Source organism: Streptomyces sp. NPDC043867 (assembly GCF_056435845.1).
The window spans coordinates 12,089-69,759 of the sequence record NZ_JBWKDS010000037.1 but is presented as its reverse complement, the minus strand read 5'-3'; the positions used below and the strand labels follow the sequence as shown (position 1 = coordinate 69,759).

Annotated in this window: 43 protein-coding genes and 1 tRNA gene (1 of these 44 cut by a window edge); 6 read left to right on the top strand and 38 right to left on the bottom strand. The window is 71.3% G+C overall.

Features of this window, described 5'->3' with window-relative positions; translation table 11 throughout:
- Positions 1 to 1,406: the 5' portion of an MFS transporter gene (locus AC069T_RS29700; RefSeq protein ID WP_478785679.1), read on the bottom strand. The gene continues 64 nt to the left of window position 1, outside the view; 1,406 of the gene's 1,470 nt are visible here — the first part of the coding sequence; it begins with the start codon at positions 1,404 to 1,406; its stop codon lies off the left edge, out of view.
- Between the two features lie 116 nt (positions 1,407 to 1,522).
- On the opposite strand from AC069T_RS29700, the gene AC069T_RS29695 reads away from it, so the two are divergent.
- Complete coding sequence (locus AC069T_RS29695; RefSeq protein WP_478785678.1) at positions 1,523 to 2,416, top strand: helix-turn-helix transcriptional regulator; 894 nt, start codon at positions 1,523 to 1,525, stop codon at positions 2,414 to 2,416.
- Positions 2,417 to 2,494: 78 nt separating this feature from the next.
- On the opposite strand, the gene AC069T_RS29690 is transcribed toward AC069T_RS29695, so the two are convergent.
- From AC069T_RS29690 to AC069T_RS29660, 7 genes are all read right to left on the bottom strand, one after another.
- A tRNA-Ala gene (locus tag AC069T_RS29690) sits at positions 2,495 to 2,567 on the bottom strand.
- Positions 2,568 to 2,673: 106 nt separating this feature from the next.
- A complete protein-coding gene (locus tag AC069T_RS29685) occupies positions 2,674 to 3,345 on the bottom strand; it encodes a histidine phosphatase family protein (protein WP_478785677.1) in 672 nt (223 codons plus the stop codon).
- Entirely contained in the window at positions 3,342 to 3,785 is a 444-nt protein-coding gene (rsfS, locus tag AC069T_RS29680; protein ID WP_358853726.1) for a ribosome silencing factor, read from the bottom strand. The genes AC069T_RS29685 and rsfS overlap by 4 nt, the downstream gene beginning before the upstream one ends.
- A 175-nt stretch (positions 3,786 to 3,960) precedes the next feature.
- Positions 3,961 to 5,703: an LCP family protein gene (locus AC069T_RS29675; RefSeq protein ID WP_478785676.1), complete on the bottom strand. Its 1,743-nt coding sequence runs from the start codon at positions 5,701 to 5,703 to the stop codon at positions 3,961 to 3,963.
- A 16-nt stretch (positions 5,704 to 5,719) separates the two neighbouring features.
- Positions 5,720 to 6,418: a nicotinate-nucleotide adenylyltransferase gene (gene nadD, locus AC069T_RS29670; protein ID WP_358853724.1), complete on the bottom strand. Its 699-nt coding sequence runs from the start codon at positions 6,416 to 6,418 to the stop codon at positions 5,720 to 5,722.
- A 69-nt stretch (positions 6,419 to 6,487) separates the two neighbouring features.
- Positions 6,488 to 6,652: a hypothetical protein gene (locus AC069T_RS29665; RefSeq protein ID WP_097263999.1), complete on the bottom strand. Its 165-nt coding sequence runs from the start codon at positions 6,650 to 6,652 to the stop codon at positions 6,488 to 6,490.
- 176 nt (positions 6,653 to 6,828) lie between these two features.
- Positions 6,829 to 6,993: a hypothetical protein gene (locus tag AC069T_RS29660; protein WP_478785675.1), complete on the bottom strand. Its 165-nt coding sequence runs from the start codon at positions 6,991 to 6,993 to the stop codon at positions 6,829 to 6,831.
- Between the two features lie 101 nt (positions 6,994 to 7,094).
- Here AC069T_RS29660 and AC069T_RS29655 point away from each other — a divergent pair, with 101 nt between their 5' ends.
- Positions 7,095 to 8,258 (top strand): M48 family metallopeptidase, encoded by a 1,164-nt coding sequence (locus AC069T_RS29655; protein WP_478785674.1) that lies wholly within the window; start codon positions 7,095 to 7,097, stop codon positions 8,256 to 8,258.
- Positions 8,259 to 8,498: 240 nt separating this feature from the next.
- Here AC069T_RS29655 and AC069T_RS29650 read toward each other — a convergent pair whose 3' ends face one another.
- The 5 genes from AC069T_RS29650 to proB form a co-directional block, all read right to left on the bottom strand.
- Positions 8,499 to 9,566: an SCO2583 family membrane protein gene (locus AC069T_RS29650; protein WP_478785673.1), complete on the bottom strand. Its 1,068-nt coding sequence runs from the start codon at positions 9,564 to 9,566 to the stop codon at positions 8,499 to 8,501.
- Positions 9,567 to 9,644: 78 nt separating this feature from the next.
- On the bottom strand, positions 9,645 to 10,229 hold the full coding sequence (locus tag AC069T_RS29645) for an SCO2584 family spore wall biosynthesis protein (protein ID WP_478785672.1): 585 nt from the start codon (positions 10,227 to 10,229) through the stop codon (positions 9,645 to 9,647).
- An 86-nt stretch (positions 10,230 to 10,315) separates the two neighbouring features.
- Positions 10,316 to 11,602 carry a glutamate-5-semialdehyde dehydrogenase gene (locus tag AC069T_RS29640; protein WP_476751557.1) on the bottom strand — a complete coding sequence of 429 codons (1,287 nt, stop codon included), beginning with the start codon at positions 11,600 to 11,602 and terminating at the stop codon, positions 10,316 to 10,318.
- Between the two features lie 73 nt (positions 11,603 to 11,675).
- The gene (locus AC069T_RS29635) at positions 11,676 to 12,134 is read right to left on the bottom strand and encodes a hypothetical protein (protein ID WP_478785691.1); all 459 of its coding nucleotides are present in this window, start codon (positions 12,132 to 12,134) and stop codon (positions 11,676 to 11,678) included.
- Positions 12,135 to 12,310: 176 nt separating this feature from the next.
- Positions 12,311 to 13,438, bottom strand: coding sequence for a glutamate 5-kinase (gene proB, locus AC069T_RS29630; protein ID WP_478785671.1), 1,128 nt, complete (start codon positions 13,436 to 13,438; stop codon positions 12,311 to 12,313).
- 267 nt (positions 13,439 to 13,705) lie between these two features.
- On the opposite strand from proB, the gene AC069T_RS29625 reads away from it, so the two are divergent.
- Positions 13,706 to 15,811, top strand: a complete 2,106-nt coding sequence (locus AC069T_RS29625; protein ID WP_478785670.1) for a hypothetical protein — start codon at positions 13,706 to 13,708, stop codon at positions 15,809 to 15,811.
- A 90-nt stretch (positions 15,812 to 15,901) separates the two neighbouring features.
- Here the strand turns inward: AC069T_RS29625 and AC069T_RS29620 are convergent, their stop codons facing one another.
- From AC069T_RS29620 to AC069T_RS29570, 11 genes are all read right to left on the bottom strand, one after another.
- Complete coding sequence (locus AC069T_RS29620) at positions 15,902 to 20,419, bottom strand: nSTAND1 domain-containing NTPase (protein ID WP_478785669.1); 4,518 nt, start codon at positions 20,417 to 20,419, stop codon at positions 15,902 to 15,904.
- A gap of 14 nt (positions 20,420 to 20,433) precedes the next feature.
- Positions 20,434 to 20,808 carry a CU044_2847 family protein gene (locus AC069T_RS29615; protein ID WP_478785668.1) on the bottom strand — a complete coding sequence of 125 codons (375 nt, stop codon included), beginning with the start codon at positions 20,806 to 20,808 and terminating at the stop codon, positions 20,434 to 20,436.
- 219 nt (positions 20,809 to 21,027) lie between these two features.
- The gene (gene obgE / locus AC069T_RS29610; RefSeq protein WP_478785667.1) at positions 21,028 to 22,464 is read right to left on the bottom strand and encodes a GTPase ObgE; all 1,437 of its coding nucleotides are present in this window, start codon (positions 22,462 to 22,464) and stop codon (positions 21,028 to 21,030) included.
- Positions 22,465 to 22,615: 151 nt separating this feature from the next.
- Positions 22,616 to 22,870, bottom strand: a complete 255-nt coding sequence (gene rpmA, locus AC069T_RS29605; protein WP_354782314.1) for a 50S ribosomal protein L27 — start codon at positions 22,868 to 22,870, stop codon at positions 22,616 to 22,618.
- 14 nt (positions 22,871 to 22,884) lie between these two features.
- Positions 22,885 to 23,205: a 50S ribosomal protein L21 gene (gene rplU, locus AC069T_RS29600; RefSeq protein WP_358853713.1), complete on the bottom strand. Its 321-nt coding sequence runs from the start codon at positions 23,203 to 23,205 to the stop codon at positions 22,885 to 22,887.
- Positions 23,206 to 23,401: 196 nt separating this feature from the next.
- Positions 23,402 to 24,754, bottom strand: a complete 1,353-nt coding sequence (locus AC069T_RS29595) for a phospholipase D-like domain-containing protein (protein ID WP_478785666.1) — start codon at positions 24,752 to 24,754, stop codon at positions 23,402 to 23,404.
- A 266-nt stretch (positions 24,755 to 25,020) separates the two neighbouring features.
- Positions 25,021 to 29,160: an Rne/Rng family ribonuclease gene (locus tag AC069T_RS29590; protein WP_478785665.1), complete on the bottom strand. Its 4,140-nt coding sequence runs from the start codon at positions 29,158 to 29,160 to the stop codon at positions 25,021 to 25,023.
- A 246-nt stretch (positions 29,161 to 29,406) separates the two neighbouring features.
- Complete coding sequence (locus AC069T_RS29585) at positions 29,407 to 30,240, bottom strand: TIGR03936 family radical SAM-associated protein (protein WP_478785664.1); 834 nt, start codon at positions 30,238 to 30,240, stop codon at positions 29,407 to 29,409.
- A gap of 48 nt (positions 30,241 to 30,288) precedes the next feature.
- Positions 30,289 to 31,518 (bottom strand): hypothetical protein, encoded by a 1,230-nt coding sequence (locus AC069T_RS29580; protein WP_478785690.1) that lies wholly within the window; start codon positions 31,516 to 31,518, stop codon positions 30,289 to 30,291.
- 179 nt (positions 31,519 to 31,697) lie between these two features.
- The gene (locus tag AC069T_RS29575; protein ID WP_478785663.1) at positions 31,698 to 32,321 is read right to left on the bottom strand and encodes a lamin tail domain-containing protein; all 624 of its coding nucleotides are present in this window, start codon (positions 32,319 to 32,321) and stop codon (positions 31,698 to 31,700) included.
- 410 nt (positions 32,322 to 32,731) lie between these two features.
- Positions 32,732 to 33,097, bottom strand: a complete 366-nt coding sequence (locus AC069T_RS29570) for an amphi-Trp domain-containing protein (RefSeq protein ID WP_478785662.1) — start codon at positions 33,095 to 33,097, stop codon at positions 32,732 to 32,734.
- A 194-nt stretch (positions 33,098 to 33,291) separates the two neighbouring features.
- Here AC069T_RS29570 and AC069T_RS29565 point away from each other — a divergent pair, with 194 nt between their 5' ends.
- Positions 33,292 to 34,131, top strand: a complete 840-nt coding sequence (locus AC069T_RS29565; RefSeq protein WP_478785661.1) for a class II glutamine amidotransferase — start codon at positions 33,292 to 33,294, stop codon at positions 34,129 to 34,131.
- A 63-nt stretch (positions 34,132 to 34,194) separates the two neighbouring features.
- The gene (locus tag AC069T_RS29560) at positions 34,195 to 35,625 is read left to right on the top strand and encodes a DUF2252 domain-containing protein (protein ID WP_478785660.1); all 1,431 of its coding nucleotides are present in this window, start codon (positions 34,195 to 34,197) and stop codon (positions 35,623 to 35,625) included.
- 65 nt (positions 35,626 to 35,690) lie between these two features.
- Here AC069T_RS29560 and AC069T_RS29555 read toward each other — a convergent pair whose 3' ends face one another.
- The 12 genes from AC069T_RS29555 to AC069T_RS29500 form a co-directional block, all read right to left on the bottom strand.
- The gene (locus AC069T_RS29555) at positions 35,691 to 37,751 is read right to left on the bottom strand and encodes a restriction endonuclease (protein ID WP_478785659.1); all 2,061 of its coding nucleotides are present in this window, start codon (positions 37,749 to 37,751) and stop codon (positions 35,691 to 35,693) included.
- Positions 37,752 to 37,997: 246 nt separating this feature from the next.
- The gene (locus AC069T_RS29550; protein ID WP_478785658.1) at positions 37,998 to 39,959 is read right to left on the bottom strand and encodes a TIGR03960 family B12-binding radical SAM protein; all 1,962 of its coding nucleotides are present in this window, start codon (positions 39,957 to 39,959) and stop codon (positions 37,998 to 38,000) included.
- Between the two features lie 97 nt (positions 39,960 to 40,056).
- Positions 40,057 to 41,574: a CYTH and CHAD domain-containing protein gene (locus tag AC069T_RS29545; protein WP_478785657.1), complete on the bottom strand. Its 1,518-nt coding sequence runs from the start codon at positions 41,572 to 41,574 to the stop codon at positions 40,057 to 40,059.
- A 139-nt stretch (positions 41,575 to 41,713) separates the two neighbouring features.
- A complete protein-coding gene (gene rodA, locus AC069T_RS29540) occupies positions 41,714 to 42,913 on the bottom strand; it encodes a rod shape-determining protein RodA (RefSeq protein WP_358855491.1) in 1,200 nt (399 codons plus the stop codon).
- A gap of 31 nt (positions 42,914 to 42,944) precedes the next feature.
- Complete coding sequence (mrdA, locus tag AC069T_RS29535; RefSeq protein ID WP_478785656.1) at positions 42,945 to 45,197, bottom strand: penicillin-binding protein 2; 2,253 nt, start codon at positions 45,195 to 45,197, stop codon at positions 42,945 to 42,947.
- Between the two features lie 128 nt (positions 45,198 to 45,325).
- A complete protein-coding gene (gene mreD, locus AC069T_RS29530; protein WP_358855493.1) occupies positions 45,326 to 45,994 on the bottom strand; it encodes a rod shape-determining protein MreD in 669 nt (222 codons plus the stop codon).
- A 12-nt stretch (positions 45,995 to 46,006) separates the two neighbouring features.
- Positions 46,007 to 46,948: a rod shape-determining protein MreC gene (mreC, locus tag AC069T_RS29525; RefSeq protein ID WP_478785655.1), complete on the bottom strand. Its 942-nt coding sequence runs from the start codon at positions 46,946 to 46,948 to the stop codon at positions 46,007 to 46,009.
- 157 nt (positions 46,949 to 47,105) lie between these two features.
- Positions 47,106 to 48,125 carry a rod shape-determining protein gene (locus tag AC069T_RS29520; RefSeq protein ID WP_356377630.1) on the bottom strand — a complete coding sequence of 340 codons (1,020 nt, stop codon included), beginning with the start codon at positions 48,123 to 48,125 and terminating at the stop codon, positions 47,106 to 47,108.
- Between the two features lie 363 nt (positions 48,126 to 48,488).
- Positions 48,489 to 48,902 carry a nucleoside-diphosphate kinase gene (gene ndk, locus AC069T_RS29515; protein WP_121403076.1) on the bottom strand — a complete coding sequence of 138 codons (414 nt, stop codon included), beginning with the start codon at positions 48,900 to 48,902 and terminating at the stop codon, positions 48,489 to 48,491.
- 116 nt (positions 48,903 to 49,018) lie between these two features.
- A complete protein-coding gene (locus AC069T_RS29510; RefSeq protein ID WP_478785654.1) occupies positions 49,019 to 49,378 on the bottom strand; it encodes a DUF4233 domain-containing protein in 360 nt (119 codons plus the stop codon).
- Positions 49,379 to 49,380: 2 nt separating this feature from the next.
- Positions 49,381 to 50,901: a bifunctional tetrahydrofolate synthase/dihydrofolate synthase gene (gene folC / locus AC069T_RS29505; protein ID WP_478785653.1), complete on the bottom strand. Its 1,521-nt coding sequence runs from the start codon at positions 50,899 to 50,901 to the stop codon at positions 49,381 to 49,383.
- Positions 50,902 to 51,088: 187 nt separating this feature from the next.
- Positions 51,089 to 53,719, bottom strand: a complete 2,631-nt coding sequence (locus AC069T_RS29500; RefSeq protein WP_478785652.1) for a valine--tRNA ligase — start codon at positions 53,717 to 53,719, stop codon at positions 51,089 to 51,091.
- A gap of 136 nt (positions 53,720 to 53,855) precedes the next feature.
- Between AC069T_RS29500 and AC069T_RS29495 the strand changes: the two genes are divergently transcribed.
- Complete coding sequence (locus tag AC069T_RS29495) at positions 53,856 to 54,791, top strand: hypothetical protein (RefSeq protein ID WP_478785651.1); 936 nt, start codon at positions 53,856 to 53,858, stop codon at positions 54,789 to 54,791.
- Positions 54,792 to 55,378: 587 nt separating this feature from the next.
- Here AC069T_RS29495 and clpX read toward each other — a convergent pair.
- A complete protein-coding gene (gene clpX, locus AC069T_RS29490; protein ID WP_478785650.1) occupies positions 55,379 to 56,668 on the bottom strand; it encodes an ATP-dependent Clp protease ATP-binding subunit ClpX in 1,290 nt (429 codons plus the stop codon).
- Positions 56,669 to 56,828: 160 nt separating this feature from the next.
- Positions 56,829 to 57,509 carry an ATP-dependent Clp protease proteolytic subunit gene (locus AC069T_RS29485; protein WP_358849940.1) on the bottom strand — a complete coding sequence of 227 codons (681 nt, stop codon included), beginning with the start codon at positions 57,507 to 57,509 and terminating at the stop codon, positions 56,829 to 56,831.
- Between the last annotated feature and the right edge of the window lie 162 nt (positions 57,510 to 57,671).

Below are 57,671 nucleotides of genomic sequence, written 5' to 3'. Positions count from 1 at the left end.
ATGCACACCAGGAGCGCGTCCGCAGAGGTATACGCCCCGGAAGCCCCAGATGACTCAAGCCGATTCAGGAAGAGTGCACCGAAGGCCGCCACACCGATCAGCTGACCGAGCTGTGTGACCGTCGCGAGCAGTCCGCTGGCATCCGCCGCGTCCTCGGGCCGCACCGTGGCCAGCGCCCCGGTGAGCGTCGGACTGAAGCTGAGCGCCAGGCCCATGCCCACGCCGGTGAACGCCACGTACAGCCAGAGGCCACCGTCGCCGCCGTCCCGCATCGCCCACCCTACGCCCGTCACGGAGGCCGCCGCGAGCGCGAACCCGGCCGGTACGAGGGCCCGTTGCCACGCTGCGGGCCACGCACGCCAGGTCAGGCCGACCAGGCCGAAGGCCACGGCGGTCGGCGCGAAGGTCAGCCCCGCGCGCAGGGCGCTGTAGCCGAGGCCGCCCTGGACGTGCAGGGTCAGCGCGAACAGGAACCCGCCGTTGACGGCCATCACGGCCATGATCCGGAAGACCGCGAGACCGACGCCGGGATGACGCAGCACCCCGGGTGCGATCAGCGGAGCCCCGCCGCGCCGCGCGAGCCGGGCCTCGTAGCCGCAGAGGAGACCGAAGAAGGCCGCGGCCGCCGCGAGCGACAGCCAGGACCACAGCGGCCAGCCCTCCGCCTGGCCGAGCACGAGAGGCACCGTGAGCAGGGAGACGGCGGCGGCCAGCAGCACGAGCCCCGGCAGGTCGAGACCGCGCGACCGCTCCAGCGCCCGCGGGTCGTCGCGCGGCAGCACCCGCCCGCCGACGGCCAGGAGCACGAGGCCCACGGGCACGTTCACGAGGAACACCGGCCGCCATCCGGTGCCGAAGAGGTCGGCGCTGACGAGGATGCCGCCGAGCACCTGGCCCGCCGCGGCGCCGGTCGCGAGGACCGCGGAGTACGCGCCGAGCGCCCGCGCCCGGCGCTCCCCGGTGAAGTGACGCTGGATCAGGCTGAGGACCTGCGGGATCATCACCGCGGACCCGGCGCCCTGCACCACGCGGTACGTGATCAACTCGCCGGTGTTCCCGGCGAGTCCGCAGGCCAGCGAGGCGGCCGTGAAGAGGGCGAGGCCGGCCAGCCAGACGCGGCGGTGACCGAGCAGGTCGCCGAGGCGGGCGCCCGTGATGAGCAGGACGGCGTACGCGAGGGAGTATCCGGCGACCACCAGCTGCAGGGCGGCGCCGGACGCGTGGAGTTCGGAACCGATCGTGGGTACGGCGACGTTCACGATGAAGACGTCGAGCAGCGCCATGAACTGGGCGGCGAGCACGACGGCGAGCAGCCGTCCGGGGCGATTGTCAGTGCCGGGGCCTTTACTGGTCGCGGGGCCCGGACTCGCTTGCGGTCCGGGGCCCGCGGGGGTTGTCGTCGTCATGCGCCGAGCCTGGCGACGAGCGGATCCGGGTGACGAGAGCCCGCCGGTGCTGGTACTGACAGCACCTGGCAACAAAGCGCTCCGGCCCCGACGATGGGACAGGGGGAGTGAGGACGATGGTCACGACACAGCAGCGCCGCAGGCCGGAGCTGGCGGCCTTCCTGCGTAGCCGGCGGGCACGGGTGACACCGGCCGACGTGGGCATGCCGCCGGGATTCCGGCGCCGTACGCCGGGGCTGCGCCGGGAGGAGGTCGCCCAGCTCTCGGGCGTCGGAGTGACCTGGTACACCTGGCTCGAGCAGGGGCGGCCGATCAACGCGTCGCCGCAGGTCCTGGACGCGGTGGCGCGCACCCTGCGGCTGGACAGGACCGAGCGGGAGCATCTGTACCACTTGGCGGAGGTGCCCTTCGAGTCCGGTCCCGAGCGCCTCGCGCAGGCCGTGGGGCAGGAGGTCCAGGACATCATCGACGCCCTCGACCCGCACCCGGCGGTGGTCTACAACTCGCGGTACGACGTCCTGGCCACCAACCCCGCCTACCGCGACCTGTTCCTGGTGCCGACGACCAGCCAGATCGGCGTCCCCAATGTGCTGTGGACGCTGTTCTCGGTCCCCGACGGGTCCTGTCCCCTGGTGTTCCGGGAGCGGGAGCTGCCGGTGATGGTGGCCACGCTGCGTGCCGCCTACGGACGGCATGTGGGCGAGCCGGCCTGGGAGGACTTCATCGGCCGCCTGTCCGCCCGGAGCCGATACTTCGTCGAGCTGTGGGCGAGCGGCGAGGTCATACCGCCGGGGCCCCGGGTGAAGACGTTCCGGCACCCTGCCGTGGGCGAGCTGCGCATGACCTCGGTGTCACTGTCCGTCGACGGCATGCCCGAGTGCCGGATCGTGGCGTACTCGCCGGTGGACGCGGAGGCGAGGGAGGGGGTGGCGCTGCTGCGGGAGTGGCGGGAGCGGTTGTGGCCGTCGGCCGATGCCAGGGACGCCGAGCCGGTGGGGGCCGACAGCTAGGGCAACGAAAAAGTCCCGCTCCCTGACGGGAACGGGATCTTCATCACCGATCTTTGACAACTCAAGAGTGTCGATCTGTGGAGCTAAGGAGAATTGAACTCCTGACCTCCTGCATGCCATGCAGGCGCTCTACCAACTGAGCTATAGCCCCTTGCGTTCTTCCCGCTCGGCGGGCGAACAAGAAGAACTTTAACCGGTGACCTGCCGGAAAGTGAAATCCGGGTCCCGCCCCCTCGTGAGGGTGCGCGCGGGGGTGCTCAGTCGTCGTCGCCGAGCACGGGCTCGGGCAGCGTGCCCGCGTTGTGTTCGAGCAGCCGCCAGCCGCGCGCGCCCTGCCCGAGGACGGACCAGCAGCAGTTGGAGAGCCCGCCGAGGCTCTCCCAGTGCTGGGATTCGAGGCCGAGGAGACGTCCGATGGTCGTACGGATGGTGCCCCCGTGACTGACCACCACGAGGGTGCCGTCCTCGGGAAGCTTGTCGGCGTGCGCGAGCACCACCGGAGCGGCGCGGTCGGCGACCTCGCTCTCCAGTTCGCCGCCACCGCGGCGGACCGGCTCCCCGCGCTTCCAGGCGGCGTACTCGTCGCCGTGCCGGGCGATGATCTCGGTGTGCGTCAGCCCCTGCCAGACACCGGCGTAGGTCTCACGCAGTCCCTCGTCGTGCACCACCTCGAGGCCGGTGAGCCTGGCCAGCTCGGCGGCCGTGGCGGAGGCGCGCTTCAGGTCCGAGGCGACCACGGCGTCCGGCCGCAGCGAGGCGAGCAGGCGGGCGGCGCGGCGGGCCTGGCCGATGCCCGTCTCGGTGAGTTCCACGTCCGTGCTGCCCTGGAAGCGGCGCTCCACGTTCCAGGAGGTCTGACCGTGCCGCCACAGGATGATGCGGCGGCCCCGGCCCTTCTTCCGCTCGTCCGCTCCGGCGGGGCCGCTCACCGCAGCTCTCCGAAGTCGGCGGAGTCCTCCTCGGCCTGCAGCTGGGCGTGCTCCTCGGCCTTGCCGCGCGTCGCCTTGGCGTCGGCGGGCAGCTCCAGCTCGGGGCAGTCCTTCCACAGGCGCTCCAGCGCGTAGAAGACACGCTCCTCGCTGTGCTGGACGTGCACGACGATGTCGACGTAGTCGAGGAGCACCCAGCGGGCCTCGCGGTCGCCCTCGCGGCGGACCGGCTTGACGCCGAGTTCCTTGTTCAGCCGCTCCTCGATCTCGTCGACGATCGACTTGACCTGGCGGTCGTTGGGAGCGGAGGCCAGCAGGAAGGCGTCCGTGATCGACAGCACGTCGCTGACGTCGTAGGCGATGATGTCGTGCGCGAGCTTGTCGGCGGCCGCCTGGGAGGCGGTGGTGATGAGCTCGATGGAACGGTCAGTGGCGGTCACTACGTAGCTTTCGGTCGGGAACAGGGGTCGGCCGGGGGTGCGGGGTCGCCCCGCGGGTCCCAGCCCGTCGGCGGCGAGGAACGCTCACCGGTCACCTCAAGGGTCTCACGGCCCGCCGACGGCACCCCACGTGATGGTGGGAGCACGCCCCGGGCCTGCCGGGGCGTGCTCCCGGTCACGACGAGGTGAGGTAGCTCCGGCCGAGTACGACGGACACGTCCGCGTTGGACGTGACCTTGCCCTTCTGCACGGAGGCCGTGGGCAGACCGAGGGTCTTGGCGACCTCGACCGCGTCGTCCCTGCTGCCGGCGTCGGCGTAGGTGATCCGGGACACGCTCTCGGAGGCACCGGCGGTGCCGGCGTCGACGAAGGTGTAGCCGCCGTTGATGAGGACCACGCGGGCCTTCTCGGTGCCTTCCCTGGAACCGGTGGCGTTGGTGATGCCGACCCGCACGGCGTCGCCCTGCTGCGGGCTCCTGGCGGTGCCGCCGAGGACGTTCTTGACGACGCTGTCGCTGGTTTTCGCGGTGAGTGTGCCGTCGGACTGCACCGGCAGCAGCGAGGTCCTGAAGTCGCCGCCCTTGGCGTGGTCGGCGAGCTTGGCGAGGAAGGAGCCGAGGTCCTGGTCGTTGAGCGAGGGGTCGAGGATCTGCGCCAGCGTCTGCACGGTGGTCGTCGCGGCCTGCTCGTCGGAGGACAGCTTGCGCAGCACGCCCTGCATCACCTGCCCGAACCGCTCCAGCTGCGCGTTCTGGGCCTCGCCCGGGCCGCGGTAGGTGGCGTAGGCGACGGCCATCCGGCCGCTGAGGGTCTGGTCCTCACCCTTGTGCACGAGGGGGTCGGCGCCCTTCTTCGACGACTTGGCGTCGGGGTCGGGCACGTCGGTGTCGGTGTCGATGCCGATGTTGCCGACGAGTTCGACGAGGTTGTTCAGATAGGGGGTGTCGAGCCGCCAGGTGCCCTCGATGTCGGTGCCGAGGACCGTGTCGATCGCGTCGCGCGTCCCGGACGAGCCGTCGTCGTCGACGGACTTGGCGAGGGTGGTCGTGGTGCCGTCGTCGTCCGTCAGGGCGAGCGAGTTGGGCAGCAGGACGGTCGCGCCCTGCCGGGTGGTGGTGTTGTTGACGAGCAGCGCCGTGGAGGTGCCGCCCTTCTTGGTGTTGTGCAGGTGGACGACGATCACGTCGCGTTTCTGTGCCGCCGCGGACGTGGTCGTGCCGGACTCGGCGTCCGGCGAGGAGCCCGGGAGCTTGCCCGCGTACCAGAGGTAGCCGACGCCGCCGGCGACCACCAGGGCGAGGACCACGGTCAGGGCCACGACCCGGCTGCGGGCGCGGCGCTTGGCCTCCTCGCGCCGCTCGGTGCGGTTCTCGGTGAACTTCAGCCAGTCGATGACGTCCTCGGAGTCGCCGTCCGGGTCCTCGACGAAGGCGAACTGCTCGGTGCGGTAGTCACCTTCGGCCCGCGGTTCAGCATCCTCCGCGGGACCCGACTGCTGCGGGATGTACGCGGTCTGTTCGGCGACCCGCGGCTGCCGGCCGGTCCCCGAGGTCTGCCCGTAGGGGTCGTACGCGGTGCCGGTGGGCGCCTGGCCGTAGGAGGGGTCGTACGGGTCGTACGGCGGAACGGGCTGCTCCGGGCCGGTGTCGTACGACGTGTCCGGCTGTTGCCGGCCTATCTCGTAGGACGGTGCGTAAGGCTCGTGCCCGCCCGTGTCGTACGAGGGCGCCGAAGGCTGTTGGCCGGTCGCGTACGGGTCGTATCCATAAGCCTGTTGCTGCTGCCCGTAGGGGTCGTAGCCCTGCTGCTGCGTGGGCTGCTGCTGCGGGACCTGCCGGTACACAGGCTGCCCGAACTCGTCGTAGCCGACGAGTTCGTACGGGTCGCCGCCCGCGTACCCGTCGTATCGGTCGTTCACCGGTGCCCCTCTCGGCTCACTCGCCGCGGTACAGCTCGCGCTTGTCGATATAGCGCACCACGCCGTCCGGCACCAGGTACCAGACAGGGTCGCCCTTGGAGACCCGGGCACGGCAGTCCGTGGACGAGATGGCGAGCGCGGGGACCTCGACGAGCGAGACACCGCCCTCGGGAAGTCCCGGGTCGGTCAGCGTGTGGCCGGGCCGGGTGACGCCGATGAAGTGCGCGAGGGAGAACAGTTCCTCCGTGTAACGCCAGGTCAGGATCTGGCCGAGCGCGTCCGCGCCGGTGATGAAGAAGAGGTCCGTGTCGGGGTTGAGCGCGCGCAGGTCGCGCAGGGTGTCCGTGGTGTAGGTCGGGCCGCCGCGGTCGATGTCGATGCGGCTCACCGAGAACTGCGGGTTCTCCGCGGTCGCGATGACCGTCATCAGATAGCGGTCCTCGGCGGGAGCGACCTTGCGCGCGGTCTTCTGCCACGGCTGCCCGGTCGGCACGAACACCACCTCGTCGAGGTGGAACTGGGCGGCGACCTCACTGGCCGCCACGAGGTGCCCGTGGTGGATCGGGTCGAACGTTCCGCCCATGACGCCGAGACGGCGCTTGCCCGGACTCGACGGGGCGTTGCCGGTGCCCGGCACCGGGCGGTCCGCCGCGCGGCGTCCGGCGCCGCTCACCGTGTCGCTCGCCGGACCGGTAGGCATGTCCTGCTCTCCCATGCGTGCAGACCCTACCGGCCCGGCCGACGGGCTCCCGCCGACAGGCCCCCTGTCCGGCCCGGACGGGGCTCAGCGGTCCCGGTTGAAGCGCGTGGTGATCCACAGCAGGAGGAGCAGCACGACGAAGGCGCCGCCGCCGGTCAGGTACGGGCTGAGGCTCTCGTGGTTGCCGCCGTGCTCCTCGCCCTCTGCGGCAAGGGTGACCAACTGGGCAGCGGTGCTGTGGAAGCTCATCTTCGGCAGGACCTATCCGGTGTGGGCGGGATAAAGACGTCCGGGCCATCGTATGCGGGGGCCCCGGCCCCCATCACGCCGACTCCGCCGTTGGGGAAGCCGATGGCGGCGGGCGAGGACGGTGGGTGAGGACGGCCCGAGCCGGTCTCTCGCCGGCCGGGCACCGCCCTGGGGTCTCAGTCGTCGTCGTCCCGCTTGTATCCCCGCAGCAGGAACCAGGCGAGCAGGACGATCCCGACGACGCAGACGATCAGCACGACTCGCAGCAGATTGCCGCCTCCTTGCTGGTCCGCCGCGCTCGCGGCCTCGGTCAGCCAGGCGGCTGCGGGGATGTGTTCCATGGGGTCGCTCCTTACGGTGTGCTGCCCTGCCACCGTAACTCCGCCTAGGCTGGGGACCGCTTCGGGGGCGACACAGGGCAATCAGACGCGTGGGGGAACACATGTCCGACGACAGCCATGAGCGGAACGGGCACGAGAGGGTGCCGAGCAGGTCGCGCAGGCGCTTCCCGGGGATCTCCTCCCGGACCTACGAGCACCCGGCCGACCGCTCCGCCCTGGTGGCGCTGCGCAGGCTCACCGGCTTCGACACGGTCTTCAAGGCGCTCAGCTCACTGCTCCCCGAACGCAGCCTGCGGCTGCTGTTCCTGTCCGACTCGGTACGGGTCTCGGACGCGCAGTTCGCACACCTCAACGACATGCTGCGGGACGCCTGTTACATCCTGGACCTGCAGAAGGTCCCGCCGATGTACGTCACCCAGGACCCCCGGCCGAACGCGATGTGCATCGGGCTGGACGAGCCGGTCATCGTGGTCACCACGGGCCTCGTCGAGCTGCTCGACGAGGAGGAGATGCGGGCGGTCGTCGGCCACGAGGTGGGCCACGCCCTGTCCGGCCACTCGGTGTACCGGACGATACTGCTGTTCCTGACCAGCCTGGCCCTGAAGGTGGCCTGGATCCCGCTCGGGAACGTGGCGATCATGGCGATCGTCACCGCCCTGCGCGAGTGGTTCCGCAAGTCGGAGCTGTCCGCCGACCGCGCCGGGCTGCTCGTCGGCCAGGACCTGCGGGCCTCGATGCGCGGCCTGATGAAGATCGCGGGCGGCAACCACCTGCACGAGATGAACGTGGACGCGTTCCTCGCGCAGGCCGAGGAGTACGAGGCCGGGGGCGACCTGCGCGACTCCGTGCTCAAGATCCTCAACGTCCTCCCCCGGTCCCACCCGTTCACGACGGTGCGCGCGGCCGAGCTGAAGAGGTGGGCCGAGTCCCGCGACCACCAGCGGATCATGGACGGCCACTACCCGCGGCGCACCGAGGACAAGGACGCCTCCGTCTCGGACTCCTTCCGGCAGTCGGCCGCGAGCTACGCCAGCGATGTGAAGAGCTCCAAGGACCCGCTGATGAAGCTGGTCAGCGATCTCGCGGGCGGCGCGGGCGATCTCGGCGGACGGGTGCGGCGCGGTTTCGGCGGCTTCGCGTCGGGCGACGCCCCGAAGAACCCGAACCCGCCGCAGACCCCGCCCCAGGACGGACCCACGTCCCAGGGCGGACCTTCGCCGCGGGACGACGGTCCCGACGGCGGCCACCCCAACGGCACCGGCTGAACCGGCCGCCGACGCGGCTCCTGGGCAGCACCGGCCCCGGGCCGAACGCCGGACCGGGGTCGGACGGGCGCCGGACAGGGATCGACCGGACGCCGGACCGGGGTCGGCCGAACGCCGGACAGGGATCGACCGGACGCCGGACAGGGATCGACCGGACGCCGGACCGGGGTCGGACGGGCGCCGGACAGGCGCGCACCGGGCAAGCCGGCCCACGCCGGGCGGACGTGCACGCAGGCAGGTTCAGACCTTCGGCTGCGCGCTCGTGGCCAGCGACCCGCACAGCGCCGTGGCGCCGCCGGTCGCGTACGGGTCGGTGCCGGCCGGCCCGCCCGCCTTCGCCGTCTGGCCGGCGAGCAGCGGGCGCAGATGGTCGGCCGAGTCCTCGGCGCAGGCCAGCGGCCCGGCCTGGACGTAGGAGAGGACCAGTTCCGCCTGGTGCATCCGCAGGTCGTCGCGGTCGAAGCGGAAGTGCAGCTCGCGCCGGACGGTGAACAGCGACACCCGTGCCTCCGCGTCCGAGCCCGTGGGCCGCAGCGCGTAGACGAGGGTGTGGTCGGCGACGACCTCCAGGGTGTTCGCGTCGGACTCGGCGGCCTGGAGGGTGCCCTGCACGCGGATCCGGTGGCCGGCGAGTTCCTCGCGGGCGGGGTCGAAGCGCACCAGCCAGCCGGTGGGCGCGTGCCGCCCGTCCGCCGCCGGGTGGTCGAAGCTCTGGTCGAACTGGTCGAGCTGCTGCGGGTCGAGCAGTATCCGTACCGGACGGGTGACGTCGCCGGTGAGGACCTCCGGGTCCAGCGAGGACCTGACCAGGTAGTCCTTGGCCGTGGTCAGGGCGGTGACGACCTGGCTGTCCGAGAAGTGCGCGGTGCGCCGGGAGACCGGCATGGTGAAACCGTCGGCGCCGATGCGGAACTGGGCGGCCGGGCTGTGCGCGTACAGCTCCTCGGCCTTCGCGGCCCCCGGCACGGCGCTCTGCGGCGCGAGCGGGATCACCGTCATCCGCAGCGGTTCGGGGGGCTGGGCGGCGGGGCTCTGGTAGGGGTGGCGTACGCCCATGTAGATCGCGGTGCCGAAGGCGATCGCGATGAGCAGGACGAGGGCCAGCGCCTGCCGGGACAGTCCGCGGTGCAGGGGCGGGCGACGGCGTACGGCGGGGGCGTGATCGTCCACGCGCTCCCGGGCGGAGAACTCCTGCAGACGGGCAGCGCGGACGAACGACTCGTCGAAGACGACGGATCGGTACTCGTCCTCGCCACCAGCGGGAGCCCCTTCGGGCGCCCCCTCAGGTGGGTCTCCAGGCCCGCCCATACCTTCAGGTTAGGTCTCCTGGGGCTCCGGTAAACGCAACGCTGTGGGACAACTTGCGTCAGGTCCTCACCACGTCTGTCAGGGCGTGCGGGGGACCGCCGGCACGGCCGGCCGGGAGTGGTCCGGGGAGACGGACGGGCTGACCCCCGTGACCTTGTCGCGGCCCTGTTCGAACCCCGTCGGGGCGGGCGGGGGGACCGGGTCCTGGCGGCCGGACGAAGCGCCCCGGTAGACAGCGGTGAAGGCGAGGGCAACCATGCCGACGCCCATCAGGAGGGCCAGCATCCAGGCGACGGGGCGGTGCCAGCGGCCGGGTCCCGCGTACGTCCCGGACGGCCCGTAGGGGCCCTCGAGGAGGTCGACGGCGTCCAGGTCGTCCAGGTCCGGATCATGGCCGGAACCGCCGTTGCCGTCGGGGCCGAAGCCGTCCTCGTCGCCGTGGCCCCTGGCGTGCGCCCTGCGGGCCTCCTCGGAGGCCTCCGCGCGGGCCTGGGCGGCGGCGAGCAGGCGCTCCACGGCGGTCGGCTCGTGGACCACGGCCGCCCGCACGAAGTCCTCGTCGAAGACCACGGAGGCGAACTCTTCGTCCATACCTCCGCGGTCGCGGTCGTCGTCGGGCTCCCAGCCGTCCGGGAACGGCGTGCCCCCCACGTCCTCCGGCACGGATCCAGAGTAGACCTGGGGGGTCATTTTGGGCAGACCGTACGGAAATTCATCCGCCTGGCGAGACGCCCTCCCACGGAGCGGTCTCAGCGCCGGACGTGCCCGTCCCCGGTCACGATGTACTTGGTGCTCGTCAGCTCCGGCAGGCCCATGGGGCCGCGGGCGTGGAGCTTCTGCGTGGAGATCCCGATCTCGGCGCCGAAGCCGAACTGGCCGCCGTCGGTGAAGCGCGTGGAGGCGTTCACGGCGACCGTCGTGGAGTCGACCAGCCGGGTGAACCGGCGGGCGGCCTGCTGCGAGGTGGTGACGATCGCCTCGGTGTGCCCGGAGGTCCACAGCCGGATGTGCTCGACGGCCCGGTCCAGCGAGTCGACGACGGCGGCGGCGATGTCGTAGGAGAGGTACTCGGTCTCCCAGTCCTCCGCCGTGGCCTCCACGACGGTGGCCCGCGAGTCCTTCGCGTACGCGGCGACCCGCTCGTCGGCGTGCACGGTGACCCCGGCGTCGGCGAGGGCGTCCAGGGCGCGCGGCAGGAACTCCGGGGCGATGTCCTGGTGGACCAGGAGGGTCTCGGCGGAGTTGCAGACGCTGGGCCGCTGGGCCTTGGAGTTGATCAGGATGTCGATCGCCGTGTCGAGGTCGGCGTCGGCGTCGACGTAGACGTGGCAGTTGCCGGTGCCGGTCTCGATGACCGGGACGGTGGACTCCTGCACGACGGTGCGGATCAGGGAGGCGCCGCCGCGCGGGATCAGGACGTCGACCAGGCCGCGGGCGCGCATCAGCTCACGGACGGACTCACGGCTCTCGCCCGGCACGAGCTGGACGGCGTCGGCGGGCAGCCCGGCGCCGCCGACGGCGTCGCGCAGCACGCGCACGAGGGCGCTGTTCGACTCGTACGCCGACGAGGAACCGCGCAGCAGTACCGCGTTGCCGGACTTCAGGCAGAGGGCGGCCGCGTCGACCGTGACGTTCGGACGGGCCTCGTAGATGATCCCGACGACGCCGAGGGGGACGCGGACCTGGCGCAGGTCGATGCCGTTCGGCAGGGTGGAGCCGCGGACGACCTCGCCGACCGGGTCGGGCAGGGCCACCACGTCGCGGACGTCCGAGGCGATCGCGCGCACCCGCTCGGGCGTGAGCGTGAGCCGGTCGATGACCGTCTCGCCGGTACCGGCCTCGCGGGCCCGGGCGACGTCCTTGGCGTTGGCGGCGACGATCTCGCTCGTACGGACCTCCAGCGCGTCCGCGATCGCGAGCAGCGCGTCGTCCTTCTCGGCCCGCGGCAGGGGCGCGAGGTCTGCGGCGGCGGCCTTCGCGCGGTAGGCGGCCTGAGTGACCGGGGACATCGAGTCGTACGGCGAGAGCGTGGTCATGACGGCAGCCTAATGCTCCGGATGGGGCCGTTCGGCTGTTGTCCCAAACCCCGAGACACCCGGCGAAGGCGGCTCAAAAGGGGTGGACGCCCACCGGGGTGGCGGGCAGCGGACCGTAACCCTCGGCGATGCGGTGGTGGTACGTCTCCCGGTCGATGACCTCGAGGCCGACGATCTCCCAGGGCGGGAGGTTGGCGGTCTGCCGGTGCTCGCCCCACAGGCGCAGCGCGACCGCAGCCGCGTCGTGCAGGTCGCGGGCCTCTTCCCAGTACCGGATCTCCGCGTGGTCGTTGGCGTACCGGCTGGTCAGCAGGAAGGGGTGGTCGTGGGCGAGCTGTTCGAGGGCCCGCCTGACCTCCTTCAGGGGTGCCTCGCCGCCCGAGACGCTCAGCGTGACGTGCCAGAGGCGGGGGGCGTCCTTCGGTTCCTCGACCTCGTACATGTCACCGGCGGCGACGCTCGTGAGGGCCCGCTCCTCGCCGATCGCACGGGAGGTGCCACCACCGCGGGACGCCGCCGCCCCGGGGCGCACTCGTCTCACGACGGCCTCCTTCACGCGATGGTCGTGCCGAATCTCCCTGCCTCAAAGTTGAACAGCTACGGCGCCGCCGCGTGGCGGTTTTACGGAACGTCCCTCGCCGGAGGGCGGGAGAATCGGCCGTTCAGGGCCACCGTGGCCGGTTGTCCACGGAGTGTCCGGGACGCGGTCTACGGGTGCAGGAGCACCAGGTCGTCCCGGTGTACGACCTCCCGCTCGTAGGCGGGTCCCAGCTCGCGCGCCAGTTCCCTGGTCGAGCGCCCGATCAGCTGGGGGATCTCCTTGGCGTCGAAGTTCACGAGGCCGCGGGCGACGGCCCGCCCCGCGGTGTCGCGCAGCTCGACCGGGTCGCCGGCGGTGAAGTCGCCCTCGACCGCCGCGATGCCCGCGGGCAGCAGCGACGTGCGCCGCTCGACGACCGCGCGGACCGCGCCGTCGTCCAGGGTGAGCGCGCCCTGCGGGGTCGACGCGTGCTGGAGCCACAGCAGCCGGTCGGCGGAGCGGCGCCCGGTGGGGTGGAAGTACGTGCCGGTGTCCCGGCCGGCGAGGGCGTCCGCGGCGTGCACGGCGGACGTCAGGACCACCGGGATGCCCGCGGCCGCCGCGATGCGCGCCGCCTCGACCTTGGTGACCATGCCGCCGGTGCCGACGCCCGCCTTGCCCGCGCTGCCGATCTCCACGTGCGCCAGGTCCTGCGGGCCGTGAACCTCCGCTATCCGCGACGTGCCGGGCCTGCCGGGGTCGCCGTCGTACACGCCGTCGACGTCCGAGAGCAGGACCAGCAGGTCGGCCCGTACGAGATGGGCGACGAGCGCGGCGAGCCGGTCGTTGTCGCCGAAGCGGATCTCGTCCGTGGCGACCGTGTCGTTCTCGTTGACGACCGGCAGGGCGCCCATCGCGAGGAGTTTGTCGAGGGTGCGGGAGGCGTTGCGGTGGTGGGCCCGGCGGCTGGTGTCGTCGGAGGTGAGCAGCACCTGCCCGACGCGGATGCCGTGCCGGGCGCAGGAGGCGGTGTAGCGGGCCACCAGGAGGCCCTGGCCGACGCTGGCGGCGGCCTGCTGCCGGGCGAGGTCCTTGGGGCGCCGGCGCAGCCCCAGCGGGGCGAGCCCGGCGGCGATGGCCCCGGAGGAGACGAGGACGATCTCGCGCTCACCGCCGCTGCGGCCCTTGGCGAGGGCGTCGACGAGGGCGTCGACCCGGTCCGCGTCGAGGCCGCCGGCAGCGGTGGTGAGGGACGAGGAGCCCACCTTGACGACGATCCTGTGGGCGTCCGCCACACCCTGCCTTGCCGCTGACACGTATTTCCCCAATGTCTCCGAGGTCCGACCAGCCCGGTAGGTGCAATCTACGTGAGCGCGGGCGGCCGGCGCCGCCGCGTTTCGAGGGGCGGACGACCCCCGTGTTCACAGGGTTCCCGGCAGGATGCCCGTTTTCCGGTGATAGTTCTCACCGCAGATTGCTAGCCGGGCGCCAGAGGTCATACGGTCAGTGGTCGGCCAGGTCATGCCTGCCGGCGTCACCCCCGCTTCTCCCATCCGCCGCATCCCTTCGCAGGAGCCCCGCCCGTGCCTTCCGCACGCCTCGCCCCCCGCCGCATCGTGCAGCTCTCCGCGCTGTTCGCGATGTTCGCGCTCTTCACGGCGCAGATCGTCTCCGCTCTGCTGCCGTACGTCCCGGTGTTCGTCGCCGCGAGTGCGGCGGGTCTCGCCCTGGACGTCTATCTGCAGTACCGCGACCCCGGTCTGCTCGCGCTGCTCGGCAAGGTCCGCTTCGACGTCACGGTGCGCCAGCTGCTGCGCGACATGCTCGTCCTCGTGGGGCTGCTGCGGATCGACGGCATCGACCCGGAGCGCGAGCAGGCGCCGCTGCTCGTCGCGCTGTGCCTGTTCTACGCGCTGCACTTCGTGTGCCAGGCCGTCGCGGTGCTGGTGCGCCGCACCCGTACGCTGCCGATCGTCACGCGGAACATCGACGCGTCCGCGCTGCGCCTGAGCACCGCGCCGCCGCGCATCCTGGCCCGCCGGCAGGGCCACCGGCTGCTGACCTTCTCCGTGCCGACGACGGCCGGCCTGGTCCTCACCGCCGCCACCCAGGACGCCCTGTGGGGCCGCATCGGTGTCGGGGCCGCCCTGGTGCTGATCATCGGCGGCATCGTCCACCTGGGCACCTGGCTGCTGCCGAAGAAGCGCGCAAAGAGCGAGCAGCAGGTCATGGAGTGGCTGGACCAGTGGCTGGCGGAGTACCGGCCGACGGTCGCCATGTACTTCTCCGGCGGTACGACGTCGGCGTACCAGGCGAACATGTGGCTCTCGACGCTCTCCCAGATCGACGCCAAGCCGCTGATCGTGCTGCGTGAGCGCTTCATGGTGCAGAAGATCGACGCGACGGACGTCCCGATCATCTGCTTCCCGAAGGTCTCGACGATGTTCTCGCTGGAGAACTCGACGCTGAAGATGATGCTGCACCCGGCCAACGCCGCGAAGACCTCGCAGGTGCTGCGCATCCCCACGATCAAGCACGCGTTCACCAACCACGGCGAGAGCGACAAGCTGTCCTCCTGCAACCCGTACGCGAAGGCGTACGACGAGGTGTGGGTGGCAGGACCCGCGGCCCGCGAGCGCTACCTGCTGGCCGAGGTCGGCGTCGAGAACAAGGACATCGTCGAGGTGGGCCGCCCGCAGCTGGCGCCGATCCGCCCCTACTCGGGCGCGCCGACGGGCACGTACACGACCGTCCTGTACGCCCCCACCTGGGAGGGCTGGGACGGCAACCCGGGCAACACCTCGGTGGTCCTGGCCGGTGAGAACATCGTCCGGCGGCTGCTGGCCGACGACGGTGTGCGCCTCCTCTACAAGCCGCACCCGATGACCGGCTCCGTCGACCCGCGCGCTGGGGCCGCCAACGAGCGCATCAAGGCGATGATCCGCGAGGCCAACACCAAGCGGTCGGGCGCCCGCCCCGGCCCCGAGGCGGCGGCCGAGCTGGCCCGCCGCACCGCGGAACTGGACAAGCTGACCTCCACCGCGTTCCGGGCCAGCGCGGACGAGATGGAGCGGATGCTGCTCCAGGGCGCCCCGCACGGTGACCGCGAGGCGGAGATCGCCCGGGCGACCACGGCGTGGGAGTCCGCGTACTGGGCGTCCTTCCCGGAGTGGGAGCACCAGATCATCACGGACGCGCGGCCGGCGATCTTCGCCTGCTTCAACCAGGCCGACCTGCTGATCAGCGATGTCTCGTCGGTCGTCTCCGACTGGCTGTCCAGCGAGAAGCCGTACGCCGTCGCCAACACCTCGGGCATGTCCGAGGCGGCCTTCCGCGCGGGCTTCCCGACGGTCTCCGCGGGCGTCGTCCTGACCCCGGCGGCGGACGGCGTCCCCGCCCTGCTGGAGTCGGTGCGCTCCCCCGAGAAGGACCTGTTCACCGCGGCCCGCGCCGAGCTCAAGGAACACCTGCTGGGCCCCTCGGACCCGCCGTCCCTGTCCCGCTTCGACTCGGCGATCGCGGCCCTGTGCACCAAGGCCGACGAGCGCCGGGTGCGCATGGAGTCGCGTCTGGCCGCGGAGATCCCCTCCCAGCGCAGCGCCGCCCAGGAGACGGCCCAGGAGTCCGACCAGGGCCTGGAGGCCGTCGAGACCGAGGACAACGGCGCGGAGGACTCGGTCACCGCGTAGGTCCTGACGCAGTACGCCGACGGCCCCCGGGAGCAGCGCTCCCGGGGGCCCTTCGCGTGGCACGGCGGCCGAACTCGTCTGCCGGCGCCGTCAGTCGGGGCAGACCGTCGCCGGCAGCGAGGGCAGCCCGCGCCGCTCGTCGTCCGTGAGATCGCGGCCGAGGATCTCGCACAGATGGCGTTTCCACCGGCCGGGGTCGAGCGACAGCAGGCTCACCACGCCTTTCTGGACCCGGAGCAGCGTCCGGCCGTCCCGGGTGGCGGCGAGGAAGTACTGGTCCTCGGTGAAGTCGTACGTCTCGAAACGGCTGGGGTCGCCCGCCTGCTGGAACCGCACCGAGCTCCCGGTCGCCATGTAGAACTCCGTGCCGTGTCCGGTGAAGCCGAGGGTGAATCCGTCGCCCCAGGACGCGTCGTTCACCCCGATCGGCCCGAGGGGACCGAGCACCCGTGCGGGACGATGTCCGGCGCCGACCGACCACACCTCGACCATGCTGCCCTTGGTCTTCGCGGCCGCGTACCGGCCACTCGGGTCGAGGAAGGCGCGGTCGACGTCCTTGCCGAGAGTGACCTTCAGCGCCTTGTCCTCCTTGCCGGTCCGCAGGTCCACGACGTGCAGGTCCTGCCGGTTGCGCACCACGACCTGCACGTGTCCCGGCTCGGGGCGGCTGTCCAGCGCGAACCCGGAGTCGGGGGGAAGCGCCTCGGACGTGATCAGCGCGGGAGCCTTCTCGGTGAGCTTCAGATCGAGCACGTCGATGCTCTTGGACAGGCGCCGGCCGTTCCGGGCGTTCCAGTGCTCGATCCGCGTGCCCGAGAGGGTCACCAGCTCGTCGCCGCCGCGCAGGAAGCGGAACGAGAGGCCGGCCCGCCCGTTCTTGTCGACGGGAGGCGTGCGGGTGGTGATCTCGGCGACCTTGCGCAGCGAGGGGATCCGCCGGATCTGGATCCTGTTGGGGCCCACCATGTCGGCCACCAGGGTCTGGGGTTCGTTGACAGCCAGGGTCTGCGGCGGGCCCGAGTCCCCCGGGAAGTCCGTCGGTTCTCTCTTCACCTGGGAGATCACGCGGTCGGTCGTCGCGTCGACGAGCGCCAGGCGGTTGCCGACCCGACCGGGCGGGTCGGCGCGCGTCTCCAGGTGGGCCACCAGGGTCTTGGCGTCGTCGAGGAGCAGCGGATGGACGGCCATGAGGTGCAGTGGATCGTCGGACGTCTCGAGCGACGATCCCGCCACCGTGGTCTCGTCCCACATGGCAACGACGGGGTGCTCCGCGTCTCCCAGCAGCCGGCCGGTGGGGTCGGCCTCCTCGGGGCCCTGCGCGCTTCGGATCCGGTCGCCCCCGCGGGCGTCGCCGAGGGCCCAGTCTTCCCCGTTCTCCTGCATGGCGAGGCGGGTGCCCGTACGGTCCACGGCCGCGCCACGGCAGCGGTAGCTTTGGGTCACGTAGCGGTGGTGCACCCGCCCGTCCGCCACCCCGACGGTCCGGTAGACGGAGCGGTTCGTGCCGTCGTGCTTCTCGGTCCGGCAGACGCTCAGTACCCGGCCGTCACCGGACAGGGCCATGGCCGGGAGCGTACGGATCATGCTCTCCATCGAGAACGTCTCGACGTTCCGGGCGAGTTCGCGGGTTTCCCCGGTGCGGGTGTCGACCGCCACGAACGTGTGCTTCGTGTCGTAGCCATCGCTGGTGTACCGCTGGGCCACCACCGTCCTGGCGTCCGGGCCGAACCAGGCCGCCGCGGCCGCGGGCGGCCTGCCGGGCACCCACCGGTGGGTCTTCGTCCGCAGATCCCACAGTCCCAGCCGCCGGTCCGCCACCGTCACCACCTCGTCGGCGTCGGGGGAGAAGTCCATGAAGTGGATCTGGTCGCTTTGGCGCCCCTTCGTTTCGGCCTTCGAGGCGAACTCGGCGGCCGGCAGCACGTGCCCGCCCTTCAGCACGTCCTCCGCCCGGTCCGCCCCAGGATCCACGTCGTGCCATACGAGCGCGCCCTCGGTGGAGACATAGGCGATGCGCCGTCCGTCCCGGCTGACCAGCGGACAGAAGACCAGGCCCTGCCGCTGCAACTGCAGGCGCCGCACGCGTCCCCCGGGTGAGCGGAGGAACAGCGACCCCCGCCCCAGCTCGGTGGTCGCCAGCGTGACACGACCGTCCACGCTGGTGGCCAGGGCGTCGATCTTCCCCTCGGCGCCGCTCATCGCCCACGCGGTGCGCCTGAACCGGTCGTACCCGCGCAGCATCGCGGTACGGGCCTCCTGCGTCGGCGCGAGGTCGTACGCCCCCATCGCCACCAGGGCGGCCTGCGTGGGATCGCGCTTGTCCAGTTCCCCGGCGAGGCTCGCCAGCGCGCGCGAGCGGGCCTCCGCGTCCCGGCGCTCGCTGACCCGTGACTGCTGGACGAGGAAGGTGCCGAGCCCGGCGATCAGCGCGAGCACCAGTGCCCCGGCGATCCACGCGGCACGGGTCCTCCTGCCACGGGCCCGCCGCCGCTGCCGGGCCCGGGCCAGGAAGTCCCGGTCCGCCTCCGCCAGTTCCGGCTCGCGGTCCCGCAGCCGCTGTTCCAGAAGGCCCAGTTGCGACGACCCGGGCAACAGGCCGGCGGTCCGGCCGCCCCGTTCCCAGCGTTCCCGGTCGTGGGCGAGCTCCGCCCGGGCCGCCAGGAACTCGCCGTCGGCCCTCACCTGCCGGGCGAGCGCGGGCCAGGCCGTGATCAGTGCCTCGTGGGCCAGCTCGACGGTCTCCGGCTCCTGGCTGCCGCCGTGCAGAACCAGCAGCCGTCTCTCGGCGAAGGACCGCGCGAGCCGCCAGCGTGCCTCGCCCGCCTCCTCGCGGGTGAGCCTGCGGCGCAGTGGTGTCACGCCGCCCGGCAGCACCCGCACCAGCCCGGTGAGCAGCCGCAGCGCGTCGGCCTCCGATCCCTCCGTCACGCACTCCCGCCAGGCGTTCTCGGCGTGGAGTCCGAGCGCGCCGGACACGCCTTTCAGCTCGTCGTACGCCGCCGCGCGGAGCCGTCCGACACCGCGCGCGTGCCACAACTGCTCCAGGACGAAGCCGAGGAGCGGCAGGATGCCCGGCTCGCCGCCCGCGTCGTTCAGGATGCGCTGGTCGAGGCCGGGGTCGTACGTCACACCCGGAACCTGCTGCACGGGACGGGTGATCACCTCGCGGAGCTGTTCGCGGGTCATCGGGGTCAGCGTCAGCATGCGCCCCGCCCCCAGCGCGGGACCCAGACGCGGGTGCTGGAGCATCGCGTCCATGAGGTCGGCCCGCAGGGTGAGCAGGACCCGCGGTCCGCCGTCCGCCCGGCGCTCGGGGAAGAGCAGCCGGACGGCCTCCTCGACCTCCGCCTCCGTACGGTCCAGGAGCGCCTCGGCCTGGTCCAGGACGACGAGCAGCCTGCCGCCCGCACCGCCGCGCACCCGGTGCAGGGCGTCCGCGAGGCCCTTGCCCGCGATCCAGGACTCGACCTGGTCGGCGCTCGCCGCCCGGGCCGGCCCGTACCGGCCGGAGCGGATGTCCTCGTACAGCGCGGTGGCGAGCGCGAACAGCGGGGACGAGACCTGCCCAGCGTTCACCACGAGCACGTCCCAGCCCGCCCGCCGCATCCGCGGGACCACACCGGCCAGCGCCAGGGACGACTTCCCGGAGCCCGACGGCCCGCACAGGATGACCGTCGGCCGATCACCGCCCAGGGCGTGGACCACGTCCTTGATGTCGTCGTCCCGCCCGAAGAAGACGTCCGCGTCGGATTCCCGGAAGGTGGCGAGGCCCCGGAACGGCACGTCGGGCAGCACGAGCGAGGCGAGTCCTGGCAGCTCCGCCAGCAGGGTCCGGGTCCGCAGGACGAACGCCTGCTGGGCCTCCTGCTCGGGCTGGGCCGCCACCATCAGGCCGATGGCCGCGCCGAGTTCGTTGTCCCAGACCGGCGTCCCGCTGAAGCCCTGCCTGACGTGTGCGGTCTGACCGTCGGCCCGGGAGAGCTGGATCCAGCCCTCGCCGGTGGCGCCTCCGAGCTTCCCGCGGAACCAGCTCTCGCCCGGCTCGCCGTCCGTGAACCCCACCGCGCGCGCCCCGTGCTCCCAGACGCTCCCGGGGTCGGCCATGGGCAGCGGGCGGGCTCCGGGGAGCGGCTCGGGCAGCCGCAGCAGGGCCAGGTCGCCCGTCCGGTCGGCCCGGATGGGGATCCAGGCCTCGACGACGGCCCTGCGCTCCGGTCGCGGGCGGCCGGGAGCCGTGCCCGGCGCGCCCTCGGTGCCCCGCGTGCGTCCGGACGCGCCTGTGCCCTGGTCGCCGCTTCCGAACCCGCCTGTGCCCTCGTCGCCGCTCCCGAACCCGCCTGTGCCCTCGTCGCCGCTCCCGGCCGCTCCGGAGCCCTCGTCGTCGGTCCCGGCCGCCAGCGGAAGGTCCACGGTGACGGCGGTCCCCACGGCCACCGGATCCTCCCGCCGCGTGCCCAGTACGTCCGACACCACATGGGCGCAGGTCAGCACCAGGTCCGGGGCGACGTGGAAGCCCGCGCCGCCGACCTCGCCGTCCTGCCCCTTGATCCGGACGACCGCGGCGGCGAGCGCCTCGTCCGGACTCCGCGACTCCTCCCCCGTCACCACGCCGCCCGCCCCGTTCAGCTCGCCCGGGGACTGTCCGGGGCCGCGCTCAGGGCCTCACCTCGGTGCCACGTCAGCGTCACCGAGAAATTGGCCTGCGTGGCGGTGCTGGCGATGACGACGTCCGCCTCGGCCGACAGCGACACCCCGAACTCCAGCGTCATCTCGTCGGGCGGGTTCGCGAGCCCCCTGAACCGTCCGACGAAGCTGTCGGCGACCGGGCGTACGGTGTCGAGCATCTCGCCGAGCGACCGCTCGGCGCGGGCCACGGCCCGTCCCCCGCGCCCGACCCGGACCAGGGACTCGTCCACCTCCCGGATCTGGACGCGCACGACGTCGTCGCCGCCGTCACCCACGGGCACCTCGACGGTCCGCACGGTCCGGTCGCTCATGACGCTCCTTCGGCACTCGGCTGACGAGTCCGCGCCCACCGCCCGGACGGGCGCGCGGCTCGCCCCGCATCGTAGATCGTCACGCGGCGAACGCGCCCTGTAATCAGCCGACTTGGCCCGGGCCGGGACGCGCGCCGGGAGCGGCCTCACATGCGGGAACGCCCCGATCCATGCGGATCGGGGCGTTCCATGACCATCGGGCGCGGGTGCCGGGAGCGGCTAGAACGGCTCGAAGTCGTCGTACTCCTTCTCCGACTCGTCCCGCTCCGCCTGCTTGTCGCGGCGGCGCTGGGCGGCGGGACGGGGAGCGTCGAAGCGGTGGTCCTCGCCTCGCCGGCCGAGCATCTCGGCGCCGGCCATGACCGTGGGCTCCCAGTCGAAGACGACCGCGTTCTCCTCGGGGCCGATGGCGACACCGTCGCCCGTGCGGGCGCCGGCCTTCATCAGCTGGTCCTCGACACCGAGCCGGCTCAGCCGGTCGGCGAGGTAGCCGACGGCCTCGTCGTTGCTGAAGTCGGTCTGCCGGACCCAGCGCTCGGGCTTCTCGCCGCGGACGCGGAACAGGCCGTCCTCCTCCCGCGCCACCGTGAAGCCGGCGTCGTCGACCGCCTTCGGGCGGATGACGATGCGCGTGGCCTCCTCCTGCGGCTTGGCCGCGCGGGCCTTCGCGATCACGTCGGCGAGGGCGAAGGACAGCTCCTTGAGGCCGGTGTGGGCGACGGCCGACACCTGGAAGACACGGTAGCCGCGGCCCTCGAGCTCGGGCCGGACCATCTCGGCCAGGTCCTTGCCGTCCGGTACGTCGATCTTGTTCAGGACGACCATGCGCGGGCGCCGGTCGAGACCGCCGTACTGCTTCAGCTCCTCCTCGATGATGTCGAGGTCGGAGACCGGGTCGCGGTCCGATTCGAGGGTCGCCGTGTCCAGGACGTGGACGAGGACGGAGCAGCGCTCCACGTGGCGGAGGAACTCGAGGCCGAGACCCTTGCCCTGGCTGGCGCCGGGGATGAGGCCCGGCACGTCGGCGATCGTGTAGACGGTCTCGCCGGCCGTGACCACGCCGAGGTTCGGGACGAGCGTCGTGAACGGGTAGTCCGCGATCTTCGGCTTGGCGGCGGACAGCACGGAGATCAGCGAGGACTTGCCCGCGCTCGGGTAGCCGACCAGCGCCACGTCCGCGACCGTCTTCAGCTCCAGGACGATGTCCTGGAAGTCGCCGGGCACGCCGAGGAGCGCGAAACCGGGGGCCTTGCGGCGGGCCGAGGCCAGCGCCGCGTTGCCGAGGCCGCCGCGGCCGCCCTGGGCGGCGACGTAGGAGGTGCCGTTGCCGACCAGGTCGGCGAGGACGTTGCCCGCCTTGTCGAGGACGACCGTGCCGTCCGGGACGGGCAGGATCAGGTCCTGGCCGTCCTTGCCGGAGCGGTTGCCGCCCTCGCCGGGCTTGCCGTTGGTCGCGCTGCGGTGCGGTTTGTGGTGGTAGTCGAGCAGCGTGGTGACGGACTGGTCGACGACCAGGATCACGTCACCGCCACGGCCTCCGTTGCCGCCGTCGGGGCCGCCGAGCGGCTTGAACTTCTCCCGGTGTACGGAGGCACAGCCGTGGCCTCCGCTACCCGCGGCGACATGCAGCTCGACGCGGTCCACGAAGGTGGTCATGGTGGGGTGCCTCCAGCACTTCGGTTACTTCTGTACGTACGGAATGTCTCTTGGGTAACACGCGAAAGGCGGACCCGCCTTCCCGACCGGGAAGTGAGGTCCGCCTCGCGAAAAACCTGTTCCGCGGAGCCTGGGCCCTAGAGGGACTGGGTCAGGCGACCGGAACGATGTTCACGACCTTGCGGCCGCGGTGGGTGCCGAACTCCACCGCACCGGCGGTCAGCGCGAACAGCGTGTCGTCCTTGCCACGGCCGACGCTGGCGCCGGGGTGGAAGTGGGTGCCACGCTGGCGGACCAGGATCTCACCGGCGTTGACGACCTGACCGCCGAAGCGCTTCACGCCGAGCCGCTGAGCATTGGAGTCGCGACCGTTCCGGGTGGACGATGCGCCCTTCTTGTGTGCCATCTCTCCTCAGTCCCTTACTTCGCAGCCGCGGGGATCTCAGTGACCTTGATCGCCGTGTACTGCTGGCGGTGGCCCTGACGACGGCGGTAGCCGGTCTTGTTCTTGTAGCGAAGGATGTCGATCTTCGCGCCCTTGTGGTGGTCCACGATCTCGGCCTGGACCTTGATGCCGTCGAGGACCCAGGGGTCACTCGTCACGGCGTCGCCGTCGACAACGAGCAGGGTCGAGAGCTCGACCGTGTCGCCAACCTTGGCGGTGGAAATCTTGTCAACCTCAACGATGTCGCCGACAGCAACCTTGTGCTGGCGACCACCGCTGCGCACGATGGCGTACACGCGGATCTCTCTCTCACTCGGATCGGGACCCCGCAGTCCAGCCACAGGCTTGCGCGAGCGGCCTCTCCCGAAGCGCGGACGCCGGGAGGAAGAGGTTTACGGGGATGCGGCGCGCCAGGGGACACGCCGACGGTCAAGGTTACGGGGCCGCAGCCGAAAGGGTCAAACCAGGCCGGGCCCGCGACCGTGCCGCACGTCACGTCGTCGGCTTCTCGCCGTCGTCCGGGAGCGGCTTCACGCCCCTGCACAGGTCCGTGGTGTCCGCGGCACCCGGGTACGCGACCGGCCGTACGCGGTCGAAGTGCGCCCGGTACATGTCGTGCACGGCGTCGTCGTCGACCTTCACGATCGACTCGTCGTTCTCGCGGAGCGCGGGCCCGGTGTAGTTCCCGGAGCCGGTGAAGCTGACCTTGTTCTGCACGCCGTCGTACATGCCGTCGATGAGGATGTACTTGGAGTGGATGATGAACGGCGTGGTCAGCTTCTGGCCGGGGTTCAGCGGGTCCCGGTCGTCGTTGTAGCAGCGCACCGAGGGGCCGCCGGTGGTGTGCAGCTTCTCCCAGGTGCCCTTGGTGCCGCCGGAGCTCTTGGCGCTGTCCGTCTCGGCGTACACGACGCTCACCGAGCAGCCCGCCTTCTGCAGCGAGACCAGCTTCTCGGCGATCGCCATCCTGGTCAGCTTGAAGATCGCGACCCGGACCCTGGTCTTCTGCGTGACCCCGGCGGCGTCCTTGTACGAGCACTGCACGTTGTTCAGCACCGAGTAGACGGTGTCGGTGTCCCGCGTGTTGCCCTCGCGCGGGAAGAAGTACGCCTTGTACAGACCGTTGCTGACGGTGCGGTAGTTCCAGGACGCCCAGTCACGGGCGACCATCGTGTCGAAGTAGTCCGAGTACGCGTCGTACATCGTCGGGTTGTTCGGCAGCAGCAGCGCGTCGTTGAAGAAACGGGTGTGCGCGGACGGCGTCGAGTTCGACGTCGTCTCGACGACCACGTTCGTGGCGCCCTGGACCGCGGAGAACAGCCAGAACTTGTTGTGCATGATCGACTGCCCGAACTTCGGGTCGCCGAGGCAGGACTTCTTCGCCGGGCACGTGCTGACGTACGAGCCCTTGGCGCGGTCGGTGCCGAGACCCGCGGCCAGCGTGCTGTACGACGTGTTGGCCGGACGGTCGCTGACGCTGGACTCGTCGAGCAGGACCTGGACGTTGACCCCGCGGTCCTTCGCGGCCACCAGGGCGTTGACGACCGACGCCTCCCACACGTGGTACACCGCAACCTTGATGACCGAGCCGGGCAGTGCCGCGTTGGTCAGCTCGATCAGCCGGGTACGGATCGCGTACTGCTGATCCGTGGTCCCCAGCGGGTCGTTGAAGATCGGCCCCTCGGTCCACGTCGGACCGCCCACCGCCTCCGCGGTGCCCGCCGACGTCGCCGCCTGGACCCCCGCGGCCGACAGCACCGTGGCCAGCGCGACGGCCTGGCGTCCTCCCTTGACCGGCTTCACAGCGCGGTGCCGCCCCGTGCCCGTCAGGCGCACGCGCGCCATGAAATCCCCTCCCCTGACACGAGCAAGCCGTCTCCCCAACGCCGCCCGTGAGTTCATCCGTGTGACTGCTTGAGTTTTACATGTAGCTGTTCGTGTTCCAAGCGGCGGGGGGTGGCCGCGGGAGCGGAGAAGCCCTGAAAACCCGTCAGGGCGGACAGAAATCCCCGCTCAGGCGCCCGCGCCCCGATCCGTTCCCGCTCTGTCCGCACATACGTACGCCCCCTGCCCGGCGGTGGTCACCGCCGGGCAGGGGGCGTGCGGTCTGCTCAGTCCTCGTCGGTGGAGGCCGTGACGGTGGACACCGTCCGCTCCGCCGCCGCGGTCTTCTTCGACGTCGACTTGGCGGCCGTCTTGGTGGTCTTGGCCGCCGCCTTCTTCGCCGTCGTCTTCTTGGCGGCCGTCTTCTTGGCCGCGGTCTTCTTCGTGGCGGCCTTCTTCGCGGTCGCCTTCTTGGCCGTCTTGCGGGCCGTCTTCTTCGCCGGTGCCGACTCGGCCGGCTCCTCGGCCGGCGTCTCGGCACCGGCCGCCTCGGGCGCGGAGTCCTGTACGGCGGGGGTCTCCGCCGCGGCCGACGGGACGACCACGACGGCCGCCTCCTCGGACGCGGTGGGCGCGGTCGCCTTGCGGACGGCACGGCGGCGCGGACGGGCCGGGGCGGCGCTCTCGGCGGGCGCCTCGGCCTGCCCGGCGGCCGGCGACCCGGCCACCGGCTCCGACACGGGCTCCGGCTCCGACACGGGCTCCGGCTTCGGCTCGGCGACGGGCTGCGGGGAGACCGCGACCGTCACCGCCGCGGCCTCGTCGGACGCCTTGGGCGAACCGGCGGGGGCCGACACCTTGCGGGTGGCCCGACGGCGCGTACGGCCCTGCGGAGCGGACACCTCGGGCGCCGGGGCCTCCTGGGCGGGCGCGAGCTCCGCGGGAGTCTCGGCGGCCACAGGTGCCTCCACGGGGGCCGCGGGCGCCTCGACGACCGGGTCCTCGACGGCCACCGGCTCCGCCTCGGCGGCGTCCCGGGACCTGGCAGCACGCTCCTCGCCCCGCGGCGCACCCGCCGGAGCGGACGCACGCCGGCCGGTCCTGCGCCGCGAACGGCCCCTGGACGCGGCGGCCTCGGCCTCGGCGGCGCTGCTGTACAGCTCCTCGTCCGGCTGGAACTCGGGGGCCGGCAGCGCGGCCGGCACGGCGGCCTCCGCGGCCACCTCGGCCTCGGTCTCGGCCTCCGGCTCGGCCTCGAACGTCTCCGCGGCCTCGTGCTCGTACTCGTGCGTGTGCTCGCCGCCACGGCCGCGCTTCTTGCGCTTGCCGCCGCCACCGACCGAGGTCGGCTGCTCCATGTGCACGATGACGCCGCGGCCGTTGCAGTGGACGCAGGTCTCCGAGAAGGACTCCAGGAGGCCCTGGCCGACCCGCTTGCGGGTCATCTGCACGAGGCCCAGCGAGGTGACCTCGGCCACCTGGTGCTTCGTACGGTCCCGGCCCAGGCACTCCAGCAGCCGCCGCAGCACGAGGTCCCGGTTGGACTCCAGGACCATGTCGATGAAGTCGATGACGACGATGCCGCCGAGGTCGCGCAGCCGCAGCTGACGCACGATCTCCTCGGCCGCCTCCAGGTTGTTCCTGGTGACGGTCTCCTCGAGGTTGCCGCCCTGCCCGGTGAACTTTCCGGTGTTGACGTCGACCACGATCATGGCCTCGGTCTTGTCGATCACCAGCGAACCGCCGCTCGGCAGCCAGACCTTGCGGTCCAGCGCCTTCATCAGCTGCTCGTCGATGCGGTGCGTCGCGAAGACGTCGACCTCGGAGGTCCACTTCGACAGGCGGCCGGTCAGATCGGGCGCCACATGGGACACGTATCCGTGGATCGTCTCCCACGCCTCGTCGCCGCTGACGATGACCTTGGTGAAGTCCTCGTTGAAGATGTCGCGCACGACGCGGACGGTCATGTCCGGCTCGCCGTACAGCAGGGTCGGAGCGTTTCCGCTCTTCGCCTTCTTCTGGATGTCCTCCCACTGCCCCTGAAGCCGCTCGACGTCACGGCGCAGCTCGTCCTCGCTCGCACCCTCGGCGGCGGTGCGCACGATGACGCCCGCGTCCTCGGGGACGATCTTCTTGAGGATGGTCTTCAGCCGTGCGCGCTCGGTGTCGGGCAGCTTGCGGCTGATGCCGGTCATCGAGCCCTCGGGCACGTAGACCAGGTAGCGGCCCGGCAGGGACACCTGGCTGGTCAGCCGGGCGCCCTTGTGACCGATCGGGTCCTTCGTCACCTGGACGAGGACCGACTGGCCGGACTTCAGCGCGGACTCGATGCGACGCGGGCCGTTGGCCATGCCCAGCGCCTCGAAGTTGACCTCACCGGCGTACAGGACGGCGTTGCGGCCCTTGCCGATGTCGATGAAGGCGGCCTCCATCGACGGCAGCACGTTCTGGACCTTGCCCAGGTAGACGTTGCCGACGTACGAGGTCGACTGCTCCTTGTTGACGTAGTGCTCGACGAGCACGTTGTCCTCGAGGACGCCGATCTGGGTGCGGTCGCCGTTCTGGCGCACGACCATCACGCGCTCGACGGCCTCGCGGCGGGCCAGGAACTCGGCCTCGGTGATGATCGGGACGCGCCGGCGGCCCTGCTCGCGGCCCTCGCGGCGGCGCTGCTTCTTGGCCTCGAGACGGGTCGAGCCCTTGATGGACTGCACCTCGTCCGACGGGTGCTCGTCCTTCTTGCCGCGCGGTTCGCGGACCTTCGCGACCGTCCGCTCGGGGTCGCTGTCCGCGGTCTCGACCTCGGCGCCCGAGTCACCGGCGCGACGGCGGCGACGGCGGCGGCGACGGCTGCTGCTGGAGCCCGAACCGCCCGCCTCCTCGCGCTCGTCGGCGTCCTCGGCGTCGTCCTCGGTCTGCTCGGCGGTGTCCTCGGCGTCCTGCGCGGCCTGCTCGTCGGCGTACTCGTCGTCACCGGAGTCGGTTTCGGAGTCCCCGGCCTCACCGCGGCGACGGCGGCGGCCACCGCGGCGGCGACGGCGGCGGGAGCCGGTGTCCTCGGTGTCGTCACCCTCGACGGCGTCCTCGGCGGACTCCTCCTCGTCGACGGTCTCCTCGGGCTCGGGCTCGGGCTTCGGCGCGGCCTGCGTGCTCGCGGCGGGCTCCTGGTCACCGCCGCGGCGGCGCCGGCGGCGGCGCGGGCCGGCCTGCTCCTCGACGGCCTCCACCGTCTCCGTGGGCTCCTCCGCGGCCTCCTGGACCGGCTCCTCGACCTCCTCGGCGGCGGCAGCGGCGGCCCGCTCCGGGGTCTGGAACATCGGCTCGGCGAAGACCGGCGCCTGGAAGACGGCCACGGCGGGGCGCGCGGGACGTCGCGTGGAGTCGCCCTCGTCGGTCTCCGGCGCTGGCGCGGAGAAACCGGCGGCGGCCTGGCGGGTGGCGCGGCGACGGCCACCACGGCGCGGCGCGGCCACCTCCTCGGACTGCGTGAACTGCGCGGTCCCGGCGGCGGGCTCCGCCACGGCGGCAGGCTCCTCGGGCCGGCTCTCGCCGGCCACGGGGGCCTCCACCGGCTCGTCGGCGGTGGCGCCCTCGGGCGCACCGGCGGGCGTGGTGACGCGTCGGGTGGCGCGGCGGCGGGAGCGACGGGGGGCGGCGTCCTCGGCCGCCTCGGCGGGTTCCGGGGACTCCACCGGCTCAGCGGCGGGAGCGGATTCCTCCGCCGGGGTGAGGGGGGCCTGGTCCGCGGCCTCAACCGTCTCGACCGTACGGGCGGGCGCCGAGGCACGGCGCCGGGTACGGCGGGCGGGGGCCGCCTCCTCGACGGGAGCGGCTTCGACGGGGGCGGCCTCGGCGGCCGAGTCGGCCGGTACGTCCGCGGGGGCCGCGGACTCGGCCGGGGCCGGTGCGCCGGCAGGCGCGGAGGCGCGACGGGTGGCCCGCCTGCGGGAACGGCGCGGCGCGGCGTCGTCGTCGGCCTGCTCGGTCACGGACCCGGCGGGGGCGGCGGACTCGGCCGCGGGCTCGGGGGTCTCGGACACGGCGACGGCGGGCACCACGGTCTCCGACTCGACGTCGGCCGTCGGTGCGGCGACGGGCGCGGTCGCACGCCGGGTGGCACGGCGCCGGGCGCGGCGCGGGGCGCCGTCCTCGGCGGCGGCGGGGGCCTCGGCCGCCGTCTCTGCGCTCTCTTGCACCTCGGGCGTGTCCGTGGCATCGGTCGCGGTCTCGTCCGTGACGAGCTCGGCGGACGACGCGGCCGGTACGGCAGGCGCGGTGGTCTCGGCCGCCGCTTCGGAGGCGGCGGACGGCGGCCCCGCGGGACGCGAGGCGGCGCGGCGACGGCGTCGCGGCGGCAGCGTGTCGCTGGGGCTGGTGTTGTCGGCGGAGCCCGTGGAGGGCTCGGCGGGTTCGGTCGGCTCGAGCATGCGGGTGGATCTCCCGTCAGGCTCCCGGGCGCCGCGCCTGGCCCGGATGAATCCGGTGACGTCCGCGGCTCGCGCGATGCGCGGTGCCGCCGTCCGGGGCGCGGGCGCCGCACGGGAGCTCTCTGTGTCCTGTCTCGCCGGTTCCGTACGCCATGTGTGCGCACGGCCTGGCGAAAGTCTTGTGGTCGGTGCGCTGCCCGACCCAGGTGGCTCCCGAGTGCCAGGGCGGCGCTACGACATCCGTCCTTACGCGGAACCTTCCGGCACCGGCGCCTTCGCGGCGGCAGTGCCGGCGACCCCTGGGCGATCGGCCGGGGCGGCCATGGCTGCCTCGCGGTCGGGCGCGAGCGGGTCGGTCACCGTGCCGGTCTCTTCATCGAACAGCCCCTGCGCCAGCCTGGTCACCGCTGCGGCGACCGGCGGCGCCAGGTCGGCCACGGCGCGGAGACCGGACAGGACGTCGTCGGGTCGAACGGCAGGCGTCACGTGCCGAACAACCAGCCGCAGTATCGCACAGGGCTGGTCCGTCGGCCTATCGGCCTGTGGATCGGGTGCCCCGTCCGGCGAGGTCGACGCCTCGGATTGGGGGCCGTCGGCCTCCAGCCCGGCGACGGCGGCGCGGGCGTCGAAGGTGCGCATCCCGTTCTTGGTCCTGCGCTGCACCTCGACGGTCTCCGCCGCGTTGAAGGCGTCGACCGCGCGCCGGGCGTCCTCGGGCGTCACGCCGTCCAGGCGCAGCTCCCACACGGACGCGGTGAGCCGGTCGGCGAGACCCGAGGTGCGGGCCTCGACGGCCTCGGTGATGTCGAGCCCGGTGGGCAGCGACTCGTCGAGGAGCTCGCGCAGCTTGTCGGGGTCACGCGCCTCGGTGAGCGCGATCTCCAGGTACTCCGCCTCACTGCCCGTGCCGGTGGGTGCGGCATTGGCGTACGACACCTTCGGGTGTGGCGTGAACCCCGCCGAGTACGCCATCGGCACCTCGGCACGGCGCAACGCACGCTCGAAGGCGCGCTGGAAGTCACGGTGGCTGGTGAACCGGAGGCGGCCGCGCTTGGTGTAGCGCAGTCGGATGCGCTGCACCGCGGGTGCGGGCGGCGGGCCTTCGGGCTGTCGCTTGCCCAGTGTCGTTCAGTCCTTCGTGAGAGCGGTCGTTCTGCTGCCTAGAGTACGTGTGCCATCGGCTTCAGGTTCCCGCCGGGCCACCGTCCGCCGCTCCGGGAGCGCGCCGAAGAGCGCCCTGCGGACGTCGGCGCGGGCCTGCCGGACGGACTCCCGGGCCGCGGTGACGGCCTGCCGTGCCGTGCGGCCCGCACTTCGGGCGGCGTCGGCCGCGGGGCGCAGCACCGCGTCGCGGATGACGTGCCCGGCGGGGGTGAGCACGGTGCGGTACACCCACCTGACCGGCTCCACGAAGAGCAGCCGCAGGAGCCGGGCGAGGACGCGCCCGACGGCGAGCGAAACGTGTCCGGCGACCCGCCAGGCGTGCCCGAGGGCCTCGCCTATCTCCCGTCCGACGACCACGAGCGCGCGGCCGGCCGGCGCGAGGACCCACCGCCACAGGGCGAGCGCGGGGAGCACGAAGAGGATCCTCAGCGTCCAGTGGAGGACGGCACCGATCCCGGTGAAGATCAGCCGTACGAGCCGTACGAGCCCCCGTGCGGACCAGGCGATCCCCCGCCCGACGGGGGCGAGGATCCACTCGTACAGCCACAGTGCCGGTACGACGATCAGATATCGCGCCAGCCAGGCGAGGGCGGTGTACACGCCGAGACCGACGGCCCCGAGGACGCGCCCGAGCGCCCTGACCAGCCAGGCGAGCCCGTGCCCGACAGGCGTCAGGACGTGTGCGTACAGCCGGGTGAGCCCGGCCCGCCCAGCCCGGAAGAACCAGGTGAGCCCGGCCCACACACCGCCGCAGAACCAGGCGAGCCCCGCCCATACACCGCGGAAGATCCAGGCGAGTCCGGCGCCGGCACCGCGCGCGGCCCAGGCGACCGCATGGCCGACCGGCGTCAGCACGGTCCGGTAGAGCCACACCACGGGCACGACCAGCAGGCGGTACGCGAGCCACCCGAGTCCTTTGCCCGCCGGCGCCACGAGGTACCGCCACAGCAACACCCAGGGCTGGACGAACACCGCCCACGCCAGCCACGCCAGCGCGCGTCCGGCCGGCCGCAGCACGGTGTCCCGCAGGAACCGGCCGCCGACGACCAGCGCGTCCCACCCGAGCCGCACCGGCACGACCAGCACGAGCACCACGATCCGCACCGGTATGCGGATCGCGACGGCCAGGCACCCCTCGCCCTGCGGCGCTTCGCGCCCGGCGGGCCGCCCGGCGGCCGTCTTCTCCAGTTCCATACCGGAGTAGACGCCCCGAGAGGCCGGATGGATGCGGAACACCCGGGGCATTTCGCCTCGCCGTCTCCGCGGGGCCCCGGCACGCCGAAGCGGTGTCCCGGGTGGCCGTGGAAGCCGCCCGGGACACCGCTGCCGGTCAGACGTCCTGCGGGGCCTCGAGCGGGCCGCGCCGGCCGGGGTCAGTGACGGTCGTGGCCGCCACCGTCGCGGCCACCGCCGTCGCGGCCGTGGTGCCAGCCGCCCTCGCGGCCACCGCCGTCCCGGCCGTCACCGTCGCGGCCGTGGTGCCAGCCGCCGTCGCGGCCTCCGCCGTCGTGGCCGTGGTGCCAGCCGCCCTCGTGGTGGCCGCCGCCGCCGTGACGGCCCCAGGACTCGTCGTCGACGCGGCGACCGCGGTCGTCGCGCAGGGTGGCGGTGTCGGAGTAGTTGTCCCACACGTAGGTGCGGCGGTCCTGGAAGACGTCGTGGCGGTTGTCGTGGCCGGATCCGGTGTGGACGCGGACGGTGGCGCGTCCTTCGAGCCGGAAGTGGCGGAAGGTGTAGGTGTCGCCGTCCCGGGACCGCAGGGTCCAGCCGTCGAGGTTGACGTCGCGCCGGCCGGTGTTGGTGAGGTCGATCCACTCCCTGTTCAGGGAGCGGTTGGAGTTGTTGTCATGGCCGGGCGAGTCGTACTGGACGTCACTGATGACCACGCGGTCACGCTGATGGCCGCCGTCCGCGGAGGCGGGGAGGGCCGTCGCGCCGAGTGCGGCGCCGGCTGCGAGGACCGCGGCGGCGATACGGCGGCTGGAGCGAGAAGACATGAACGTCCCCCAACTGTGCGAGCCCCGCCGGCCGGGCCTGACCGGCCGGCGAGGACGATGTGCGTTCCCGGCGAGTGCCGAGGACCCACAGCTTGGTCATGCGCCGTGACGTCAGGCAGGTGTCCCGGTTGGTGTTGCCGTATGCGGACATTTCCGTGACCGTCAGATGCAACATTCAACAGATCCGGCCGGGCGCGGGCATCGGATCGTTGCGACCTGCACCCACCGCCGCAGGTCACCGTGGAAGCGATTTCCAGCTCCGCACGCGCCCCCGCCGCACCCCCTGCGCGCTCCGGAGCGATGGCGCGAATTACACGTAACACGATGAAGCATCACATTCTCGATGCCGTGTTCCACAAGGTAGGAAAAGGTTCGATTCGGCACGCCAATGGCTCGGTCCTGTGGCGCGGTCAGGGTGTCCGCGCGGCGGACCGCTTCGCGCTCTTCCTGCCGGCGCCCGTGCCGCTCCGGTCGGCCCTGGCGGGTGCGCTCTTGCGCTTCGCGGGCTCCTCCGGAGCCGAGTCCGCCCGTGACGCGGCTCTCCTGGCCGACGCGGTCGGCCACCTGAGCTCGATCTCCAGCTCGATCTCACCGCCGCCGATCTCCACCTCGATCTCGCTGTGCAGGTCGTCGGGGATCCGCAGGCTCAGAGTGCTCGGGCCGAGTTCCATCTCGGCGTCGCCGCCCTCCCTCAGCGCGGCGGCGAGTGCCGTGAGCTGGTCGGCCGCCTCGATACGCGACAGGGAACGCTTCTGCTCGAATTTGAGGTCTTTCACGGCGATCTCCGATCCGGCGGAACTGGCGGACGCCTACCAATCTCGCCGCACCGGGAGCGCCGCGCACCTCGAGGCGTTCCTGCCTCCGAGTGCACCGGGCGCGGTCGCGGCGCACGCTGGGAACATCGCACCGCGACCGCAACCGGGGCCCGCAGGCACCCGGGCTCTCGCAGACCAAGCACAGGTGACCGCTCATGTGCCGTTGGCTCGCTTACTCGGGAACACCCCTGCTTCTCGACACCATCCTCTACAAGCCGGCTCACTCGCTGATCGACCAGAGCCTCCACTCCCGGCTGGGTGTGGAGACGACGAACGGCGACGGCTTCGGCGTCGGCTGGTACCCGGAGGAGGACGGCGCCGGCACTCCCGCCCTGCTCCGGGAGATCGGCCCCGCCTGGAACAACCGCAACCTGAGGGAGATCGCGGATCACGTCCGCTCACCGTTGTTCTTCGCCCACATACGGGCGTCCACCGGCACGGCGGTGCAGCAGACGAACTGCCACCCCTTCCGGCACGGCCGCTGGATGTGGATGCACAACGGCGCCATCTCGGGTTTCCACCTCATGCGCCGCGACCTGTCACTGCTCGTCGACCCCGGGCTGTACTCCGACATCGAAGGGACGACCGACTCGGAGGTCATGTTCTACCTGGCGCTCACGTTCGGTCTGGACCGGGATCCGCCGGGTGCCGTGGCGCGGATGGCGGGAGTGGTGGAGCGCAGCGGCCGCGAGCACGGTGTGGAGTTCCCGCTCCAGATGACGGTCGCGGTGACCGACGGCGAACGCGTGTGGGCGTTCCGCTACTCGAGCCAGGGCTCTTCCCGGTCGCTGTTCCACAGCACCCGCGTGGACGCCCTGCGCCGGCTGCATCCCGACGTGGCGTTCCTGCGGGAGGTGTCGGACGAGACCCGCCTCATCGTGTCCGAACCCCTCGGTGATCTGCCCGGCGCCTGGAACGAGGTCCCCGAGAGCAGTTACGGCGTAGTGCAGGCCGGCGCCGACGAGTTCCATCCCTTCGTCCCGGCACCGGCGTAACGCCACCGCGCCGCCGCATGGGCGGGACCCGGGGGGCCGACGGTCGAACCAGGAGGATTTTTCATGCCCCAGAACGCGACCACGGCGATGCGGGCCGCGCCGCACGCGACACACGAGGAACGGGCGGCCTTCGGCAAGGAGGCACGGCGCCGTTCGCCGCGATCGGATCACGGCGTGTACAGGCCCGCTCCCGACCGGCCGGACCCGCTGGCGATCCTGGAGGCGCAGTCCGCGGCACGGGTCCCCGAACTCGTCCCGATCCGCTACGCCCGGATGATGGAGTCTCCGTTCCGTTTCTACCGGGGCGCCGCCGCGATCATGGCCTCGGACCTGGCCGGCAGCCCGGTGTCGGGGCTCACGGCCCAGCTGTGCGGGGACGCGCACATGCTGAACTTCCGCCTCCTCGCCTCACCGGAGCGGCAGTTGATGTTCGACATCAACGACTTCGACGAGACGCTGCCGGGCCCCTGGGAATGGGACGTCAAACGGCTGTCCGCGAGCTTCGTCATCGCGGGCCGGGCGAACGGCTTCGACGACGCGGAACGCGCACGCATCGTGAGCGCCACCGTCCGCTCGTACCGTGAGTCGATGATCCGCTTCGCGGGCATGGGCAACCTCGCCGTCTGGTACACGAAGGTCGACGCGGACATCCTCGCGGCCATGGCCGAGGGCAAGCTCCGCAAGCGCGGGCAGAAGCGACTGGCCCGCGCCATGGCCAAGGCCCGTACCCGCGACAGTCTGCAGGCCTTCGACAAGCTCACCGAGACGGTCCGCGGCCGGCCACGGATCGCGGCGGACCCTCCGCTGCTCGTCCCGGCCGGCGACCTGCTGCCCGACGTCGAACGCGACGCGCTCGTACGCCGGTTCCGGGCGCTGACCGAGCGGTACGGCCGCACTCTCTCCGCGGACCGGCGCACGCTCCTCGCGGACTACCGGCTCGCCGACGTCGCCCGCAAAGTGGTCGGCGTCGGCAGTGTCGGCACCCGGTGCTGGATCTTCCTCCTGCTCGGCCGGGACGACCAGGACCCCCTCTTCCTCCAGGCCAAGGAGGCCGACACCTCCGTGCTCGCCGCACACGTCGGCGCGAGCCGTTACGGCAACCAGGGCGAGCGGGTCGTCTCGGGCCAGCGGCTGATGCAGGCCACCAGCGACATCTTCCTCGGCTGGGAGCGCGTGGACGGGATCGACGGCAGGCAGCGCGACTTCTACGTCCGCCAGCTGCACGACTGGAAGGGCATCGCCGTGCCCGAGCAGATGCGGCCGAGGGGCATGCAGGCGTTCGGTGAACTGTGCGGGGTGACGCTGGCGCGGGCGCACGCGCGCTCCGGCGACCGCATCGCGATCGCCGCGTACCTGGGCGGCGGCACCTCCTTCGACCGAGCCCTCGTCACGTTCGCGGAGACGTACGCCGACCAGAACGAGCGCGACCACCAGGCCCTGATCGACGCCGTACGCGCGGGCCGCCTCCCCGCGGAGGAAATGCCGCAGGCCTGAATCCCGGCGCGGGCGCGCGGGCGAGCAGAGCCGTAGCCCTCACCGCGGACGGGTGCGCACGGGCGTCACTCCACTTGGATGCCGTAATCCTGGACGAGCTGCTCCAGGCCTCCCGGATAGCCCTTTCCGCCCAGCACGAAGTCCCAGTCGCCACTGGATCTACGGCGGAAGGAACCGAGCACCAACGCCGTCTCACCGGACCGGCCGTCCGAGACCTCGAGTCGGCCGAGTTCGGTCAGCCGGGGGTCCAGCAACCGGATGCAGGCTTCGGTGAACCCTGACAGATCGGCATCCGGGTTGACCTCCGGATCCACTGCCGCCACCAGCACGAATCGATCAGCCCCCGTCGGCAGCGCGTCGAAGCTGACACGTATGGCCGCCTTGTCCGGTGCCGAAGCCGGTAGTGCCCGTACCGAACCGTCGGGGGTCCGCGGGTTGTTGAAGAAGACGAAATGGTCTTCGCTGAGGACCCGGTTGCCGCTGCAGACCAGGGCGCAGACGTCCAGCTCGACCCTGCCGGACCACGTCATGCCCAGCACGTTGTAGTCATCCTCGCGAACGGCGGGCCCGGACGGCGCCGGCTGCGCGGGGGCCTGCCGCCCGCCCTCCCCCAGGCGTCCGCGGAGCCCGTGCCGGTGCAGTAGGTCCACGAGTTCGCGGCCCGAGATCAGCTCCAGCGGCTTACCCCGGGCAAAGGTGTGCGAGCCGGGGCCGAAGCCCGACGTCGTCACCAGAACGCCCTTGTTGGCGCCGGCGTCCTGGACCGTGCCGTACAGGTCACGCACCGCGGTGGGCGGCACCGTGTTGCGGTACCGCTTCACCTGGACCACGATCTTGCCGCCTCGGATGGGAGTCGGGTCCAGCGCGTCGACATCCACACCGCCGTCGTTCGAGCGCTGAGTCGTCACCGCCTGCATCCCCATCGCGCGGAACAGGTCAGCGACGAGGGACTCGAAGGCGATCGGGTCCATGTCGTACAGGTCCGGCTCCTCCTGACCGCCTGCACGGGTGCCCACCTGGGCTCCGACGTCCCCGAGGTGCCGGCACGGCCGTACGGAGGTGAGCTGGTCGGGCCGGGTCGTGAGCTGTCCCCGCAGCGCGTCCGTCAGGCAACTGGCCGCGTCCACCTGTGCCAGGTGCAGACCGGCGAAGGCTGCACGCCCGGCCATGACCGTGGCCAGGAAAATCCGGGCTTGCCTGCCCGTCGAGGGATCGGGCGCGTCCACGAAGCCGTTCAGCGCCACCGAGTCGAGAATGCCGTACTCGTCCGCCGCGAAGAGCTGGTGCAGGGCCAGGAGCACGCTCTGTGCCAGCACCTCCCGGTACAGGGCACGGCGCTGCGTCACGGGGCGCGCCGTCTCCTTGTCCTGGTCCTGGGCCGGCACGTATCTCACCGACTTCGCCTCCGGGACGACGTCATAGCCGGGCAGCTCCCAGTCCAGTACCAACTGCCGCGCTGCCGGATCGAAAGCCGCCGCCGCCTGCCGCGGGAACCCTTCGGGCCAGGCAGTCGAGGAGTAGAGGGCGGCGGAGAAGAACTCGACCACCGATTCGGGGTCGCCCCGCCCGACACCCGCGGTCACCTCGGCGATGCCGGCGTTGTGCCGTCGCACCTCGGCCCGCTGCGCCTCGGCCCTTTGGTCGTGGTCCCGCTGGGCGGCGGCCAGTTGCCGCAGTCGCTGTGCCTCCACAGCCTGTGCCGCGTGCCAGTCGTGCTCGAAGCGTGACCGCGCCTCGGCTTCCGCCTGCGCCCGCCGGGTGGCGGTCCAGCCGCCCTGTGCCCGGTACTGGTTCGGATCCGGCATGCGTGCGGGCCATGCGAGCTGTCCGGGGTCGAACGGCGGAATCTCCTCCACACGTGTCAGCGACGACGCCCTGAAAGCCGGCGCCCGGCAACCATCCGCCAGGAGTCCTCGCAGCGTCGCGACCTGTGCGTCCAGCTCGGCCGTCCGCTGCCTGGCCTCCGCCTGCCGGTACTCCCGGTGCTCCTGCGCGGCCCGTCGCTGGTGGTCCCGTGCCTGTCGCGCTTCCTCCCGACGTCGCCTCTGCTCGGCCTCGGCCTGCCGTTGGTACTGGCGCTGCGCTTCAGCCCAGGTGTTGACAACGCCGGCAGAGCGACGACTCATGCGCTCGGATCCTCCCCAGGACGTCGGCACCGCCGACCGAACTCTGGTTGACCCCACAACCAGTTGTGACAATCCGACTTTATCCAGTAATCGCTGTCCTGGATATCAACTTGCCGAGGGGAACTGGGATCGGCGGTCCGTGCCGGTCACCGGCGTGCTCCCGGGAAGGCGGGGATGCCTTGGAGCCCCCTCCGGACCGGAGGGGGCTCCAAGGATGGCGTCGGCCGGCGGGAGCGGCCGTCGGCCTCAGTGTGTGTGGCCGCTCGCCGCGGGCGTCGGTGTCGCGTTCTTGACCGTGAGCGGCAGGAGCTTCTTGCCGGTGGGGCCGATCTGGATCTGGGTGTCCAGCTGCGGGCACACCCCGCAGTCGAAGCACGGGGTCCAGCGGCAGTCCTCGACCTCCGTCTCGTCGAGGGCGTCCTGCCAGTCCTCCCAGAGCCAGTCCTTGTCGAGGCCCGAGTCCAGGTGGTCCCAGGGCAGGACCTCCTCGTAGGTCTTCTCGCGCGTGGTGTACCAGTCGACGTCGACGCCGAAGGCGGGCAGCGTCTTCTCCGCGCACGCCATCCAGCGGTCGTAGGAGAAGTGCTCGCGCCAGCCGTCGAAGCGGCCGCCGTCCTCGTAGACGGCGCGGATGACGGCGCCGATGCGGCGGTCACCGCGGGAGAGCAGTCCCTCGACGATGCCGGGCTTGCCGTCGTGGTAGCGGAAGCCGATCGAGCGGCCGTACTTCTTGTCGCCGCGGATCCTGTCGCGGAGCTTGGTGAGACGGGCGTCCGTCTCCTCGGCGCTGAGCTGCGGCGCCCACTGGAAGGGGGTGTGCGGCTTGGGGACGAAGCCGCCGATCGAGACCGTGCAGCGGATGTCGTTCTGGCCGGAGACCTTGCGGCCCTCGGCGATGACGTTCATCGCCATGTCGGCGATCTGGAGGACGTCCTCGTCGGTCTCGGTGGGCAGACCGCACATGAAGTACAGCTTCACCTGGCGCCAGCCGTTGCCGTACGCCGTGGAGACCGTACGGATCAGGTCCTCCTCCGAGACCATCTTGTTGATGACCTTGCGCATGCGCTCGGAGCCGCCCTCGGGGGCGAAGGTGAGGCCCGAGCGGCGGCCGTTGCGGGTCAGCTCGTTGGCGAGGTCGACGTTGAAGGCGTCGACGCGGGTGGAGGGCAACGAGAGACCGATCTTGTCCTCCTCGTAGCGGTCCGCCAGGCCCTTGGCGATGTCGCCGATCTCCGTGTGGTCCGCGGAGGACAGGGAGAGGAGGCCGACCTCCTCGAAGCCGGTGGCCTTCAGGCCCTTCTCGACCATGTCGCCGATGCCCGTGATCGAGCGCTCGCGCACCGGACGGGTGATCATGCCGGCCTGGCAGAAGCGGCAGCCCCGGGTGCAGCCGCGGAAGATCTCCACCGACATGCGCTCGTGGACGGTCTCCGCGAGAGGGACGAGGGGCTGCTTGGGGTAGGGCCACTCGTCGAGGTCCATGACCGTGTGCTTGGAGACGCGCCACGGGACACCGGACCTGTTCGGCACGACGCGGGCGATCCGGCCGTCGGCGAGGTACTCGACGTCGTAGAAGGCGGGGATGTACACGTTGCCGGTCTTCGCGAGGCGCAGGAGGACCTCCTCGCGCCCGCCGGGACGGCCCTCCGCCTTCCAGGCGCGGATGATGTCCGTCATGTCGAGCACGGCCTGCTCGCCGTCGCCGATGATCGCCGCGTCGATGAAGTCCGCGATCGGCTCGGGGTTGAAGGCGGCGTGGCCGCCGGCCAGGACGATCGGATCGTCGAGCGTACGGTCCCGGGACTCGAGGGGGATGCCCGCGAGGTCCAGGGCCGTCAGCATGTTCGTGTACCCGAGCTCGGTGGAGAAGCTGAGCCCGAACACGTCGAAGGCCTTCACCGGGCGGTGGCTGTCCACGGTGAACTGCGGGACCCGGTGCTCGCGCATCAGTGCCTCGAGGTCCGGCCACACGCTGTACGTGCGCTCGGCGAGGACGCCCTCGCGCTCGTTCAGCACCTCGTAGAGGATCATGACGCCCTGGTTGGGGAGTCCGACCTCGTACGCGTCGGGGTACATGAGGGCCCAGCGGACGTCACAGGCGTCCCAGGGCTTGACCGTGGAGTTCAGCTCTCCACCGACGTACTGGATCGGCTTCTGCACATGCGGGAGCAGAGCTTCGAGCTGCGGGAAGACCGATTCGGCAGGCATCGCGAACCTTCGTGAGCTGGCGGGGGCACCCCCCGGCCGGAGGCTGGGGGGAGGGTGACCATCTAGCGTAACGCGGCCGGACGGTCCCCCCGCACGCTCAGGACGCGGCCCTGCGCACGGCCTTGCGCCACGCCCGCGGCAGCGCGTCCTCGTCGGCCGCCGCCCGCCGCTCCTCCCGGCCGTACAGCACGCCGTAGGTGAACGAGCTCTCGCCGGCGGCCTGTGCCTGTTCCGCGAGATCGCGCAGGGCGTCGCGGGACATCACGCTGTCCTGGTGGTCGCCGAGCAGCTTGGTCAGGGACTTCATCGCCCTGGTGGTGGCCTCGGCGCGCTTGCCGAGGGCGGGAGCGGCGGCTTCGGCGGCGTACCGCGTCCGCTTGGCCTTCTTGCGGGCCTCGTGCAGCGCGAGGTCGCGGTCCCGGCCCGGCGGCAGGCCGGTGGCCCGGGCGACCAGGCGCGACAGCCGGTCGAGGTCCTTGCGGACCGCGGCGTCGAGGACCTTCCCCGGCTTGCCGCCGGCCGCCTTGCGCAGCGGCGGGTCGGAGACCAGCGCGTCGAGGGCGGCCAGCAGGTACAGGTGGCGCCGGCTGTCGAGGGCCTCGGTGAGCCGTTGCCGGGAGCCGGAGTGGCGCTCCCGGGACCAGGTGCGCAGGCGTTTGCGCACCGGGCCGGAACGCAGCGTCCCCGGGAGGTCGTCCAGGGCCGCCGCCAGGCGTTTGGTGATCACTTCCTGGTCGCGGTCGCCGGCCAGCTCCCCCGCCAGCCACTTCAGCTCCGTGCGGATCGGGTCGGTGACGGTGCGGTCGAGGACGTTGTCGAAGGAGCGCAGGGTGTTGCGCAGGCGGCGGGTGGCGATCCGCATCCCGTGCACGGCGTCGGGCTGGTCGCGCCGGACGGCCGGGTCCAGCTCGACGAGGGCGTCGCGCTGCTCGCGTACGTAGGCGAGGACGTGGTCGCCCGCGGTGACCGGCTTTGCGGCGGGCGGCTCCCCGGCGGGCCGCCCGGCCGCCGCCCCGGTCTCCGTCAGCGCCCGGGCCAGCTTGGACGGGGCGGCGGAGCGGTGCAGCCCGGCCTTGCGGAGCTTCTTCTCGACCTTGTCCAGGAAGGCGGGGTCGCCGCCGTCGGCGAGCTCCACCTCGATCTCGGTCCACTGCGCGGTGCCCTTGCCGCCGAGCCGCTCGGCGCGCACCCGGTCGACGCTGACCTCGGCGAGCAGGCCGCCGGAGTCGTCCACCAGGTGGCGGACGTCGCGGGAGGACCGCAGGCGTACCAGGGGGACGAGTGCGGCGTCCCGGACGCGGGAGCGCACGAGGGAGGTGAGCGTGGCCGGCACGGTGTCGGAGAGGGGCGCGTGGATCTCGTCGCGTACGCCGTCCGCCACGGGGAGTTTCAGGTGCCAGCCCTCGTCGTGGCCGCCGGTGCGGTGGCGCAGGGTGATGGCCGCGGCTGCCAGGAGCTGGTCGGCGGTGTCGTAGTAGGTGGCGTCGAGTTCGTCGACGCCCTTGCCGATGACGCTCCCGACTCCGGGGACGTCCGTCAGGTCGGGCAGGCCCGCGCCGCCTCCGGCCGCCGGGCCCTCGTACTTCCGCTCGATCTCTCGTTTCGTGTCCGCCATGTAACGAATCTAGACGCGATTCGGGGCCGGGGGCAGTGCGCCCCCGGCCCCGGACCGGCCCCTGGTGCCCTCCGGCGGGCCACGCCGGAGGGTCCCCGGGCCCTGTCCGGCCGGTCCTCGCGGACCGGCCGGACGGGATCTAGGCGGACATCGGCCGCTGCACCCTGATGGACTGGAGCAGTCCTACGGCCACCCAGACCGCGAACATCGAGGATCCGCCGTACGAGACGAACGGCAGGGGAAGGCCGGCGACCGGCATGATGCCGAGGGTCATGCCGACGTTCTCGAAGGCCTGGAAGGCGAACCAGGCGATGATGCCGGCGGCGACGATGGTGCCGTAGAGCTCGGTCGTCTCGCGGGCGATGCGGCAGGCGCGCCACAGGATGACGCCGAGGAGCAGCAGTATCAGTCCGGCGCCGACGAAGCCCAGTTCCTCGCCCGCCACCGTGAAGACGAAGTCGGTCTGCTGCTCGGGGACGAACTGGCCGGTGGTCTGCGAGCCCTTGCCGAGGCCGGTGCCGAAGAGGCCGCCGGAGCCGATGGCGATGCGCGCCTGGTTGGTGTTGTAGCCGACGCCGGCCGGGTCGAGCTCGGGGTTGGCGAAGGCCGCGAACCGGTTGATCTGGTACTCGTCGAGGATGTGCAGCTGCCAGACGGCGAGCGCGCCGAGGGCGCCCGCGCCGATGATGCCGAAGACCCAGCGGTTGGAGGCGCCGGAGGCGAGCAGTACGCCGAGCACGATGATGACCATGACCATGACCGAGCCGAGGTCGGGCATGAGGAGCACGATCAGTATCGGTACGGCGGCCAGGCCCAGGGACTGCAGGACGGTGCGGTGGTCCGGGTAGGGCTTGTCGCCCGCGTCGACGCGGGCCGCGAGCAGCATCGCCATGCCGAGGATGATCGTGATCTTCACGAACTCGGAGGGCTGGAGCGAGAAGCCGCCGCCGAGGACGATCCACGCGTGGGCGCCGTTGACCGTCGCGCCGAGCGGGGTCAGCACGAGCAGGATCAGGGAGACCGAGAGGCCGTAGAGGACCGGCACGGCGGTGCGCAGGGTGCGGTGGCCGAGCCAGATCGTGCCGATCATCAGCGCGAAGCCGATGCCGGTGTTCATCAGGTGGCGGATCAGGAAGTAGTACGGGTCGCCCTGGTTGATGTCGGTGCGGTTGCGGGTCGCCGAGTGGACGAGGGCCGTGCCGATGAGCGAGAGCGCGATGGCGGAGAGCAGTATCGGCCAGTCGAGCCGGCGGGTGAGGGAGTCGCGGGCGAAGACGCGGGTCCAGCCGGCGCGCTCGGGCCCGTAGCCGGACACGGAGAAGCCGTTCGTGCCGGTCATGTGAGCCCTTCCTGGTTCGTGCGCGCGCCGGTCATGCGAGGGGCCTTTGCCGCTTCCCGGGGCGGGCGGAGCGCCTGCGGGTGTCGCGGTTGGTCGGGTCGGGCGGGGCGGTGGTGCCCGCGGGCTGGTCCGGGTCCGTGCCGGCTGGCTGGTCCTTCTCGCTCGCCTGCTGGTCCTTGACGGGGTCCTCGGAGACCTTCGGGGCGTCGATCGAGCCGTCCGGCTGGATCTTCGGCAGGCTCTTCTCCGGGGTGGGAAGCAGCGCCCTCTTCTTGTCGATCGCGCCGTCCTCGGAGACGCCGTACAGCGCGTTGTAGATCTTGCGCACGGCGGGGCCGGAGGCGCCGGAGCCCGTACCGCCCTGGGAGATGGTCATCACGACCGTGTAGTCCTTGGTGTACGTGGCGAACCAGGAGGTCGTCTGCTTGCCGTAGACCTCGGCGGTACCCGTCTTGGCGTGCATCGGGATCTCGTCCTGCGGCCAGCCGCCGAACCGCCAGGCGGCCGTACCGCGGGTCGCGACTCCCGCGAGGGCACCGTCTATCTCGTCGCGCGTCTTCCGCGTCATGGGCAGCCTGCCGTGCGAGGTGGGCTTGATCTCCTGCACGGTCCTGCCGTCGGCGCTGATGACGGCCTTGCCGACCCGCGGGTCGTAGAGGGTGCCGCCGTTGGCGATGGCTCCGTAGATCGTGGCCATCTGGATCGGGGTGACGAGGGTGTCGCCCTGGCCGATGGAGTAGTTGACCGCGTCACCGGCGCGCATCTTGTTGCCTTCTAGGCAGTTCTCGTACGCGATCTTCTGGACGTAGTCGCCGTCCTTCTTGCCGGTCTTGCACCAGGCGTCCTTGTTGGACTTCCAGTAGCTCTGCTTCCACTGGCGGTCCGGGACACGGCCGGAGACCTCGTTGGGGAGGTCGATGCCGGTCTCCTTGCCGAGGCCGAACTGGTGGGCGGTCTTGTAGAACCAGTCGGCGGGGTGCTTCTTCGGCTTGTTGCCGCCGTCCTTCTGCCACTCCTGGTGCGAGAGGCGGTAGAAGACGGTGTCGCAGGAGACCTCGAGGGCGCGGCCGAGGCTGATCGAGCCGTATCCCTTGGACTCGAAGTTCTTGAAGACCTGGCCGCCGAGGTTGTACGAGCTGGAGCACTCGTAGTTGCCGTCGAAGGGGTAGCCGGCGTTCACGGCCGCGGTGGTCGGGATCACCTTGAAGATGGAGCCGGGCGCGGCCTGGCCCTGGATGGCGCGGTTGAGCAGCGGGTAGTTGGACTTCTTGCCGGTGAGCTGCGCGTAGTCCTTGCCGGAGATGCCGCCGACCCAGGCGTTCGGGTCGTAGGCCGGGTTGGACGCCATGGCGACGACCCGGCCGGTCTTCGCCTCCATGACCACGAGCGCGCCGGCGTCGGCCTTGTAGTTCTCGCCGGTGTTCTTGTCGAACTCGGTGCGGGCGGTCTTCATGGCCTCGTTGAGCTCGTACTCGGCGATGCGCTGCACGCGGGAGTCGATGCTGGTGACGATGTTCGAGCCGGGCTCGGCCGCGTCGCTCTCGGCCTTGCCGATGACCCGGCCGAGGTTGTCGACCTCGTAGCGGGTGACGCCCGCCTTGCCGCGCAGCTGCTTGTCGTACTGGCGTTCCAGGCCGGAGCGGCCGACCTGGTCGCTGCGCAGGTACGGCGAGTCGGTGTCCTTGGCCTTCGTGATCTCCGCGTCGGTGACCGGGGAGAGGTAGCCGAGCACCTGGGCGGTGTTGGCCTTGCCGGGGGCGGCGTAGCGGCGGACGGCCTCCGGTTCGGCGGTGATGCCGGGGAAGTCCTCGGAGCGCTCCCGGATCTGCAGGGCCTGCTTGGGCGTGGCCTCGTCGGTGATGGGGATCGGCTGGTACGGCGAGCCGTTCCAGCACGGCTGGGGCGTCTTGGCGTCGCACAGCCGGACCTTCTCGACGACGTCCCTGGGCTTCATGTCCAGCACGTCGGCGAGCTTGGTGAGGACGCCCTTGCCGTCGTCCTTCATCTTCATCAGGTCGGTGCGCGAGGCGGAGACGACCAGCCGGGTCTCGTTGTCGGCGATGGGCACTCCGCGCGCGTCCAGGATCGAGCCGCGCACGGCGGGCTGCACGACCTGCTGGACGTGGTTGCCCGAGGCCTCCTTGGCGTACTCGTCGCCGTTGCGGATCTGGAGGTACCAGAGCCGTGCGCCGAGGGTCCCGAGGAGGGAGAGCACGAGGATCTGGATGACGACGAGCCGGATCTGGACCCGTGGGGTCCGGCCGGTCTCGGGGATGTTGGTCACTGCGGCTGCCTCCCCCTCTCAGTGTGTGTACGAGTAGTGCGCGTGCGCGGCCCGCCGGTGCGCGCGGCCGGCGCGGCCTGCCGGTCGCTGTGCCCGCGCGGTCGTCCGTCGCTCTCGCTGCCCGGTGATCACAGGCGCTTGACCCCCTTGATGCGTCCGGCGCGGGCGACGCGCGCCCTGGCCGCCTTGACCCGCAGGCCGCTGCGCTGGCTGCCGATGCGCAGGCCCGTGCCGGAGGACAGCCAGCCGGAGGAGACGTCGGCCGCCTTGGCGGCGTTGCTGTCGGCGAGCGGGTCGTTCTCGGCGCGCCGGGCCAGGGCCATCAGGCCGGGCACCACGAACGGGGCGAGCAGCAGGTCGTACAGGGCGGCGGTGAACAGCAGGCTGCCGAGGCCCACATGGCGGGCGGCCGTGTCGCCGACGAGGGCGCCGACTCCCGCGTACAGCAGGGTGGAGCCGATCGCGGCGGCGACGACGACGGCCATCGGGCCGGTCGCCGACTTGAGCCGGCCGTTCTCCGGTTTCGCGAGTCCGGCGAGGTAGCCGATGACGCACAGCACGAGGGCGTAGCGCCCGGCCGCGTGGTCGGCGGGCGGGGCCAGGTCGGCGAGCAGGCCCGCGCCGAAGCCGACGAGGGCGCCGCCGACGTGGCCGTAGACCATGGCGAGGGCGAGCACGGTGAGGAGTGCCAGGTCGGGGACGGCGCCCGGGAGGTGCAGCCGGGCGAGGACGCTCACCTGGATGACCAGGGCGACGACCACCAGGGTGGTGGAGAGCAGCATCCGGTTGAAACGCATGGGATTCGGCTCCTACTGCTGCTGTTGGCCGTCGACGGGCGCGTTCGCCGAGGGGGTGACCGTCACGGTCACCGTCGGCGTGGGGGTGGGTTTGGGCTTCGGCGGCAGCACCTCGTCGCGCGGGTCCTTGCGCGGGGCCTCCACGACGACGCCGACGATGTCGAGCTTGGTGAACGAGACGAACGGCCGCACGTAGACCGTGCGCGTCAGGTCGCCGCCGGAGGGGTCGACGCGGGAGATCACGCCGACCGGGACGCCGGGCACGAACGGCTTGTCGCGCTGCGAGCCGAAGGTCACCAGCCGGTCGCCCTTGGCCACCTTGGCCTTGCCGTTGAGGAGTTGGACGCGCAGCGGGCGGTCGCCCTGCCCGTCGGCGAAGCCGAGTTCGTCGCTGGACTCCATGCGGGTGCCGACGGTGAAGTCGGGGTCGTTGGCGAGGAGCACGGTGGCGGTGCTCGGGCCGACGGTGGTGACGCGTCCGACGAGGCCGTCGCCGTTGAGGACGGTCATGTCGCGCCTGATGCCGTCGTTCGCGCCGACGTCGATGGTGACGGTCCAGGAGAAGCCCTGGGCCGCTCCTATGGCGATGACCTGGGCGCCCTTGATGCCGTACTGGCCGGCGCCCGCCGTCTTGAGCATCTTGTCGAGCTGCCTGACCCGGCTGCGGTTGCGGTCGTCGCTGCCGAGCTTCGCCTTCAGCGCCGCGTTGTCGTGCTCCAGCTGGGCGATGCGGTCGTGCCGGTCACCCGAGTCGCGGACCGCGGCGACCGCGTTGCCGACGGGGTCGACCGCGGACGACACCCCGTTCTCGATCGGGCCGAAGACGGTGGCCGCGGCATGCCGGGCACCGTCGACCGGTGAGTCCTCCCCACCGCGGATGTCCACCGTGATCAACGCGAACGCGATGGCGATCAGCAGCACCAGGAGCAGCCGGCTCTCTTTCGTGTCCCTCACGTGCGGCGGCCGTGCCTTCCTCGTCGGAATTGTTCGGGAATTCGTGGCTGACGCCCCGGCGAGCGACGCGGGGCGGCATGGGGGAGCTTATGCCTCTATATCAACGATCCGCCGTACGAGAGGAGATCATCTCGTACGGCGGAATCGCAGTGTCGTGTCATCGGCGCGGCTGGGCGTCCAGGACCTGCTGCAGCGCCTCGAACTCCTCGACGCATTTGCCGGATCCGAGCGCCACGCTGTCCAGCGGGTCCTCGGCGATGTGGATCGGCATGCCGGTCTCCCGGCGCAGCCGCTCGTCGAGACCGCGCAGCAGGGCTCCGCCGCCGGTCAGAACGATTCCGCGGTCCATGACGTCGCCGGACAGCTCCGGCGGGCACTTGTCGAGGGTCGTCTTCACGGCGTCGACGATCGCGTTGACCGGCTCCTCGATGGCCTTGCGGACCTCGGCCGCGGAGATGACGACGGTCTTCGGCAGTCCGGAGACCAGGTCCCGGCCGCGGATCTCGGTGTGTTCGTCATTGTCGAGGTCGTACGCGGAACCGATCGTGATCTTGATCTGCTCGGCCGTCCGCTCACCGAGGAGGAGGCTGTACTCCTTCTTGATGTGCTGGATGATCGCGTTGTCCAGCTCGTCGCCCGCGACGCGGATGGACTGGGCGGTGACGATGCCGCCGAGCGAGATGACCGCGACCTCCGTGGTGCCGCCGCCGATGTCCACCACCATGTTGCCCGTGGCCTCGTGGACCGGCAGGCCGGCGCCGATGGCCGCGGCCATGGGCTCCTCGATGATGTGCACCTGGCGGGCACCCGCCTGGGACGAGGCCTCGATGACGGCGCGGCGCTCGACGCCCGTGATGCCCGAGGGCACACACACGACGACGCGAGGACGAGCGAGGTAGCGCCGCTTGTGGATCTTCAGGATGAAGTAGCGGAGCATGCGCTCGGTGATCTCGAAGTCGGCGATGACGCCGTCCTTCAGCGGACGCACGGCGACGATGTTGCCCGGGGTCCGTCCGATCATCTTCTTCGCTTCCGCGCCGACCGCGAGGATGCCACCGGTGTTGGTGTTGATCGCGACGACGGACGGTTCGTTGAGTACGATCCCGCGACCCCTGACGTACACCAGCGTGTTGGCGGTCCCGAGGTCGACAGCCATGTCACGGCCGATGAACGACATTGAGTTCCCCATCAGGATTCGTCTGGCCTTCCCAAGTGGAGCTTTTGATGGCTTTTTAGGTCGGCGAGGTGGGTGCTGTGACGTGAAGGCTTCCATCGTAGACGCGCCTGCACGAACACTGCGCGAGGGTCTTCGCCAATTGTCAGCAGATGATGCGGCGCCCCGCTTGTGGAGACGGGCCATCGGGGGCATGCGTTCCCCCGATCGGCACGGCATATGCCGGAGGACGGCCGAAATACTCCGGCCGTCCCTGGTCGAACGGGCCCCACTGCTGACATGACGTCAGAAAAACTGTTGCACACGGGTGCCGGGCGGGTCCGCCGGCCACCGCACCGGAAGCAGGCTCCCCAGGGGGAACGAACGTCAGACCCGGCCGGGGAAGAAGATCTTCAGCTCACGCTCGGCGGACTCCTCGGAGTCGGAGGCGTGGATCAGGTTCTCCCGGACGATCACTCCGAAGTCGCCGCGGATGGACCCGGGCGCGGCGGCGATCGGGTCGGTCGGACCAGCCAGCGCCCGCACACCCTCGATGACGCGCTCACCCTCGACGACGAGCGCCACGACGGGACCGGACGCCATGAAGGCCACCAGCGGCTCGTAGAAGGGCTTGCCCTTGTGCTCGCCGTAGTGCTGCTCCAGCGTGTCCTGGTCCAGGGTCCGCAGTTCCAGCGCGGTGATCTGCCAGCCGGCCTTGCGCTCGATACGGCTGATGATCTCGCCGGTCAGGCCGCGACGGACGGCGTCCGGCTTGAGCAGGACGAGGGTGCGCTGGCTCACGGTGGTGGCTCCTTCGATCACATGGTGTGCGGGCTCAGAGGCTACAGGGCCGCGCCGAGCCGTCGTTACTCAGTGTCAGGCGGTCCCCTGCCCGGACCGCGCACGGTTCCGCCCGCTCAGGCGCCGGACGCAGTGCCCGTACCGCTCTGCGCCGCGAAGCGGGCCGCCTTCGCCTCGTCGATCCTGCGCCCGTAGTGGACCGAGGCCCACCACAGGGCCGCGAAGACCGCGCCCATGAAGAACATGGCGGGGACGGCGAAGCCGGAGGCGATCAGGGCGATCTGCAGCGCCCAGCCGAGCTGGACGCCACCGGGCCGGGTGATCACACCGCAGAACAGCACGCACAGCGCCATGGCGATGCCGCTCACCGTCCAGACCGTGGCGACGTCCAGGGCCGGATCCTTCATGGCCACCAGGCCGGCGAAGCCGATCACGAAGAACTCGCCGATCAGAGTCGACGCACAGAGCGTACGCACGGTCAGCCCCTCCCCAGGAGCAGTCGGGCCTCGCCGACGGTGATGACGGAACCGGTGACGAGGACGCCGCCGCCGGCGAACTCGCCCTCCTCCTCCGCGAGGGTGATCGCCGCCTCCAGCGCGTCGTCCAGACGGGGCTCCACCTGGACGCGGTCCTCGCCGAAGACCTCGACGGCGATGCCGGCCAGCTCGTCCGCGTCCATCGCGCGATGGCTGGAGTTCTGGGTGACCACGACCTCGGCGAAGATCGGCTCGAAGGCCTCCAGCAGCCCTCGTACGTTCTTGTCGCCGCTGGCGCCCACCACACCGATCAGCCGGCTGAAGTCGAAGACCTCGCTGACGGCCCCGGCGGTGGCGCGGGCGCCCGCGGGGTTGTGCGCGGCGTCCAGGACGACGGTCGGCGAGCGGCGGACGATCTCCAGGCGGCCCGGCGCGGTGACCGAGGCGAAGGCCTTGCGGACGGTGTCGATGTCCAGGCCCTGGGAGTGGGCGGCGCCGACTCCGAAGAACGCCTCGACCGCGGCGAGCGCCACCGCGGCGTTGTGCGCCTGGTACGCGCCGTGCAGCGGGAGGAAGACCTCCTCGTACTCCCCGCCGAGTCCGCGCAGGGTCAGCAGCTGGCCGCCGACTGCGACATGGCGCGCGACGACGCCGAACTCCAGGCCCTCCCTGGCCACCGTCGCGTTCACCTCGACGGCCTTCTTCAGCAGGACCTGGGCCGCGTCCACGGGCTGCTGGGCCAGGATGACGGTCGCGTCCTGCTTGACGATGCCGCCCTTCTCCTGGGCGATCTCGCCGGGCGTGGAGCCGAGCCGGTCGGTGTGGTCGAGGTCGATGGGCGTGATCACGGCGACATCACCGTCGATGACGTTGGTGGCGTCCCAGCTGCCGCCCATCCCCACCTCCACCACGGCCACGTCGACGGGCGCGTCCGCGAAGGCCGCGTACGCCATGCCGGTCAGCACCTCGAAGAAGGACAGGCGGTACTCCTGCTGGGCGTCGACCATCTCGACGTACGGCTTGATGTCGCCGTACGTCTCGATGAACCGCTCCGCGGAGACCGGCGCGCCGTCCAGGCTGATGCGCTCGGTGACCGACTGCACGTGCGGGCTCGTGTACCTGCCGGTGCGCAGCTCGAAGGCGCCGAGCAGGGCCTCGATCATGCGGGCGGTGGACGTCTTGCCGTTCGTCCCCGTGATGTGGATGGAGGGGTACGCGCGCTGCGGCTCACCGAGGACGTCCATCAGCGCGGCGATGCGGTCGACCGAGGGCTCCAGCTTGGTCTCGCCCCAGCGCGTGGCGAGGTCGGCCTCGACCGCGCGCAGCGCCCTGTCGGTCTCCGGGTCGGCGGGGCGCGCGGGGACGTCCGACTGCGGCAGGCCGCCCTGGGTGCGCAGGGTGCGGCTGCCGGCCTCGATCACCGCGAGGTCCGGGTCGCGCTCGGTCTCGTGCGCGACGATCTCGTCGAAGGGATCGAGCGGGTCGGACTCGCTGCTGTCGTCGTGCGGGGGGAGCTCACTCACGGGCCCAGTCTACGGAGCCCGGCCGACACCCGGCGCGGGGGCGCACGCCTCGACGCCGGACGCGGGAATCCAGCCGCTCCGGCGTCCAGGAGCGAGGTCCGGGGCCGAGCACCGTGGCGAAGGCGAGGCGGGCGGGAACAGCGAGGCCCCCGGTGCCACCTCGGCACCGGGGGCCCGCACGTACCGGTTAGGCCTGCGGGAGCCGGTCCAGCTGGGCCTGGATACGGGCGATGTCCTCGTCGGCCTTGGCGAGCCGCGTACGGATCTTCTCCACGACCTGGTCCGGGGCCTTCGCGAGGAACGCCTCGTTGCCCAGCTTGGCGTTCGCCTGGGCCTTCTCCTTCTCGGCGGCGGCGAGGTCCTTGGCCAGCCGCTTGCGCTCCGCGGCGACGTCGATCGTGCCGGAGAGGTCGAGCGCGACCTGCGCCCCCGCGACCGGCAGGGTGGCCGTGGCGGTGAACGCGTCGCCCTCCGGCTGGAGGCGCAGCAGCTGCCGGATGGCCGCCTCGTGCGGGGCCAGGGCGGTCCCGTCGAGCGTCAGCCGGGCCGGGACGCGCTGCCCGGGCTGGAGCCCCTGGTCGGCACGGAAGCGGCGGACCTCGGTGATGACCCGCTGGAGCGTCTCGATCTCCCGCTCGGCGGCGTCGTCACGGAAGCCGCTGTCCTTCGGCCAGGCCGCGACGACGACCGACTCGCCACCGGTGAGGGTGGTCCAGAGGGTCTCCGTGACGAACGGGACGACCGGGTGGAGCAGGCGCAGGGTGACGTCCAGGACCTCGCCGAGGACCCGTCCGGAGACCTTCGCGGCCTCGCCGCCGGCCATGAACGTCGTCTTGGACAGCTCGACGTACCAGTCGAACACCTCGTCCCACGCGTAGTGGTAGAGGGCGTCGGAGAGCTTCGCGAACTGGAAGTCCTCGTAGAACGCGTCGACTTCGGCGACGGTCTTGTTCAGCCGGGACAGGATCCAGCGGTCCGTCGCCGACATCCGGGACGCGTCGGGCAGCGGGCCCTCGACCGTCGCGCCGTTCATCAGCGCGAACCGCGTGGCGTTCCAGATCTTGTTGGCGAAGTTGCGGGCCGCCTGGACCCAGTCCTCGCCGATCGGCACGTCCGTACCGGGGTTCGCGCCGCGGGCGAGGGTGAAGCGGACGGCGTCGGAGCCGTACGCGTCCATCCAGTCGATCGGGTCGACGACGTTGCCGAAGGACTTCGACATCTTCTTGCCGCGCTCGTCGCGGACCAGGCCGGTGAGCGCGATGGTCCTGAAGGGGACCTCGCCGTCCATCGCGTACAGGCCGAACATCATCATCCGGGCGACCCAGAAGAAGATGATGTCGTGTCCCGTGAGCAGGACATCGGTGGAGTAGAACTTCTCCAGGTCCGGGGTGCGCTCCGGCCAGCCGAGCGTGGAGAACGGCCACAGGCCGGAGGAGAACCAGGTGTCCAGGACGTCGGTGTCCTGGGTCCAGCCCTCGGCCTCGGTACCCGGCGGCTCCTCGTCGGGTCCGACGCAGACGACCTCGCCCGCGGGCCCGTACCAGACGGGGATCCGGTGGCCCCACCACAGCTGCCGGGAGATGCACCAGTCGTGCATGTTGTCGACCCAGTCGAAGTAGCGCTTCGACATGTCGGCGGGGTGGATCTCGACGCGGCCGTCGCGGACGGCGTCACCGGCGGCCTTGGCCAGCGGGGCGACCTTGACCCACCACTGCATGGACAGCCGCGGCTCGACCGTCGTGCGGCAGCGCGAGCAGTGGCCCACGGAGTGGACGTACGGGCGCTTCTCGGCGACGATCCGGCCCTGCGAGCGCAGCGCGCCCACGATGGCGGCGCGGGCCTCGTACCGGTCGAGACCCTGGAAGGGGCCGTGGACCGTGATGACCGCACGCTCGTCCATGACCGTGATCGACTCCAGGCCGTGGCGCTGGCCGATCGCGAAGTCGTTCGGGTCGTGGGCGGGGGTGACCTTGACGGCACCGGTGCCGAACTCGGGATCGACGTGCGTGTCCGCGACGACGGGGATGGCGCGGTCGGTCAGCGGCAGCTTGATCCGCTTGCCGATCAGGTGCCGGTAGCGCTCGTCGTCGGGGTGGACGGCGACGGCGGTGTCGCCGAGCATCGTCTCGGCGCGGGTGGTGGCGACCACGAGGGTCTCCTCGCCCTCGCCGTACCGGATGGAGACGAGCTCGCCGTCGTCCTCCTGGTACTCGACCTCGATGTCGGAGATCGCCGTCAGACAGCGCGGGCACCAGTTGATGATGCGCTCGGCGCGGTAGATCAGCTCGTCGTCGAACAGCCGCTTGAAGATCGTCTGGACGGCCTCGGACAGGCCCTCGTCCATCGTGAACCGCTCGCGGGACCAGTCGACCCCGTCCCCGAGCCGGCGCATCTGGCCGAGGATCTTGCCGCCGTACTCCTCCTTCCACTGCCAGACGCGCTCGACGAACTCCTCGCGCCCCAGGTCGTGGCGGGACTTGCCCTCCTCGGCGAGCTGCTGCTCGACCTTGTTCTGGGTGGCGATACCGGCGTGGTCCATGCCGGGCAGCCACAGCACCTCGTACCCCTGCATGCGCTTACGGCGCGTCAGGGCGTCCATGAGCGTGTGCTGGAAGGCGTGGCCCAGGTGCAGGGAGCCGGTGACGTTCGGCGGCGGGATGACGATGGTGTACGGCGGCTTCTCGCTCTTGGCGTCCGCGGTGAAGTAACCCCGTTCCACCCAGCGCTCGTACAGCTTCCCCTCTACCTCGGCCGGCGCGTACTGGGTCGGCAGTTCGGGAGTGGATGCTGGCGGCTGCTGCTGAGCGTTGTCGGTCACGGGGTCAGTTTAGAGGTGTCACGGGCCCGTCCCGAAACGGGATTCTTTGGTAACGGTGAGGCCCCCGACACCGTGCGCCGTACGGCTTTGCGACAGGATGTTCGGAACACATGAATATCTGGAGGGGAACCCAGTAATGAGCTACAACCAGCCGGGCCCGTACGGCGGGCAGCCCCAGCAGCCCGGACCCTACGGTCAGCAGCCGCAGCAGCCCGGACCGTACGGTCAGCAGCCGCAGGCGCCCCAGCCCGGTTACGGCTACCCGCCGCAGGCTCCCCAGCAGCCCGGCTACGGCTATCCGCAGCAGGCTCCCCCCGGTGTTCCGCCCCAGCAGCCGTACGGCCAGCAGCCCTACGGCGCCCCGCAGCCGCCCGCCCCCGCCGACGGCAAGAAGAAGACCGGGCTCATCATCGGCGCGGTGGCGGTCGTCGCCGCGATCGCGGTCGGCGCGTACTTCCTGCTCGGTTCGGGTGGTGGCGGCGGGGACGTCGCGGACGACGGGCCTCACAAGCTGACGACTCCGGCCAGCGTGCTCGACGGCCAGTACAAGAAGAGCAAGTCCTCGAACTCCTCGACCATGTCCGACAAAGACGTCAAGGACTTCGAGAAGTGGGGCGTGAAGGACGCCAAGGACGCGAGCGCCGGTTACACCAGCGGCAGCGGCCTGACCGCCAAGAACCTCACCTTCAGCGGGGTGTACGGCACCATTGACGACCCGGAGGCGGTCGTCGACGCCATGTTCGCCAAGGTGAAGAGCGAGTCCGAGAAGGACCAGAGCAGCGACGACACCACGGGCAAGCTGATCGGTAGCCCGCAGGAGTTCACGCCGGACGGCTTCGAGAACGGCATCCTGAAGTGTCAGGAGAGTGAGATCACCGACAACGACACGTCCGGCACTAGCACCACCCCGAAGACGATGAAGATGCCGATCTGCATCTGGGGTGACCACTCAACCGTGGCCTCGGTGTTCGCGGTGGACCTCGCCAGCCTCACCACCGGCAAGGGCAGTTCGATGGACAACACAGCAGAGCTCGCAGCGAAGCTGCGCGAGGACGTCCGCGTCAAGGCATGAACCGTCCTCCGATCCCGGCGCACACGGGCGAGGGGCCACCCGGTCGGGTGGCCCCTCGCTGGTCACTGCTCACAGTGTGGTTTTGACTTCAGGCCCACTCGCAAGCCGAACGAGCGACCGAGGCTTTGACCCCGATGTTCTTCAGGCCCGAGAGACAGAGCGGATGGGGGACATCGGCGCCGATGGGCGCATAGATCGCGGAATGTGGGCAAGCAGCCTTCGCCTTCGGGCCGACGCTGTATCCGTTGGCGGCGACAACGCCCGCGCATTGGTTCGTGGAGGCCGAGGCTGACGAAGCGGACATGAGGGGCGCAGCCCCGACAGCCGCGAGCAGGCCGACTGTGACCAGAACTCGCTTCATAGTGGTATTCGCGCAAGATCCCTTTTGCAGAGTCGGTAGTCGACTCGAACGAGCGTTTCACTCACCTACGGGATCCGGGTTGAAACAGTGACTTGTTGGCGCGAACCTGACTGATCCAGTCGCAAACTACATCCAACGGTGTCCACAGTGCGCAGCCCGTCTGCAACCAGCAGAAAGGGCGCCCGCCGCATTCGGCTGGCGCCCGTTCCTTCCGCTCAGCGAGTGATCACGCCGTCTTCTGCTCCCCCGGGCCGCGCCCGTTGCGCGCGTCCCTCGGGATCAGCGTCGGGTTCACGTTCGAGTGAACGACGTCCGCGCTGATGACGACGCGGGCCACGTCCTTGCGGGACGGGACCTCGTACATCACCGACATCAGGACCTCCTCCATGATGGCGCGCAGTCCGCGGGCGCCGGTCTGGCGGAGGATGGCCTGGTCGGCGATGGCCTCCAGCGCCTCGCGCTCGAACTCCAGCTCCACACCGTCGAGTTCGAAGAGGCGCTGGTACTGCTTCATCAGCGCGTTGCGCGGCTCCACCAGGATCTGGAGGAGTGCCTCGCGGTCCAGGTTGTGGACCGAGGTGATGACGGGCAGCCGGCCGATGAACTCGGGGATCATGCCGAACTTCACCAGGTCTTCCGGCATGACGGCCTCGAACTGGTCCTTGGACTCGATCTCGCGCTTCGAGCGGATCGTCGCGCCGAAGCCGATGCCCTTGGCGCCGGCCCGCGACTCGATGATCTTCTCCAGGCCCGCGAAGGCACCGCCCACGATGAACAGCACGTTCGTCGTGTCGATCTGGATGAACTCCTGATGGGGGTGCTTGCGGCCGCCCTGCGGCGGGACCGAGGCGGTGGTGCCCTCCAGGATCTTCAGCAGGGCCTGCTGCACGCCCTCGCCGCTCACATCACGGGTGATCGACGGGTTCTCGCTCTTGCGGGCGACCTTGTCGATCTCGTCGATGTAGATGATGCCGGTCTCGGCCTTCTTGACGTCGTAGTCCGCCGCCTGGATCAGCTTCAGCAGAATGTTCTCGACGTCCTCGCCGACGTATCCCGCCTCCGTCAGCGCGGTCGCGTCGGCGATGGCGAACGGGACGTTCAGCATGCGCGCCAGCGTCTGGGCGAGGAGGGTCTTCCCGGAGCCCGTGGGGCCCAGCAACAGGATGTTCGACTTCGCCAGTTCGATGGCGTCGTCACGGCCCTGCGCCCCGCCGTTCTCCCCGGCCTGGACCCGCTTGTAGTGGTTGTACACCGCGACCGAGAGCGCCTTCTTGGCGGCCTCCTGGCCCACGACGTACCCCTCGAGGAACTCGTAGATCTCGCGCGGCTTGGGAAGTTCCTCCCAGCGGACCTCGCTCGTCTCCGCGAGTTCTTCCTCGATGATCTCGTTGCAGAGATCGATGCACTCGTCGCAGATGTAGACACCGGGGCCTGCGATGAGCTTCTTGACCTGCTTCTGGCTCTTGCCACAGAACGAGCACTTGAGCAGATCGCCGCCGTCACCGATGCGTGCCACGGTGTGCTTCCCCTTCGCCTGGGAGACGCCTAGGTCCAGCGGCTCCTGGTGCTGCCTTATGTCCGACGGTACCTTGCCGGGCCCCCCGTTCGGGCCCCCCTTGGCACGGTTCACTTTGACGTGCTCCGTGCCAAGGAGCGGCAGACGATACAGCCTCGCGTCAGGCAACCGCCGAGTTGTTCATCTTCCGGGTGGAGATGATCTGGTCGATCAGGCCGTACGCGAGCGCGTCCTCGGCCGTGAGGATCTTGTCGCGCTCGATGTCCTCGCGGATCTTCTCGATCGGCGTGGTGGAGTGCTTGGCCAGCATGTCCTCCAGCTGCGAACGCATCCGGAGGATCTCGTTCGCCGCGATCTCGAGGTCGGAGACCTGGCCGCGGCCGGTCTCGCTGTAGGGCTGGTGGATCAGCACGCGCGCGTTCGGCAGCGCCATGCGCTTGCCCGGCGTACCGGCGGCCAGCAGGATGGCGGCCGCGGAGGCGGCCTGGCCCATGCAGACCGTCTGGATGTCCGGCTTCACGAACTGCATCGTGTCGTAGATGGCCGTGAGCGCCGTGAAGGAGCCGCCGGGGCTGTTGATGTAGACCGAGATGTCACGGTCGGGGTCCATCGACTCCAGGCACAGCAGCTGCGCCATGACGTCGTTGGCGGAGGCGTCGTCGATCTGCACGCCGAGGAAGATCACGCGCTCCTCGAAGAGCTTCGCGTACGGGTCGTACTCACGCACGCCCTGCGAGGTGCGCTCGACGAAGCGCGGGATGACGTAGCGGGACTCCGCGCGAGGACCGGTGTACTCGGCCTGCGCGCGGGCGTAGATGCCGCTGCCGGGGAAGTCGTTCACTGTGTCTCCTGGAAGCCTGAAAGGGGCCTGAGGCGGTCGCCTGGGGGCTTGAGGGGCTCGGGGGGGGGGGGGGGGGGGGGGGGGGTCGGCTGGTGGGGGGGGAGCCTGGGTGGGGGGGTGGGGCCCGCTACATGGAGCGGTCGCACGGGATGCGGGGTGTGG

Bases quoted from the DNA above. Each gene is read 5' to 3' on its own strand.
- AC069T_RS29695 (WP_478785678.1), top strand. From the start codon at position 1,523: ATGGTCACGACACAGCAGCGCCGCAGGCCGGAGCTGGCGGCCTTCCTG.
- nadD (WP_358853724.1), bottom strand. From the start codon at position 6,418: ATGGGAGAGCAGGACATGCCTACCGGTCCGGCGAGCGACACGGTGAGC.
- AC069T_RS29665 (WP_097263999.1), bottom strand. From the start codon at position 6,652: ATGAGCTTCCACAGCACCGCTGCCCAGTTGGTCACCCTTGCCGCAGAG.
- AC069T_RS29660 (WP_478785675.1), bottom strand. From the start codon at position 6,993: ATGGAACACATCCCCGCAGCCGCCTGGCTGACCGAGGCCGCGAGCGCG.
- AC069T_RS29655 (WP_478785674.1), top strand. From the start codon at position 7,095: ATGTCCGACGACAGCCATGAGCGGAACGGGCACGAGAGGGTGCCGAGC.
- AC069T_RS29650 (WP_478785673.1), bottom strand. From the start codon at position 9,566: ATGGGCGGGCCTGGAGACCCACCTGAGGGGGCGCCCGAAGGGGCTCCC.
- AC069T_RS29640 (WP_476751557.1), bottom strand. From the start codon at position 11,602: ATGACCACGCTCTCGCCGTACGACTCGATGTCCCCGGTCACTCAGGCC.
- AC069T_RS29615 (WP_478785668.1), bottom strand. From the start codon at position 20,808: ATGAGCGACCGGACCGTGCGGACCGTCGAGGTGCCCGTGGGTGACGGC.
- obgE (WP_478785667.1), bottom strand. From the start codon at position 22,464: ATGACCACCTTCGTGGACCGCGTCGAGCTGCATGTCGCCGCGGGTAGC.
- rpmA (WP_354782314.1), bottom strand. From the start codon at position 22,870: ATGGCACACAAGAAGGGCGCATCGTCCACCCGGAACGGTCGCGACTCC.
- AC069T_RS29595 (WP_478785666.1), bottom strand. From the start codon at position 24,754: ATGGCGCGCGTGCGCCTGACGGGCACGGGGCGGCACCGCGCTGTGAAG.
- AC069T_RS29590 (WP_478785665.1), bottom strand. From the start codon at position 29,160: ATGCTCGAGCCGACCGAACCCGCCGAGCCCTCCACGGGCTCCGCCGAC.
- AC069T_RS29580 (WP_478785690.1), bottom strand. From the start codon at position 31,518: ATGGAACTGGAGAAGACGGCCGCCGGGCGGCCCGCCGGGCGCGAAGCG.
- AC069T_RS29575 (WP_478785663.1), bottom strand. From the start codon at position 32,321: ATGTCTTCTCGCTCCAGCCGCCGTATCGCCGCCGCGGTCCTCGCAGCC.
- AC069T_RS29565 (WP_478785661.1), top strand. From the start codon at position 33,292: ATGTGCCGTTGGCTCGCTTACTCGGGAACACCCCTGCTTCTCGACACC.
- AC069T_RS29560 (WP_478785660.1), top strand. From the start codon at position 34,195: ATGCCCCAGAACGCGACCACGGCGATGCGGGCCGCGCCGCACGCGACA.
- AC069T_RS29555 (WP_478785659.1), bottom strand. From the start codon at position 37,751: ATGAGTCGTCGCTCTGCCGGCGTTGTCAACACCTGGGCTGAAGCGCAG.
- AC069T_RS29550 (WP_478785658.1), bottom strand. From the start codon at position 39,959: ATGCCTGCCGAATCGGTCTTCCCGCAGCTCGAAGCTCTGCTCCCGCAT.
- AC069T_RS29545 (WP_478785657.1), bottom strand. From the start codon at position 41,574: ATGGCGGACACGAAACGAGAGATCGAGCGGAAGTACGAGGGCCCGGCG.
- rodA (WP_358855491.1), bottom strand. From the start codon at position 42,913: ATGACCGGCACGAACGGCTTCTCCGTGTCCGGCTACGGGCCCGAGCGC.
- mreD (WP_358855493.1), bottom strand. From the start codon at position 45,994: ATGCGTTTCAACCGGATGCTGCTCTCCACCACCCTGGTGGTCGTCGCC.
- AC069T_RS29520 (WP_356377630.1), bottom strand. From the start codon at position 48,125: ATGTCGTTCATCGGCCGTGACATGGCTGTCGACCTCGGGACCGCCAAC.
- AC069T_RS29495 (WP_478785651.1), top strand. From the start codon at position 53,856: ATGAGCTACAACCAGCCGGGCCCGTACGGCGGGCAGCCCCAGCAGCCC.